Origin of the sequence: Brachyspira suanatina (assembly GCF_001049755.1) — a bacterium.
Taxonomy (GTDB): domain Bacteria; phylum Spirochaetota; class Brachyspiria; order Brachyspirales; family Brachyspiraceae; genus Brachyspira; species Brachyspira suanatina.
The window spans coordinates 230,540-288,210 of record NZ_CVLB01000001.1; the positions used below are offsets into that span (position 1 = coordinate 230,540).

Annotated in this window: 49 protein-coding genes (2 of these 49 running past the window's edge); 33 read left to right on the forward strand and 16 right to left on the reverse strand. The window is 26.9% G+C overall.

All coding sequences use genetic code 11. The annotated features are described in order from the left end of the window. The 3 genes in view from lpxB to fabZ are tightly spaced (at most 27 nt apart) and all read right to left on the reverse strand, a layout consistent with a single transcriptional unit that may run on beyond the window. On the reverse strand, positions 1 to 759 hold the 5' portion of the coding sequence (gene lpxB / locus BRSU_RS01090; RefSeq protein WP_048593383.1) for a lipid-A-disaccharide synthase. The gene continues 372 nt to the left of window position 1, outside the view; only the first 759 of its 1,131 coding nucleotides appear in the window; its start codon is at positions 757 to 759; its stop codon lies off the left edge, out of view. Between the two features lie 15 nt (positions 760 to 774). Continuing rightward, positions 775 to 1,569, reverse strand: coding sequence for an acyl-ACP--UDP-N-acetylglucosamine O-acyltransferase (gene lpxA, locus BRSU_RS01095; protein ID WP_048593384.1), 795 nt, complete (start codon positions 1,567 to 1,569; stop codon positions 775 to 777). Positions 1,570 to 1,596: 27 nt separating this feature from the next. Beyond that, positions 1,597 to 2,061: a 3-hydroxyacyl-ACP dehydratase FabZ gene (gene fabZ / locus BRSU_RS01100; RefSeq protein ID WP_048593385.1), complete on the reverse strand. Its 465-nt coding sequence runs from the start codon at positions 2,059 to 2,061 to the stop codon at positions 1,597 to 1,599. 1,648 nt (positions 2,062 to 3,709) lie between these two features. On the opposite strand from fabZ, the gene BRSU_RS01105 reads away from it, so the two are divergent. The 7 genes from BRSU_RS01105 (at position 3,710) to BRSU_RS01135 (ending at position 15,323) form a co-directional block, all read left to right on the forward strand. Next, positions 3,710 to 6,130 (forward strand): hypothetical protein, encoded by a 2,421-nt coding sequence (locus BRSU_RS01105; protein ID WP_048593386.1) that lies wholly within the window; start codon positions 3,710 to 3,712, stop codon positions 6,128 to 6,130. Between the two features lie 142 nt (positions 6,131 to 6,272). Next, positions 6,273 to 8,918 carry a hypothetical protein gene (locus BRSU_RS01110; RefSeq protein ID WP_048593387.1) on the forward strand — a complete coding sequence of 882 codons (2,646 nt, stop codon included), beginning with the start codon at positions 6,273 to 6,275 and terminating at the stop codon, positions 8,916 to 8,918. Between the two features lie 593 nt (positions 8,919 to 9,511). Continuing rightward, the gene (locus BRSU_RS01115) at positions 9,512 to 9,730 is read left to right on the forward strand and encodes a hypothetical protein (protein WP_048593388.1); all 219 of its coding nucleotides are present in this window, start codon (positions 9,512 to 9,514) and stop codon (positions 9,728 to 9,730) included. A 546-nt stretch (positions 9,731 to 10,276) separates the two neighbouring features. Continuing rightward, complete coding sequence (locus tag BRSU_RS01120) at positions 10,277 to 12,256, forward strand: hypothetical protein (RefSeq protein ID WP_053082757.1); 1,980 nt, start codon at positions 10,277 to 10,279, stop codon at positions 12,254 to 12,256. 35 nt (positions 12,257 to 12,291) lie between these two features. Further along, complete coding sequence (locus BRSU_RS01125; RefSeq protein WP_048593389.1) at positions 12,292 to 13,413, forward strand: hypothetical protein; 1,122 nt, start codon at positions 12,292 to 12,294, stop codon at positions 13,411 to 13,413. A gap of 3 nt (positions 13,414 to 13,416) precedes the next feature. Beyond that, positions 13,417 to 13,794: a hypothetical protein gene (locus BRSU_RS01130; RefSeq protein ID WP_048593390.1), complete on the forward strand. Its 378-nt coding sequence runs from the start codon at positions 13,417 to 13,419 to the stop codon at positions 13,792 to 13,794. Between the two features lie 11 nt (positions 13,795 to 13,805). Further along, positions 13,806 to 15,323 (forward strand): AAA domain-containing protein, encoded by a 1,518-nt coding sequence (locus BRSU_RS01135; protein ID WP_048593391.1) that lies wholly within the window; start codon positions 13,806 to 13,808, stop codon positions 15,321 to 15,323. A 64-nt stretch (positions 15,324 to 15,387) separates the two neighbouring features. On the opposite strand, the gene BRSU_RS01140 is transcribed toward BRSU_RS01135, so the two are convergent. Further along, on the reverse strand, positions 15,388 to 16,575 hold the full coding sequence (locus tag BRSU_RS01140) for an iron-containing alcohol dehydrogenase (RefSeq protein ID WP_048593392.1): 1,188 nt from the start codon (positions 16,573 to 16,575) through the stop codon (positions 15,388 to 15,390). A 201-nt stretch (positions 16,576 to 16,776) separates the two neighbouring features. On the opposite strand from BRSU_RS01140, the gene BRSU_RS01145 reads away from it, so the two are divergent. The 11 genes from BRSU_RS01145 (at position 16,777) to BRSU_RS01195 (ending at position 28,817) form a co-directional block, all read left to right on the forward strand. Next, positions 16,777 to 18,789, forward strand: a complete 2,013-nt coding sequence (locus tag BRSU_RS01145; RefSeq protein ID WP_048593393.1) for an ankyrin repeat domain-containing protein — start codon at positions 16,777 to 16,779, stop codon at positions 18,787 to 18,789. Positions 18,790 to 19,018: 229 nt separating this feature from the next. Beyond that, entirely contained in the window at positions 19,019 to 19,549 is a 531-nt protein-coding gene (gene hslV, locus BRSU_RS01150; protein WP_020064472.1) for an ATP-dependent protease subunit HslV, read from the forward strand. 1 nt (position 19,550) lies between these two features. Beyond that, on the forward strand, positions 19,551 to 20,912 hold the full coding sequence (hslU, locus tag BRSU_RS01155; protein ID WP_048593394.1) for an ATP-dependent protease ATPase subunit HslU: 1,362 nt from the start codon (positions 19,551 to 19,553) through the stop codon (positions 20,910 to 20,912). A gap of 78 nt (positions 20,913 to 20,990) precedes the next feature. Continuing rightward, complete coding sequence (locus BRSU_RS01160) at positions 20,991 to 21,446, forward strand: bacteriohemerythrin (protein ID WP_028331328.1); 456 nt, start codon at positions 20,991 to 20,993, stop codon at positions 21,444 to 21,446. A gap of 101 nt (positions 21,447 to 21,547) precedes the next feature. Then, on the forward strand, positions 21,548 to 23,860 hold the full coding sequence (gene lnt / locus BRSU_RS01165; protein WP_048593395.1) for an apolipoprotein N-acyltransferase: 2,313 nt from the start codon (positions 21,548 to 21,550) through the stop codon (positions 23,858 to 23,860). A gap of 8 nt (positions 23,861 to 23,868) precedes the next feature. After that, positions 23,869 to 25,038: a chemotaxis protein CheB gene (locus tag BRSU_RS01170; protein WP_048593396.1), complete on the forward strand. Its 1,170-nt coding sequence runs from the start codon at positions 23,869 to 23,871 to the stop codon at positions 25,036 to 25,038. Beyond that, on the forward strand, positions 25,035 to 25,520 hold the full coding sequence (locus tag BRSU_RS01175) for a hypothetical protein (RefSeq protein ID WP_048593397.1): 486 nt from the start codon (positions 25,035 to 25,037) through the stop codon (positions 25,518 to 25,520). Before BRSU_RS01170 ends, BRSU_RS01175 begins: the two co-directional genes overlap by 4 nt. A gap of 15 nt (positions 25,521 to 25,535) precedes the next feature. Continuing rightward, complete coding sequence (locus BRSU_RS01180; RefSeq protein WP_048593398.1) at positions 25,536 to 25,946, forward strand: hypothetical protein; 411 nt, start codon at positions 25,536 to 25,538, stop codon at positions 25,944 to 25,946. A gap of 81 nt (positions 25,947 to 26,027) precedes the next feature. Continuing rightward, complete coding sequence (ispE, locus tag BRSU_RS01185; protein WP_048593399.1) at positions 26,028 to 26,882, forward strand: 4-(cytidine 5'-diphospho)-2-C-methyl-D-erythritol kinase; 855 nt, start codon at positions 26,028 to 26,030, stop codon at positions 26,880 to 26,882. Between the two features lie 81 nt (positions 26,883 to 26,963). Further along, entirely contained in the window at positions 26,964 to 27,959 is a 996-nt protein-coding gene (locus BRSU_RS01190; protein WP_048593400.1) for a hypothetical protein, read from the forward strand. 12 nt (positions 27,960 to 27,971) lie between these two features. Then, positions 27,972 to 28,817 (forward strand): hypothetical protein, encoded by an 846-nt coding sequence (locus BRSU_RS01195; protein ID WP_048593401.1) that lies wholly within the window; start codon positions 27,972 to 27,974, stop codon positions 28,815 to 28,817. Between the two features lie 3 nt (positions 28,818 to 28,820). Here BRSU_RS01195 and BRSU_RS01200 read toward each other — a convergent pair whose 3' ends face one another. Then, positions 28,821 to 29,885 (reverse strand): mannose-1-phosphate guanylyltransferase, encoded by a 1,065-nt coding sequence (locus BRSU_RS01200; RefSeq protein ID WP_048593402.1) that lies wholly within the window; start codon positions 29,883 to 29,885, stop codon positions 28,821 to 28,823. Positions 29,886 to 30,173: 288 nt separating this feature from the next. On the opposite strand from BRSU_RS01200, the gene BRSU_RS01205 reads away from it, so the two are divergent. Further along, positions 30,174 to 30,782 carry a response regulator gene (locus BRSU_RS01205; RefSeq protein ID WP_048593403.1) on the forward strand — a complete coding sequence of 203 codons (609 nt, stop codon included), beginning with the start codon at positions 30,174 to 30,176 and terminating at the stop codon, positions 30,780 to 30,782. Positions 30,783 to 30,789: 7 nt separating this feature from the next. On the opposite strand, the gene priA is transcribed toward BRSU_RS01205, so the two are convergent. From priA to BRSU_RS01255, 10 genes are all read right to left on the reverse strand, one after another. Next, positions 30,790 to 32,775, reverse strand: a complete 1,986-nt coding sequence (gene priA, locus BRSU_RS01210; RefSeq protein WP_048593404.1) for a replication restart helicase PriA — start codon at positions 32,773 to 32,775, stop codon at positions 30,790 to 30,792. Between the two features lie 2 nt (positions 32,776 to 32,777). Next, positions 32,778 to 33,143: a TraR/DksA family transcriptional regulator gene (locus BRSU_RS01215; RefSeq protein WP_008723490.1), complete on the reverse strand. Its 366-nt coding sequence runs from the start codon at positions 33,141 to 33,143 to the stop codon at positions 32,778 to 32,780. 44 nt (positions 33,144 to 33,187) lie between these two features. Continuing rightward, the gene (gene rpsI, locus BRSU_RS01220) at positions 33,188 to 33,586 is read right to left on the reverse strand and encodes a 30S ribosomal protein S9 (protein WP_008723492.1); all 399 of its coding nucleotides are present in this window, start codon (positions 33,584 to 33,586) and stop codon (positions 33,188 to 33,190) included. Positions 33,587 to 33,599: 13 nt separating this feature from the next. Further along, positions 33,600 to 34,055 (reverse strand): 50S ribosomal protein L13, encoded by a 456-nt coding sequence (gene rplM, locus BRSU_RS01225; RefSeq protein ID WP_020064479.1) that lies wholly within the window; start codon positions 34,053 to 34,055, stop codon positions 33,600 to 33,602. Between the two features lie 107 nt (positions 34,056 to 34,162). Beyond that, positions 34,163 to 34,381: a hypothetical protein gene (locus tag BRSU_RS01230; RefSeq protein ID WP_048593405.1), complete on the reverse strand. Its 219-nt coding sequence runs from the start codon at positions 34,379 to 34,381 to the stop codon at positions 34,163 to 34,165. A gap of 12 nt (positions 34,382 to 34,393) precedes the next feature. After that, the gene (gene panC, locus BRSU_RS01235) at positions 34,394 to 35,230 is read right to left on the reverse strand and encodes a pantoate--beta-alanine ligase (RefSeq protein WP_048593406.1); all 837 of its coding nucleotides are present in this window, start codon (positions 35,228 to 35,230) and stop codon (positions 34,394 to 34,396) included. Between the two features lie 3 nt (positions 35,231 to 35,233). After that, complete coding sequence (locus BRSU_RS01240; RefSeq protein WP_048593407.1) at positions 35,234 to 35,695, reverse strand: hypothetical protein; 462 nt, start codon at positions 35,693 to 35,695, stop codon at positions 35,234 to 35,236. Between the two features lie 204 nt (positions 35,696 to 35,899). After that, entirely contained in the window at positions 35,900 to 39,094 is a 3,195-nt protein-coding gene (locus BRSU_RS01245; RefSeq protein WP_048593408.1) for an efflux RND transporter permease subunit, read from the reverse strand. Between the two features lie 151 nt (positions 39,095 to 39,245). Next, positions 39,246 to 40,700, reverse strand: coding sequence for a TolC family protein (locus tag BRSU_RS01250; RefSeq protein ID WP_048593409.1), 1,455 nt, complete (start codon positions 40,698 to 40,700; stop codon positions 39,246 to 39,248). Between the two features lie 61 nt (positions 40,701 to 40,761). After that, the gene (locus tag BRSU_RS01255) at positions 40,762 to 41,490 is read right to left on the reverse strand and encodes a TetR/AcrR family transcriptional regulator (RefSeq protein WP_048595113.1); all 729 of its coding nucleotides are present in this window, start codon (positions 41,488 to 41,490) and stop codon (positions 40,762 to 40,764) included. Positions 41,491 to 41,789: 299 nt separating this feature from the next. Here BRSU_RS01255 and BRSU_RS01260 point away from each other — a divergent pair, with 299 nt between their 5' ends. From BRSU_RS01260 to BRSU_RS01315, 12 genes are all read left to right on the forward strand, one after another. After that, positions 41,790 to 42,125, forward strand: a complete 336-nt coding sequence (locus BRSU_RS01260) for an STAS domain-containing protein (RefSeq protein ID WP_048593410.1) — start codon at positions 41,790 to 41,792, stop codon at positions 42,123 to 42,125. 157 nt (positions 42,126 to 42,282) lie between these two features. Beyond that, on the forward strand, positions 42,283 to 43,194 hold the full coding sequence (atpB, locus tag BRSU_RS01265) for a F0F1 ATP synthase subunit A (RefSeq protein ID WP_048593411.1): 912 nt from the start codon (positions 42,283 to 42,285) through the stop codon (positions 43,192 to 43,194). A gap of 36 nt (positions 43,195 to 43,230) precedes the next feature. Beyond that, a complete protein-coding gene (gene atpE, locus BRSU_RS01270; RefSeq protein ID WP_008723511.1) occupies positions 43,231 to 43,452 on the forward strand; it encodes an ATP synthase F0 subunit C in 222 nt (73 codons plus the stop codon). A 30-nt stretch (positions 43,453 to 43,482) separates the two neighbouring features. Further along, entirely contained in the window at positions 43,483 to 43,986 is a 504-nt protein-coding gene (gene atpF, locus BRSU_RS01275) for a F0F1 ATP synthase subunit B (protein ID WP_048593412.1), read from the forward strand. Positions 43,987 to 44,020: 34 nt separating this feature from the next. After that, positions 44,021 to 44,569 carry an ATP synthase F1 subunit delta gene (atpH, locus tag BRSU_RS01280; RefSeq protein ID WP_048593413.1) on the forward strand — a complete coding sequence of 183 codons (549 nt, stop codon included), beginning with the start codon at positions 44,021 to 44,023 and terminating at the stop codon, positions 44,567 to 44,569. Between the two features lie 26 nt (positions 44,570 to 44,595). Next, a complete protein-coding gene (gene atpH / locus BRSU_RS01285) occupies positions 44,596 to 45,237 on the forward strand; it encodes an ATP synthase F1 subunit delta (protein WP_048593414.1) in 642 nt (213 codons plus the stop codon). A 27-nt stretch (positions 45,238 to 45,264) separates the two neighbouring features. Next, positions 45,265 to 46,764, forward strand: coding sequence for a F0F1 ATP synthase subunit alpha (gene atpA / locus BRSU_RS01290; RefSeq protein ID WP_048593415.1), 1,500 nt, complete (start codon positions 45,265 to 45,267; stop codon positions 46,762 to 46,764). A gap of 5 nt (positions 46,765 to 46,769) precedes the next feature. Continuing rightward, entirely contained in the window at positions 46,770 to 47,606 is an 837-nt protein-coding gene (locus tag BRSU_RS01295) for a beta-1,6-N-acetylglucosaminyltransferase (protein ID WP_048593416.1), read from the forward strand. Positions 47,607 to 47,620: 14 nt separating this feature from the next. Then, positions 47,621 to 48,499: an ATP synthase F1 subunit gamma gene (atpG, locus tag BRSU_RS01300; protein WP_048593417.1), complete on the forward strand. Its 879-nt coding sequence runs from the start codon at positions 47,621 to 47,623 to the stop codon at positions 48,497 to 48,499. Positions 48,500 to 49,365: 866 nt separating this feature from the next. Next, positions 49,366 to 50,109, forward strand: coding sequence for an ankyrin repeat domain-containing protein (locus BRSU_RS01305; protein WP_048593418.1), 744 nt, complete (start codon positions 49,366 to 49,368; stop codon positions 50,107 to 50,109). A gap of 93 nt (positions 50,110 to 50,202) precedes the next feature. Beyond that, a complete protein-coding gene (locus BRSU_RS01310; protein ID WP_048593419.1) occupies positions 50,203 to 50,955 on the forward strand; it encodes an ankyrin repeat domain-containing protein in 753 nt (250 codons plus the stop codon). Between the two features lie 390 nt (positions 50,956 to 51,345). Continuing rightward, a complete protein-coding gene (locus BRSU_RS01315) occupies positions 51,346 to 52,110 on the forward strand; it encodes an ankyrin repeat domain-containing protein (protein WP_048593420.1) in 765 nt (254 codons plus the stop codon). Between the two features lie 841 nt (positions 52,111 to 52,951). Here BRSU_RS01315 and BRSU_RS01320 read toward each other — a convergent pair. Further along, a complete protein-coding gene (locus BRSU_RS01320; protein ID WP_048593421.1) occupies positions 52,952 to 53,860 on the reverse strand; it encodes an SPL family radical SAM protein in 909 nt (302 codons plus the stop codon). A 210-nt stretch (positions 53,861 to 54,070) separates the two neighbouring features. Between BRSU_RS01320 and BRSU_RS01325 the strand changes: the two genes are divergently transcribed. Further along, the gene (locus tag BRSU_RS01325) at positions 54,071 to 55,249 is read left to right on the forward strand and encodes an RNA-splicing ligase RtcB (protein WP_048593422.1); all 1,179 of its coding nucleotides are present in this window, start codon (positions 54,071 to 54,073) and stop codon (positions 55,247 to 55,249) included. Between the two features lie 278 nt (positions 55,250 to 55,527). Beyond that, positions 55,528 to 57,671, forward strand: the 5' portion of a protein-coding gene (locus BRSU_RS01330) for a PTS sugar transporter subunit IIABC (RefSeq protein WP_048593423.1). 22 nt of this gene lie beyond the right edge of the window; only the first 2,144 of its 2,166 coding nucleotides appear in the window; the start codon lies at positions 55,528 to 55,530; the stop codon falls past the right edge of the window.

The window sequence follows — 57,671 nt, forward strand, 5'->3', positions numbered from 1 at the left end:
ACCGCATAATAAAGAATATGAAACATTTTCTAATAAATTTTTATAATTATCTAGAATTTTTTCTATAGGTTCTTTATATTCAGGATATGCTATAGGTATTACAAATCTTATATTTGAAGAAAGCATATCATTGAGCATCTTCATAGATTTTATAAATACAGGAGCTAATTTTTTTATTTCTTGATTTCTGCTTCCAAACAAAACTCCAACAGTATATTCTTTTTTAGGCATATTTAATTCAGGAACATTTTTATTATAGTCCAAATCGGCAAATGGATGTCCGCTATAAATAACATCACATCCAAATTTTTTATATACTTCATAATCAAATAGAAAAGGAGTAATTATTTTTTTTGCAGAAAGGAGTCTTTTAGCATTCCAAGCCCCCCATATACCAACATGCGGGGGAAAATAATACATATATGGTATATTATTAGCTTTACAATATTTTGCTAATAGTAAGTTTACACCTTGATTATCTACAAGAAGCATAATATCAACTTTATTGTTTTTTAAATATTCTTTTAATCTGTTAAAAGCACCAAGATTTTTGAATGCTACTTTAGGATTAGCTCCTTCAAATATGCCTATAGTTGATAAAGTAGACATATCTGACAATATATTTACATTAGCTTTTTGCATTTCAACACCGCCAAATCCATCTAATATGATGTTAGGATCTAACTCTTTTATTTTTCTTGCTAATAAGGCACCTTGAATGTCGCCTGAAACTTCTCCTGTGGCTATAAATATTCTCATAATTTATTTTATTTATTAAACAGTTTTTCTAGGAGTTATTCCTCTTCTAGCTTTGGATATAAACTCTACAATATCTCTAGCTATTGGATTTAAAGAAGTATCGTTTAAATATGTATCTAAAAATTCTTGTTTTGTTTTATTCCAATTGAACCACATATCATAAGCCTTTTCAGCTTGGGAAATTTGCTCTGAAGTAAATCCAGCTCTTCTCATACCTACTAAATTAAGCTTATATATAATTGCTTCACCTGCATGAGCAGTTAATGCAAATGGAAGTATATCCCTTCCTACGGCAGACATACCGCTTATCATAGCATACTGACCTATAGCACAGAACTGATGTACTACACAATTTCCAGATATGAATGCCCCTTTTTCAACTCTTACATGTCCTGCTACTAAAGCACCGTTACATATTATAACATTATCATTTATTTCACAGTCATGAGCGACATGCCCAGTAGCCATTATATAGCAGTTATTTTTTATGATAGTTTTAGCATTTTCTTTAGATGCTCTATGAAGATTGGCAAATTCTCTAATTTCATTTCCATCACCTATTTCAAGGAAACTCACTGTTTTTCTATCAAAATGTATATCTTGAGGAAGATTTCCTATAACAGCATGATCATGTATTATATTATTTTTACCTATTGTTGTATATTCTTTTATTACAGAATGTGCTCCGATAGTTGTATTTTCTCCTATACTAACTTCACCTTCTATAATAGCATAAGGTCCAATTTCTGCATTATCTGCTATTTTGGCAGAATCAGAAATTATAGCAGTTGGATGTATATTATTTGACATTTACTTTCCTTATTTTATTTAAGCTAATTATTTATCTATTTTCATAGCTTCTTTATCAACTAAAAATAAACCTAAATCACCAGAGCAAGCTAATTTATCATTAACTTTTACTTCCCCATGAGTTTTAAGTAGATTATTACTGAATGCTTCAACAGTAACAAACATATCCATAACATCTCCAGGTATTACAGGATTTTTAAACTTAACATTATCTATTTTAGCAAAGAACATGAATTTTTTATCATATTCATCAGGCTTTAAAATTTTTGTATAGCAATAAATACCAGAAGTCTGAGCTAATGCTTCAATCATTAAAACACCAGGCATAATAGGACTTTCTGGAAAATGTCCTGTAAATTGAGGTTCATTAAAAGTTACATTTTTTATTGCATGTATTTTTCCTTCTTCAACGCTTTCTACTCTATCAACTAGTAAGAAAGGGTATCTATGAGGTAATAATTCCATTATTTTATTTATATTAATTTTTTCCATTTTCTAATTAATCCTTAAATTAAGTATTAAAAGTATATTATATAGAATTTTATTATATCATATAATAGTAAAGTTACAAGCATAAAAATAAGTTTAAAATCTTAATGGATATAGTTTTATGTATTTAAAATAAAAAATGATTCTAAATTATAAGAATACCTTATAAAAGATCATTTTAATGTACTTTTAATCTAGCTTTCCTATATCACAATAAAAAATCTTTTCATTACTACTGGCTATAAAAATATTATAACTTTAGTTATAATATTTTTGTCATTTATATCTTTATCTCTCAATTTTTCAGTATAAAAGTATTTAATATCGTTCATATTTTCGTATATTTTTCATACAATAGTCTTTTATATTCATTATCATTTATTAAATCATTTTTATTTATATCAAATAATTCTATAAAAGATTTAATATATTATATTGAATCTTTTTATTCCGTACTTTTGTATTATTTAGTAGCAAGTGAATCAGCTTATTTTTATCTAAAACAGGATATGAACCTAGACTTTCTTATGAATTTTAATTTATAAAACATTTTATTATGCTTCCTAACATGTGTTAATTCATGTTCAATTGCAAATGGAAAACATTTCTGATCTTCAAATGTATCGTATACAAATATTGTTTTATAATATAATAAATCTGTTCCGCATACAGGCATGGATCTAAAAATACATGGTATAAATTATTTAGTTCCATATCAATTTTTGATGAAAAATAATTTGATGGATTAGAAGCATCTTTAAAAGTAGCTTTTATTATATTGTCTTTTGTTTATTCTTTATTAGAAGTTATTAAATCATTTTGAGATAATAAATTTTTTATTTTTCTATTTCTAAATCTAAATAATTCATTTTTATATTTTTTTATTAATTAATATTTACTCTTATTATATTTTATCAAAATTTATATATGTTTAGTAAATAAATATAAATCTAATCCTATTTATACATAGTATTATAAAATTCAACATTAACTATATGGGTAACATCAATACTTTATTTTAAATAAAATATAATCTCGTTTTCCTACATTACCAATAAAAAAATCTCGCCAAAATGTGCTGACAACTAAAGTTATCAGCACCTCAATTTTTTATAGTAGAATTGCACATACTGAGTAGGGTATCGAGAAAGCTTTTTTAAGACTTTATAAACTCTTCACATTAATATGTATTTTACATCTTAATGTCAAAGAACTTGTTCTCAGTATAATACATTTTTTTGTTTTGCAAATTATATTGTATGTTTATATTAAATAAAAATTCTTCTAAAATTGTATATTTATAATGTATATTATTGATTTTATAATTTTTATTTATATACTAAAATTATTATATGTAAATTGTGGAGATAATATGTCAGTTCATAAAATTCCATATATTAAAGATATTTATTATTTTATAAGAGATGGTAAAAGTAGTTATAAAGTAAAAAATTATTAACTATACTAACAACATTTATATATAGAAAATAGTGCATTTAATAAAGATTCTAATAATGAAAAAAAGTTGGAAGAAAAAATTAGTAAGTCAATATATAGAACACAATTTGAAACTGTATTTAAATTAAAATATTCAAAATTGGAATGTGCAAGATTAAAATGTGCTAAATTAAATTCCAAAGATTGCTAGTATGTGATAAAAGAGAAAAAGATAAAGAAGATAAAAAAAGATAATTTTTATAGAGAGGATAAAGAGAATTTACAAAAAGTTATAGATACTTCATATCAACAAGCTATTTGTTTTATTATGGATTTTAGAAATATTCTTATACATAAAAATGTAAGAAATGATCACTTTGATCATTGTCAATTTAAAGAATTTAATGGAGAATTGTTTAATTTCCTTAAATTATGTTTGGATAATGAAATAAATTTAAATGCTCGATATATAGAAAAGATTAAAAATGAGAATCCAGAACTATCTTTACAAAAATATAAAGACAAAGATTTATATATAAAAGAAGCATTAAATGTAGACTTTTCTGAAATGGAAACTTCATTCAAAAATGTGCCTTTTGTATATGCTTTAATGATTATCTCCATGTTTACAGAAAAAAAGAATATCAAAGAAATATTGGATTTAATAAAATTGAGAGCTTATATTAAGGAATTGATTTTATCCTTTTCATTAAGAGTAGGATATAAAACTCTTGTACCGAGCGTAGAATTTGATGATGATAAACTTTATTTAAATCAAATAAAATTAAAAGAGAAATTTAATAGTGAAGTATTCAATGAATTTGGAAGAATAAAGAAAACTATAAAAGATTTTGCAGATGAATCTAATACCGACAATAAAACTAATGATTTGGAAGATATTATAAGAAATGATAAAGCAAATAAATTGATAGAAATAAAAAAAGATAAAATAGATAAAAATGAAAAGATCAATGAAAAAATAAAAGAAAAGGAAAAAATAGAAAATTCTAAAGAAGAAATAGAAAGATCTTTAATCAATGTATTTAGAAATGAAGATATATTTATGAAAGAGGCTTTAAATTTTACTACTGAATATGGTAAATTAGGAAATTTAAAAAGCTCTTTTTTTGAAGATACTTGGTCTATAGTTGGAAATGCTGCTATATGGGCAGTACCTATCTATAAAATAGTTTATAATGATATTGAGAAGAAAAATATAGATATGATAAAATACAGTATTAATAAATATAATCTTACAGCTTTACTTACATATATAATGATCTCTGATGATGTAATATTTTATAATTTACAGCAGACAGCATCATTTTCTTATATAAAAAAAGAATGTAAAAATGATAATAAAAAATACAAAGTAATATTATTAGAATATATTTTAAAGGAAAAAGTAAGTAAATATAGTGTATATCAAAAAACTAAATTTTGTGTAAGAGTTATAAGAAGGAAAATAGTTAAAAATCAGCATATACATCAAAGAGACAGCATTGTTTTTCATGAAAAGTTAATGATGATTATATCAAAACTCTATAAGGTTAATAATAATATTTCTTATGGGGCAATTAAAAAAGTGTTTGATTTTGTTCATATAAATATTCCTAAACATATGGAAGATATATTAAAAATAAAAACTCTTGATGGTATTACAGATGAGCGCATAAAACTTACTGTGAAATTTGCAGAGAATAAGAAAAATATAGAAAAGAAGCCTAAAGATGAAACTAATGTTTTATATAAAAGTTGGAGTAAATATGCTTTTTCTCCTAATTATTCTATGAACAAAGATAAAAATGACTATTATAAAGACACAGATGATAGAATTTATAAGGCTTTGAGATGGGATAATATAAAAGAAAATTTGTTTTCAAAAGAATTTGATGATTATAAAACTGGAAAATATGATTTATTATCTATATTATTAAAATATTTCAAAACTAAAAATTATACTATCCCTGTAATTGTTAGTTTTTATGAGGAATATAAATATAAAAATAAAATAAAAAAATTTAGAGATAATGAAATAAGAAATATATTCTCTCAGGAGATGGTTCTTGCATTAATTTCTCAGAAATATTCTAATTTGATTGTACATAAAAATAAAAAACTAGGAAAAAATGTACCTATTATTTTTCAGTATAATAAAAATGGTAAAGGTATTTTTGATTTAGTTTGTATATTAAAAACACATATTAGAATTAATATTAGAGATTACTATAAAAAAGATGTTAGAAATGCATTGGAATGGCTTCTTGATCCGCAAATAATAAATAAATCATCAATGAAAAAAGAGGATTTGTATCTTTCCATATCTAATTCTATAGAGGCATTTAATATTATAGTTCAAGATAATGTTTTGAAAAAATTTATTAATCCTACAATTAGTGAATTAAAAGAAGGAGAAGAATTAGATAGAGTAAAAGTTAAAGAGTTGGTTTGTATATTGATGTGGGCTGCTAAAGAGTTTTTATATTTTGTATGTGCTATATGGTTGCATTTAATTTATAAATGTCATAAAGCCGATGGGATTAAATATATAATAACAAAAAATGGATATGTAGAGTTCGAAGATTTAGTCGATTTTAATAATAATAAAATGACTCCAAATATAGGAGAACTATAAAAGATGTCAGGAATATGATTTATCATATGAGAGAAAGACTATGCGTATAAAACTGCAATTGATTATAAGAGAAATGTATTGAAAGTTTTAGGACTAAAAGATATTTATAAATCTTATAATGATATAAGTTAAAGGAGTAATAATGCTAAAGAATAATACAAATATCATAACTTTTAAAGATGTTTTTAATGGATTAGGTAATAATTATAAAGAAAACTTAATTGAATTAATTAATAGTATCAATAATGATTATATAAAAAGTAAAATTTCTATCAAAGAAGAAAAGGAAGAAAATATTTTTAACTATAATATAGCTAATCTTAATAATAATGAGATTACTTATATAAAAAATTATATAAATCTATGTTTAAATAATTGTAATGATATAAAAGATGCATCTTTTGTGAGGCAGTATATAGATAAAGTTTTTAAATTTAAGATAAAAAATAATAATGAAGATTTTCCATTTTTATATTTGCTTTTATTGTTGAAATTATATTCTGATGATTATAAAAGTTTATATATATTTATGAACAATATTGGGATATATTATGATATTATCAAATTGATATTTTTTGATATAGAAGTATATGATATTTATATAGATGAAAGTGGTAATATAGATTATGATAAGGAAGAAAAAAAACTTTTTGTTGTAGGAGGGTATTATACTAAAAATATTAGATATGATGATTGGGAAAAGGAAACTAAAGCAGAATTAAAAAGACTTTCAGAAAAATATTCAATTGATGATAATATTATATATCATAGAACAAAAATAGAAGATTTTAATGTTAGAAAATCAATAACAAAAGAAATTTTTAATTTTATAAAAGAAAATAAAGGAAAATTTGTATGTATATATGAAAATAAGCCAAATGGTATTGAGTTTACAAAGCAGTATTATTTAGATTTAGTTTCAAAATTAATAGTTAATACATTAAAGAAAATTTTATCAGATGAAGAGCTAGATTTTGATTCTAAGAAAATACTTCTCATTATACATATTGCTAAGAGAGGAGATAAAGATAACAATGCTTTAGACATATATAATTTTGGAGGTGTTAAGAAGTTTTTGAATTATATTGTTGATAATAAAATAGAGATTGATAAAATAGTTGAAGAATGGGAATCTCATAATGAAGAATACTTTCAAGAAGTTACTAATGTACCTAAATCCGATATAAAATCAAAAGTTTATGAAAGTATAGAAGAATGGAAAATAAAATATTCAGTTACAGATAAAAATATAAATTATGAATTATCCAATCCTTCTGATGCACTAAAAGACAGCACATTAGTTTTTGCTGATTATTTTTGCAATACTTTTTATAACCGCAGCGGTTCAGATTCTAAAGAAATATTTAAAGATTTTGATATATATTTGCAAATTAAGTATAGTTTTTTAGATAAAGATACTATTGATTTTTATTTTTATAAATATGACTATTATACAATATTAAACAGATATATTTTTTATAAGAAGTTAATAAATCAAGAAAATATAACTAAAAGGACAAAAGATTTTGCTGAAAATGGCAGTAAAGAAATATTGCAGTTTTTTAAGAAAGATAATTTAAAGAGAAGAGTAAATTATTTAGTTCATGCTGTAAAAAGTATATTAGATAATTTAGAAATAGAGTCTAATAATGAGTTTAAATATGATAATATATTGGGAAGCTGTGATATATTAATAGATTTGCTCGAAAAAATAAAACAAGATAATTCAAATGATTTTGTATTAAGAAAAATTTATTCTATGATATTTATGATTAATACTGCTAAACTTTCTGTTTATAATCATAGTGATAATACAGAAAAATCTTTGGAAATGGTTAAAACAAATATAGATTATATAAATAATATAGATAATGATAATTTCTTTTTTAGAGAAAAGATACTTTTTGATAATATCAGTACAGTCGCTCAATGGGATTTTTATGAATGTGATTATATTATAAAATATATAAAAAAAGTTTTGGAAGACATTAAGTGTTATGAAAAATTATATATAGATGATATAGCAAGATTATACGGTACGCTTGGACAGACATATATTATTCATTATTATGTTACAGAAAATACTAAAGATTTAGATAAAGCTAAAGAGTGTTTTTTTGAATCTAAAAAGTTATTTAAAGATGATAAAGGAAATACAAGCAGAACATATAGTAATTTAATGCTTTATGCTATAACATCAGGTATGGAAGATGAATTTTTAGATTATCTTTATAAATATATTACAGAAAAAGAAGAAAGTTTTGATAATATTGATTTGTTAATTGAAAAATTAGTTTCTTATATAGATAATAATAATCAGCCTGATAAAAGCGATAAATATTTAATAATAAGGCTATTAAGATATTGCAAAAATTTTGATACAGAATATAGTAAAAAAATAGCTAATATACTTATAGAAAAAAGCAGTAATTTCTATGATGATAAAAAAAGAAAAGAATCTTCAGAGGATGTTGATATAGAAAAAGATTATTGTTTTGTTTACTATAAAATAAAGAAAGAAAAAATTTCTTTGTCAAATAGTTATATATTTGTAGAAAATTTACAAGGATATTTCCAGTATATGAGAAAATTATCTTTATATTTAACAGAGATTTTAACAGGAGATGAAAGCTATTTTGATAAAGCTGTAGATATATTAGAAGAAATGGTTAATATGCAAGATACTAATTATAAAAAAGCATTTGGAAAGTTTTTTGAAGAAAGTGCTAAACCTAATTTAGATAAATATAAATGGGCTTATAATTTAAGTAAAAAATTATATATGTGATATTTTTTATAGAAAATAATTTGACTTATTAAAAAAACTTTATATAATAGAGATATATCATTTCTCTGGTATTTAGTCCCAGAGTTTATTTATTATTTTTTTGACTTTGTTTTTAGGCTTTTTGCTTATAAACAGTATTTTGGAATTAAATGTAATTATATTTAATTCTGTTTATTTTTTAATTTTTATATAAAAGTAATAATTTAAACTTTAATGGGCTAAGTATATCTAGTAAAAAATTATTTATTACAGTTTTAACTCCATTAAAATTTGTTATTATTGCTTAGCTATAATTATGCATTTAATATATAGTATATTTTTTACATTATAAGTATTATTTTTTTATTAAAGTTAATTTTTTTATAGTTTTTTTTAATAATTTATAAATATTATACTTGATATATTTTGTGAATATGCTATTATTAGTTCATAAAATAAAAATATTTAGCTACTGCTAAAGTTTGAAAATATCATTTTTTTATGAATTTGTTTCTTCTATTAATTAGGTAGAAACGGTATTTGTGATTAGGTAATTTCTTAATTACAGTTTGATTGTTTACTGATATTTTTAATTAAACTTAAAGGAGCTAAATATGTCTATTAACTTTTTTTCTAATAAAAGTAATCTCAATACTACTTATTATATAGTGAGTAGTCTATTAATTTGTAACAACACTATTGGTCCTATATTAAAAATAAATAAAAATGTAGAAAAATCTTTTTCAAAGAAGAAATCCATAGAAAAAAACAAATTTTTCATACTATCAAAAAATCATAACATCAAATTTATGGATAAAGTATTTCTAATATAGTGCATCATTTTTTTAAAGTTTTAAATGTTTGTGTATTTTAATTAATTTATTAATTTATGCATACATTAAGGTGTTTTCATAAAAGGAGTTTGTTAGGTATAAAAAATTATTATTAGTGTCATTTTTAGTATAGCTAAATTTGTTATTACCTATTTTATAAAGAAAAATAGATAATAAGTTTACAAGCAATGCTCGCATATTTTTATTAGTAATTTATGCCGGCATAAAGAAATCTATAAAAGGAGAGCAGCTATGAGTAATCCTGTATTAATAGTAAAATTAATTAAAATGGCAGTGGAAGTATTAGAAGAATATTTACTCGGTAAAGATGGAAATAAGTAAATTAAGGAGGTCTTATAATGTTTCTAAAAAATATCATATTAGGTTTAGTCCCTGTTGTATTAAGTATTATAGCAGAGGAAGTATTAAAAACAGTTATTAAAAGATCCTAAGTTTGTAAGCGTGCCTGCATATCTTTTTAAGGTCTGCGCATATTAAGGAAGAAAATGATTATTAATTTATTATTTTTTAGGAGTTTAATTTAATATGATTGATAAAATAAATTATAACAAAACAAATTTAAAAAATATAAGTAGTAAAAATATGGATTATATTGGAAATGATGAATTTATATCAGAGTTAAATTTGAATAAATACAAAAGTGCTTCAGATGAAAAAATAGACATTAATAATCAATATTCAAATTCTATTTCAAATGCAAATAGTAAGAAATATAGTATGAAGCGTGAAGTATTAGATAACAGAATTGATAATTATGATGATGAAATAAATAATACTATTACTAGAAAAGATGGAGGGCTAAAGGAAACAAGCGTATTGAATGAACAGGGTAATGTTTCCGAAACCCATCATAAAGAAACATTCAATATAGATTCAGCAGCTCAGGGAAGAGAAAATAAAACTCATGCTGAAAAAACAAAATATGGAGATCCAACTACTGATATAAGGGTTACAGATGGGGATAATACAAAAGATTATCAATTAAAATATGAAAAAGATCCTAAGTCAAATGTAGACTCTCTTTCAAATCCTAAATATTCAGGTGGCGATAAAGTTGCACCTTCAGATCAGGTTGATGATATAAAAAGAATAGCATCAAATAAAACTAATACAGAAAATAAAGACTATGCACATACTAGTGAAAATACATACGATAGAATTTCAAGTGAAGACGGTAAAGTTAATAGTGATCCATTGACAAGAGATGAAGCTATTGAATTAACAGAAAAAGCAAGAAAAGGAGAGAAAATAGAATATAAATATGCTGATGAAAAAAGAAATATACAATTTCGTAATCAATTACTAAAATCAACGTTATTAGGAGGAGCTTTCGCGGCAGGCGGTGCTTTATTTGGTGAAATAATGAAGTTGATTGACAATGGAGGTAATTTAACAGAAGATGAGTTTATACAAGGATTTTTTAATGTTGTTAGTGCTGGTGTAGATGGAGCTTCTAAAAGTGCACTTGCTGTTAGTCTTCACTATTTAGGAAAAAATATAGGTTCTTCTATACTTTCAAATCCTTATGTAGGAGGAGGAATTGCAGTTGTTACTATAGATACATTAAAGAGCCTTTATAAATTTGCTATAGGTCAAATTAATGATATAGAACTTATTGGAGATGTATCAAAAAATATAATTCAAACTACAACAACTTCTGTAGGAGCTTTTGCAGGTTCCACTTTAGCTTCTTCAATTTCATCATTAGTAATTTCTAATATGACTATGAGTGCGGCCGCTGCAGCAACATTTAGTACTATAGCAACAGTTGTAGGTTCTGTTCTTGGAGGTTTGGCTTTTGGTTTGACAACTGCCTATCTTATAGATTTAGATTCCAAAGCAGGCATTGAAATAGCAAAAAGAGATATAGAAGAAGCATACGAAGAATTTAAGAAAGATAAAAATTTATACCAATTAGTTGATAAAATAGGAACACAAAAAGATTGGGAATTCAGTATTAAAAGTTTGATTCTATTTGGAGGTACATTTGCTCAGATAAGTGAATGCTGTACTAGGAGTCAGGGACTTAAAAATATATCATCTCATTTAGATAAACAGTACAGTTATATAGATGAGGCAGAGAGAAGGGCTATAAATAATATAAAAGAAAAAGCAGCTATTATTGAAGATGATATGAAGCAGAAATTTTATGCTAATGTAAAGCATATGTTTCAAAATGATGTTGTTGAACTTCATAATGACTTAATGAATTTTTTAAATGCAAAAAGAAATATATTGGCTTTAAATGAGAAGAAATATATTAATGAACTCAAATGTATAGATGAAGATAATGCAGCTTTACAGGAAAGAGCTTACAGAGATGAGCTATTTTATGATGAAGTTAATAATTTGATAGAGATGATAGAAAAATCTGATATTGAAGTTAAAGAAAATATTATAGGGGTATTGGCATATATAGCTTCAGAAAAATTTTCTGAGAATTTGAATTCTGATATAAGAGATTTTTATGAACTATTAATTGAAGATAATATAATAAATATTTGATTTATATATTTTATAAAAATAAATAGGAGTTAAATATGATTATAGATTTTTTATTAAATATAATGTGTAAGAAAAAATTAGAAAAACAAAGAGAAAAACTCAAATTAAAAATAGCTGATCTTGAGAATTATAGGGATAGAGCTATACAAAGAGTTAATGAAGTTAAAGAGTATTATAATCAAAGATTGAATGATGTATTTGAGCATTTGTCAAAGTTAGAAATTAATATCAAAAATAATTTTTATAAGATTGTGCATGATGAACTAATTGAAGTTTCTAATATAGTAAAACAGTCTTATGAAATAGTATTTCATATGATTGATTTAGATTGGCAGATAAAAATTTTAACATCAAGAAAGAATAATAAGAAAACAGAAATCACTATTCGTAAAAGAAGTAAAGATGAAGCTGTTAAAATTTTAAAAATATTATTTTCTTCTTACAAAAAAGATGCAAGGCTAAAATGGTTTAATGAAGTTAATGATAATAATATAAAATGCATAGAAGAATTAAATAAATTAAAAACAGAGGACAATAGTGAAGATATAAATATACTTATAGATCTATGTGAAAGAGATTTGATAAACCGCGATCATATAGTAACAATAAAAAAATATATAAATACTGAGGATAAAATATTAAATATGCTTTTAAAAGATGTGGATTCTCTTAATGAGCAAATAAAAAATATAAAAAATAAAGCCATTGATTGTTATATGAGATACAGAGAATTACAAAATCAATATTATGATTTATATAATAGACAAATTGATGATAATAAAATACTTCCTGGTTATCAAGCATTAATTCAACAAAAGGATCAATTAAAAATTATAAAAGGGAATTCGTATAAGAAAGCAGATGATTTCAGCAAGGATTTAAAAAATAGATGCATCAATAGAGAGAAGATAGTAAATTATGAGGATCTTAAATATGAGGAGAAAAAATTATGGGATAATTATAAAGACTATAAAGTATTATTTAAAGACTCTAATGATAATGTTAATTATTACTATGAAACAATAAAATTTCTTATAGAAGAGCGAAAGAAAAGCATTAAGGAGCTTTATACAAAATCTATAATTACACTTAAGCAGGTTAATGAAATGGGTATAACTTATTATAAAAATAATAATTCTGATATAAAGGAGAATTAATATATGATGTATAAAATTAAAGTAAAAAGTAAATATTTAACAGGAATAAATAAAATGATAATTTGGGTTTTGAACAATGATTATCATAGACCTAAGGATATATTTAATATATTAAAAATATTTTACAGTAATACTTTAAAAATATATATACAGAATATGCTTGAGTTAAATTTATTATGCATAAAAAAAGTTAATGGTATAGGAGGCATATATGTAAATAAGAATTTTGATGGGGAGTATTTTTATTTAAATATTGAAGATGATAGTATAAATTTGAATAGTTTGGACAAAAAAGAAAAATGCAAAATAATAAAAAATAATTTGATTAATAAAAGTACTATAAAGGCATTAAGCTTAAAAAATATATCAGTTTGTTATTAAAGGAGATTATTATGACATTTTTAGAATATTTATCAGCTTGGAAAAATTATTTGAATGTATTATCTGATACTATGATAGATGATAAATTACGTATAAAATATTTAAGGCAGATAGAATATATAAAAAAAATAGAGTATGGAATTTTTATGGATGCAAAACTCTTTCAAACTTTGAAAAGAACTTATGATAACAATATTGTATCTGAATCAAAAAAGGAAAATAATATTCATATTGATCCAATACAAGATATATATAAAAAAGGAAGTGGTGTATTTAATATTATAGAGAAAGCAATAAACAGCAAGAAATTATTTTGTTTAATGGGTCCTCCTGGTACAGGAAAAACTACAGCAATTGCTGAGATAATATTACAAACTATGAAAATGAATAGTAAATCTAAAATAGCTATATGCTCTGAAACACATATTGCAGTTGATAATGCTATAGAAAAATTGATATATGAATGCTGTAAAAGAAAATTGAATTATTCTATTATGAGATATGAAGAGTTTAAAGATAAGAGTGATAATTTGGCATATAATGTTTGCTATAATAATTATATAGATCATTGGAAAAAATATGTAGCTTCTAGTTATGATAAAAAGTTTTGTGAGAATTTATTTTTTGAGTTTGAAAGAAATATAGGAAATAAAAAGAGAAATCATAAGTATATTTGTGATAATGTAAGTATATTAGGTATTACATGCAATCAAATTGGAAGATTTAAAATAGAAGAAACTGATGAGGCTTATGATTTAGTTATTATTGATGAAGTATCTAAAAATACTTTACCTGAAATTTTAATGCCTGCTTCTTTTGCTAAAAAGGTAATATTAGTTGGGGATCCTAATCAACTTCCTCCTGTATTTTGCCGTAATGAAATAGAAACTATGAATGAAATAGATATTAATTTGCAAGAAACATTAATAGAAAATTCTTTAGTTGATAGATTATTTAAGAATTCTGATAGAGATACAATGTTCGGTATGCTGGATACTCAATATAGAATGGAAGCAAAGATAGGTGATATTGTAAGCAGATTTTTTTATAATGGAGAATTAAAAAATGCTACAGCATATTGTGATGATGAAAGTATATATTGGATAGATTATCATACAAATGAAAAATTTCCTAATAATTATAGAGGGGAATTATATAATCCTATAGAAATAGATTTAATAAATAATAGTATTGAAAACTTAAATACTAATGCAAATACATCTATAGCAATAATAACACCATATAAGAAACAAAAGTATGAAATTAGAAAAAAAATAAAAAATAATGAAAATCTGAAGCATTTAAATATAAAAATAGATACAATAGATGCTTTTCAGGGTAAAGAAGCTGATATAGTTTATTTTAGCGTTGTTAGAAATACAGGTTCTGCAAAATTCTTTTCTAATATAAAAAGACTTAATGTAGCAATATCAAGAGCAAAAAACAGATTGTATATGGTTGGTATGTCTAAGTATTGTAATAAGGTAGATATATTGAAAAATATTTATTCATTCTCAAAAGTGTGTTAATATAGATCATATAGTCAATCTAACTATTTATTTTTGATAATTAGATTGACTATAATATAAAGTATTAAACATTAGCCATTTTGAAAATATTATAAACATCTTCTTTATTTAAAGCTCTGAAATGTTTAAACTCTAACTTACCATCTTTGATGCATCTTCTTGTTAAATCTTGTAAAACTTCTTCACTTTGTATTCCCACTCCTAATTCCGTAAAGTTGGTAGGCATATTTATTTGCTTGAAATATTCTATAGTTTTTTCTATTCCTTTAAGTCCTGTATCATCATCTATATTCCAAACATTTTTTGAATATTGAATGAATCTTTCTTTTTTGTCTTTTAAACAGTATTTAGCCCAAGGTCCCCACATCACAGAAAGACTTGCTCCATGTGCACAATCAAATTTTGCACTCAATTCATGTCCGAATTTATGTACTATAAAATCGAAAGTAAGTCCTAGTCCTGTTAAAGTATTATGAGATAAACTTCCGCACCACATTAGTTCGCTCATAGCATCATAATCAGTTTTATCTTTCATAGCTATTAAGCCGTTTTTAAAAATAGTTCTTAAAACAGCTTCGGCAATCGCATCTGTTGTTTGATTGTTATCACCATTTACTGAATTTTCACTGTCTCCGAAATATCTATCAAATGTATGCATAAGCATGTCAACTATTCCGCATGCTACTTGATAATAAGGTAATGTAAAAGTTAAGCATGGATTCATTATAGCAAATTTAGGACGATTAAATTCTGTAGGAAGTCCCCTTTTATCAAGAGTTTCTTCATTAGTAAGTACGGCAGAATTGCTTGTTTCACTTCCTGCAGCTGATATGGTAAGAACACATCCTATAGGAAGACTTTTTTCTAAAGTTTTTGATTTTGTCCAAAACTCCCATATATCAGTATCCGGATTAGCTGTACCATGTGCTATTGCTTTAGCAGTATCGATTACGCTTCCTCCTCCTATGCCAAGTATAAAGTCTGATTTAAAAGCTATAGATTTTTTTACCCCTTCTCTAGCATGAGATAATGTAGGATTGGCTTTTACTCCTCCAAACATTTCATATTCTATATTTTCTTCTTTAATTATATTTTCTATTTTTTCTAATAATCCGCTTTCTTTTACGCTTTTTGTACCATAAACTATAAATATTTTTTTACAGCCTAGCTTTTTTATTTCTTTAGCTGTCATGTTTTCTGTATCTTTTCCAAATATTACTTTTGTTGGATTATTATATATGAAACTTTGCATGTTATTTTCCTTTATATAAAGATTTTTTACTAAAGTATTATTATAATGATTTTATTATTATAATACAATATTAAATTAAAAATACCAAAAAAATATTTTTAAATAAAAATTTTTTAAATATAAATTTTTTATTGTACTTGATATTTATTTATTATCTAATATACTTATAAATATTACTTATTTTGAGATTGGAGTATAAAGGTGAAACATATTAGATTTTTGATTATACTATTGACTTTTAGCTATTCTGTATTCGCATTAACTGCAAATGAAACTAATCTATTTAATGCAATTAATGAACAAAATTCAGATAATGTATCAAATATATTAAATGATTCTACAGATATAGATATAAATGTTCTAGATGCTGAAGGATATACTCCTTTGCATAGAGCGGTATTGAATAAAGATTTGAATACTATAAACGTACTTTTAGAAAATGAAAATATAGATATTAATTCAAAATTGGATATGAAAGTAAGTATAGATGGTTGGTATTTAGGAGGAGCAACTCCGTTAATATTAGCTTCATATATTGGAGATACTAATATTGTTTCAGTTTTACTAGATAATAATGCTGATATTAAAGCACAAGATGATGTTGATGGCAGTATGGCTATACATATGGCTTCTGCTAATGGTAATAATGATGTAGTAATTATGCTTCTTGATAAAGATCCTACTACTATAAATGATGTAGATAATAGAGGAAATACTCCATTACACTGGGCTGCTATGAAAGATAAGCCTGAAACTGTTAAATTATTAATGGAAAATGGGGCAGATATAGAATCTAAAGATGCTGATGGATGGACACCTTTACATTACGCTGCTGCTTTCTCTTCTCTTCAAACTGTACAAACTCTTGTCGATTTAGGTGCTGATAAAACAAGTACAACTAAAGATGGAAATGAGCCTATATACTATGCAAGAGGAGATGATGTTAAAAACTATTTAGCAGGAAATGATAATATAGCAAGAGAAGGTACTCCTGAAGATAGTTTGGAAGGAGATGAAACAGTTGTAGCTGATAATAATACAGAAGATAATAATACAGAAGAAGCTATGAATAATGAGGAAGAAACAGCAGCAGAAGAAGAAGTTACAGCAGAAAATGAAGAATATGCTCAAAATGATACTGTAGATGAAGAAACTGAAGAAGTTTACACTGAAGATACTGTAAATGCTGCTGATTTAGATGTTAAACAATTAGAACTTTTAGTTGCTGTTAAAAATAATGATACAATAGCTTTGAATACTTTAATAAAAGAGGGTGTTAATCCTAATTTTGTAGATGAAAATGGATATACTCCTTTACATTTGGCAGTTATAAATAATAATTTAGATACAGTAGAAGCTTTACTTAAATATAAAGATATCAATAAAGAGGCAAAACTTCCTTATAAAGCTACTTTGGATAATTGGTATTTAGGCGGTGCTACTCCTTTAATAGTTGCTTCTTATGTAGGTAATGCTGATATAGTTTATACTTTAATAGAGGCAGGCTGTGATATGAGAGCTAGAGATGATATAGATGGTGCTATGCCTATACATGTGGCTTCAGCAAACGGCAATGATGATACTGTTATATTGTTATTAGAAAAAGATAAAACATTAGTAAATGAAGCTGACAAAAATGGAAATGATACTCCATTACATTGGGCCGCTATGAAAGATAAGCCATCTACAGTTAATGTACTTTTGAAATACGGAGCTGATTCAAAAATTCAAAACTCTGATGGAAATACAGCTTTACATTATGCTGCAATGTATGCATCTTCTGATGTTATAAAAAATATAGTTGCTTCAGACAAATCAAGTGTTAATATGGCTAATAATGAAAATATGTATCCTATACATTATGCTGCTTTAGAAGATAATGTTGATGCTTTAACAGCTTTAGTTCAAAACGGAAAAGCAGATGTTAATATAAAAGATTCTAATAATGATACAGCTTTACATTATGCTGCTGCTTATGGTAATATAGATAGTGTTATGGCTTTGGTAGAAAAATGTAATGCTGATAAAACATTAAAAGATAATGACGGTTATATCGCTGCTGATTTAGCTCTTGATAATGGTTATGAGAATATAGCCAATTATTTAAAAGGTGCTGCTTATATACCTGATAATAATCAAGAAATAGGTAATGAACAAGAATTAATACTTCCTGAGTACAATAAAAAGCCAAATTTGGATAAAAAATGGTGGTAATTTAATTTTATTATAATTGTGATTTTAAAAGGCTTGGAATTTTATAAATTTCAAGCCTTTATTTTTTTATTTATTTCAATAAAAAATATCTTTTTTCATAAAATCATAATATATTATAATTATATATTTGTTATAAATAATATTAGAAAAATAGTACAATAAAATTTGCAATAGAAATAAATATATAATACAATATAAGATAATATATTAATTGAGAGGAATTAAGAATATGTTTAAAGGCACTACAATATGTGCAGTATGCAGAGACGGAGTTACGGCAATAGCTGGAGATGGACAAGTTACATTAGGCGAAACTGTAATGAAACCTAATGCTGTTAAATTAAGAAAATTATACGGTGGTAAAGTGATATCCGGTTTTGCTGGATCCACTGCTGATGCTTTTACATTATTTGAAAAATTTGAAAAAAGACTTCAGGAATTTTCAGGTGATTTAACCAGAGCGGCAGTTGAGCTTGCACGCGAATGGAGAACTGATAAAATGCTTAGAAATTTACAGGCGCTTATTATAGTGGCAAGTAAAGAAAAAATGCTTTTACTTTCCGGTAATGGTGATGTTATAGAAAGTGAGAACAATATATTAGCTATAGGTAGCGGCGGACAGTATGCTAAAGCAGCTGCAATGGCATTAAGTGAAAATACAGACCTTTCCGCTAAAGAAATAGCTAGAAAATCGCTTGAAATAGCTTCTAAAATATGTATATACACTAACAGCAATATTTCTTTGGAGGTAATAGAATAAGATGTCATTTGATGCGAAATTAGAAAGCGAACTTACGCCTAGAAAAATAGTAGAGGCATTGGATCAATATATAATAGGACAGACAGAGGCAAAACGTTCTGTTGCTATAGCTTTGAGAAATAGATATAGAAGAAGACATTTACCTGATGAATTGAGAGATGAGGTTGCGCCTAAAAATATAATTCTTATAGGTCCTACAGGAGTTGGTAAAACTGAGATAGCTAGAAGACTTGCTAAATTGGTAAATGCTCCTTTTATTAAGGTTGAGGCTACAAAATATACAGAAGTTGGTTATGTAGGACGTGATGTTGAGAGTATGGTAAGAGATTTGGTAAATGTTGCCATATTTGATCTTAAAACTGCTATGATGAAAGAAGTAGAAAAAGAGGCTACAGAAATAGCTTTGGATAAATTAGCTAAATTACTTCTTCCTTCTGTTAAAAAAGAAAATGATGAAAATATGTCTGAAGAAGAAGCAGAAAAGAAGAAAAATGCTAAAGAACAAATAAAAAAACGTATACAGAATGGTGATTTTGATGAAAGTTATGTAGAAATTAAAATATCATCAGGAAATAATAGAATGTTTGGTATAATTCCAGGTATGGGTTTTGAAGAAAGTGATATGATTCAATCCATGGTAGGAAGTATTATGCCTACAAATAAGAAGCATAAACGTTTGAGAGTTAAAGAGGCTAAAAAATATTTAATTAATGAGGCTTCAGAATCTCTTATAGATATGGATAAAATCACATCCGATGCTTTAAGTCTTACAGAGAATATGGGTATCATATTCTTAGATGAAATAGATAAAATTGCAAGCGGCAATAAAACAGATAGTGCAGATGTAGCCCGTCATGGTGTACAAAGAGATTTACTTCCTATAGTTGAAGGTACTACAGTTAATACAAGATATGGTCCTATAAAAACAGATCATATATTGTTTATTGCAGCAGGGGCTTTCCATATAAATAAGCCTTCCGATTTGATTCCTGAACTTCAAGGAAGATTTCCTATAAGAGTTGAGTTAAAGGCTTTATCAAAAGATGATTTCAAGGATATACTTGTTAATCCTAAGAATGCTATAACAAAACAGTATCAGGAGCTATTAAAGACAGAGGGGGTAACAATAGAATTTGAAGAAGAGGCTCTATCAGCAATAGCAGATATAGCATATAATATCAATACTAATGTGGAAAATATAGGTGCTAGAAGACTTTACACTATTATGGAAAAGGTATTTGAAGAGATTTCTTTTAGTGCTGATGAACATAAAGGTGAATTTATAAAAATTAATGCCGATAATATAAAAGAGTCGATGAAGGATATCGAGGATAACAGAGATATAAGCAGATATATATTGTAGTGTTTTTTAATATAATAGTAGATTTTTTTATTATTTTTTATAATATAGTAAATATAATTAAAAAAAATGGAGTTTATGATGGATAATAACAATGAACAACAAGAAAGTACTGTATTTATTAAATGGGTGCCTCTATATGAGACAAGGCATAAACTTATAGACAGTCAGCATAAAGAGCTTGTTAATATTGTTAATGAGCTTTATTTGGCAACTGTTGATAATAATGCCAATACTAATGAAGCTTTTATTAAAGCTATTAAAAAATGTATAGACTATACTCAGTATCATTTCAAGACAGAAGAAAAAATAATGGATTTAATTAATTATTCAGATGCTGAGAATCATAAAGCTATGCATAAAAGTTTTTATCTTGAAATAGTTGATCAGATTAGAAAATATGAAGAAGGTCAGCCTTTTGTAGCCAATAAGTTTATTAAGTTCTTAAAAGATTGGCTTTTAGAGCATATAGGCTTTCAAGATAAAAAATTTGTAAATGAAATTAAAGAAGCTTTAAAGAAAAAAGAAGGCAATTAATAAAAGCATTATTAATATAGTTTATAAACATCTATGTTTATTATAATTTGTTATTATCAATTTAAAATAGAACTGTATAAAAAATAGTAGGATTGTTATAAGTGTATAAGAGTAATTCGTATGTAATTGGTGTAATTATATTAAGTATTATTAGTGCTATACTTCTATTTTTGGCGTTTCCGCCACTTAATTTATTCCCGATATCTTTTGTTGCTTTAGTTCCGCTTAATATTATAATATTTAAAGCAGATAAGATAAGGTATTATATTATATCATCTTCTATATTTGTACTGATTTTTTTTGGTATTCTTTTAATGTGGATCGTAGCTTTTATGTTAAGAGAGCTAGGATCCTTAATTTCTTTTTTGACATTATTTACTATTCTATTTTTATTGATATTTTTATTTTATTTTCCGTCAATGCTGTTAAGCGGGTTTCTTTCTAAAAAAAATCCTGAATTTAGATTTATAGCAGTACCGGTTGTATTCACATTTATGGAATATATGCGTAATGTGGGATTTCTTGGTTTTCCATGGGGGATTATTGGATATTCTCAATGGAATTTTTCTATATTCATACAATCAGCAGATATATTTGGAGTATTAGGAATAAGCTTTTTTGTTTATTTTTCTAATTCAATTATTGCTCATTATTTATTATTATATGCTGAGAAAGATAAAATTAAATATAAAAAGCCGTATATACCAGCATTAGTTTTTATATCATCATTTGTTTTAGTTATTATATACGGTGCTATTAGAATGAATGTTGAAGAATCAAGGAGGGCTTTTCAGCCAAAAACTAATATAGCTCTTATACAGCATGCATTTGATCCAAATAATCCATGGAATAGTATATATACAGGAGAGCCATTTAGAAAAGGAGGCGGAGGCATTCAAGGTTTTGCCGAAAGATTTCTTTTAAAATCAGATAAATTTAAAGATCAAGAGAAGCCCGATGGATCTACACAGAATGGTACTATTGCCATAAAAAGAATATGCTCTCTTGCAAGAGATGCTTCCCTATCAAAGCCATCTTTAATAGTATATCCTGAAACTGCTGCTATAGAGGGATACAGTTTTGTTGTAAACAATTATAAAGATATTTTTGATACAGGTATACCTGATTATGCCTACCCATCAATATATAATATGTATATTTTTTATGATATGGTTAAATATACTCAGACTTATCATTTGATTGGTACTGTATCTATAAAAGAAAATACTAATGAGAATGCCTATAATCAATATTCATACTATAATAGTATAGAATTTGTTAATGACAGAGGTAATAAGATAGATGAATATTCTAAAATAAAACTTGTACCTGGAGGAGAATCTTATCCTTTTCAGGACAATGAGTTTTTACTTAATACCTTTCCATTTAAGAATATAATTAATTTTATGTATAAACAGTTTGATAGTGCCGGAGCTAATAGATGGGAAAGAGGAAAGAAAGTAACAGTATTTAATCATCCTAATGGTTATCGTATTTCTGGTGCTATATGTTATGAAAGTGCTTTCGGCGATTTTATGAGAAAATTTGCCTATAATGGAGCTCAGGCTTTAGCTGTTATTACAGAGGACTCTTGGTCTTATAGTGATGAATCATTACTTCAGCATTTTTATATGTCAGTATTTAGAGCCATAGAAAATAGAAGGGATATTGTACATAATGGAAATTCAGGTGTAACAGGTCATATATCAAGTACCGGAAAAATAATTTCTACTCTTCCTTTTTGGAAACCTGATTATTTGATTGCAAATGTTGCTCTCAATGAAAGAATCACTATATATACTAGATTTGGAGAATGGTTTGTATATCTTTGTCTTATATCCATTATTGTATTATTCTTATCAGCTACTACTAAAACATTAGTTGAATTAAAAGAAATTATAAAAAAACGTTTCTTTGCTAAAAAATTAGAAACTGCAGAAGTACCGGTAGTACCTTCATCAAAGAAAGTTGATGAATATATTAATAATGATAATAATTATGAATTGCCTAGTTTAGATGATATAGACGATTTTGTAAGTAAAAAAGAAGCTAATTCTAATATTGTTAAAGATGTTAAAGAAAATAAAGCGGATAAAAATACAATAACAGAAGAAAAAAAGGTATATCCTGATAAAAAAATAAATGATAATAGAAAAATAAATAATAATAATAAAAATAATGATAATAAAAGGCTTGATGGTAATAAAAATATAGATTTATTTTCTGATAATGCTATAAACTATTCTAAAGAGATGTCTGATATTATAAATAATTCAGAGAGTTATAGTATATTTGAAAGAGATAAATATACATCAGAAATATCTTCTGCTTTAACAGGTATTATAGAAGAAAATGAGGAAAGCCTCAATAATAAAGATATAAAAAAAAATAATAATTTAATAAAAGAGGATTAAAGATTTATATGTTGGGAGCTATCAGAGTACTTATAGCTGAGGATTCTAAAACTACTAGTGCATTATTAAATAATGTATTGGCTAATCATTATAGAATAGAAGTTGTAAGTATTGTGAATAATGGTATAGATGCATATAAATCTATAGTATCAATAAAACCTGATTTTGTTGTTATGAATATAGATTTACCATTGATGGGCGGTATAGAATTGTTAAAGTTATTAAAAAAAGATAATATAGAAACTAATATTTTAATTATGAGTTCTTTGGCACAGAATAAAGATTTATCATCTAGGGCTTTAGACTTAGGTGCTTTAGATATAATATATAAGCCTAGAAATATTAATTCTGAGTTTATTAGAGATAATATACTTAATATAATATTAGAAACTACAAAAAATAATCCTGTAAAAAATGATTTAGGTTTTGATTATAATTCAAGTATTTTAAATAATTGTAATATGAAAGAAGTTATTGAAGATGATGAAAAAACATACTTGGATAAATTTGATGATAATGTAAAAATTATGCCTTATGATCAAAAACAAGTTGCAACAGCTTTGAGTAAATCTTTTAGAAAAGACTTTAAAGCTCCTGTTTTAGTGGCAATAGGTATATCTACAGGAGGTCCTAGAGCACTTAGAATAATGCTTCCTAGTCTGCCTAAAGATTTTCCTTTACCTATATTAATATCTCAGCATATACCTAAAGAATTTTCATCTTCTCTTATTTCTAGTTTGCAGGATATTTCTAAAATAAAAATTAAAGAGGCCCAGGTAGATGAGGAGATATTACCGTCTATTGTATATATCTCTCCAGGTGATAAAAACATGGGTATATATATGGACAGCAAAGGAAAATTAAGAATTAAATTTTATCCTGATCCGGATAAAAAATTTGTTTATACACCATGTGTTGATTATTTATTTAATACTATTGATGAAGTTTTAAGAGATAAAGCTATTGCTATTGTAATGACAGGTATGGGAAATGACGGTACTAGCGGCATGACTAAATTATACAATGATAATAATTTAACTATTGCTCAGGATAAGGCAAGCTGCACAGTATACGGTATGCCTAGAAGTGTTATAGAGAATAAAGTTGTGCATTTGGTATTATCACTTTATGATATTGCCGAATTTTTGGTACAATATTTGAGAGGTAAACTTAAATGAAGAATATTGTGATTTTAACTATTATATTGATTATTTTTGCATCTTCTTGTAAAAAAGAATATGGCGCTGAATATAGTTTATATGAATATGAGAAATATATATCTAAACTCATATCAAATAAGGATACTTTGGAGTTTACTTCTAATTTTGTTCCGAATGTAGATGAAAATATAATTAATACTTTGAATGAGATGAGTTTGATATATGAACTTACTCCTGTTAATATTATAGAGTCTATAAAAAATAGGGGGGCTTTATACCAAAGAATATTTTCAGATAATGATGATTCTCTTTGTAATTATTTGCCTAAGGATGGCGGATATTATGATGTTAATGTTACATATAAAAAATATAAAGATGTTATGGTAGCTCAAATTGAATATCCTTCTTTTAATAAAATATCTGAAAATTCTATTGAATTTGTGGCTATTTATTTAAATGATAAGTGGAATTTAATTACTATTAATTTTTTGAATATTTGAAAATAGGATTTTTTAATGAAAAAAATTTTGATTACATTAATTGCTGTACTATTTATAGCAGTATCATGTTTGGAAGATTTAGACAGTGTTAGAAAAAAATCTTTGTTTGCATTTTATGATGAGATGAAAAATGAAATATTAAATGATAATATAAATTGGATAGAAAAGAATTCTAATATAGAAAATATAGAAAACATAAAAAATATTATATTAGATAATACTGACTCTTTAAAGAAGTTAATGTCTTCTTCAAATGAGGAATACTCAGTAACTATAAATTATACAATAGGTGATAGCAGTAATCCATCAAGAGGATATTATATAGTTAGAAATACAGAATTTTCACCTACATATTATTATATAAGACTTGCTAATAATTCCAGCAAATGGAAAATAGAGTCAATAGATAAACTTCCTTTAAAATAAAATATTATTTTTTAGTTATTTGCAAAAAATATTAAATATACTAAAATAAAATAATTAAGTTTTATTTTAAGGAAAATATATATGCCTATAATAAAAGCTCCATGCAAAATAAATATTTCTCTTGATATAACATCAAAAAGAAAAGACGGATATCATTTGATAGAATCTTTATTTCACACCGTTAATTTATATGATGTAATAAATATTGAAAAAGCTGATAAATATAATATTACAACAAGCGGTAAGTATGCATTAGAAGATGATAAAGAAGAAAATATTGTAACAAAAATATTCAATCATTTTAAAAGTAAAATGAATCTTAATAATAATTACAATATACATATAGAAAAAAACATACCTACAGGGGCAGGACTTGGAGGCGGATCATCTGATGCGGCTAATATTATTAAGTTTTTTTTATCTGAATTAAATATCGATATAAATGATGATTTAATAGAATCTTTTTCTTCATTTGGGGCAGATATTCCTTTTTTTATAAGAGGAGGATGTGCTTGGGTTTCAGGTATTGGAGAGAAGATACAAAATTATGATTTTACGCTTCCTTATAATGTTATTTTAATATACCCAAATATACATGTTTCTACAAAATTAGCTTATTCAAAATTTACTCCTGAAGATTTTAATAAATCAGATTTGTTTTATATAAAGAATATGCTTGATAATAGAGATATTAACTTTGAAAAAATAGTTTCAAAAACATATAATGTATTTGAGAATAATGTTTTTAATTTAGAAAAAAGAATAGAAGAAATAAAAAATAAAACAGAAAGTATAATTAAAAGAAAAGTAAATATGAGCGGTTCAGGTTCTTCGCTTTTTGCTTTATATAATAATGATGATGCTATGATTGAAGATGATTTTAAAAAATTAAAAAATGAACTTAATATTGATATATATAAAGTGAGTTTGATTTAATTGTATTTAATCTTTTTTATGTTATAATTTTTTTATTAAAAAATTAAATATTCTAAAAATAAAAAGAGAACATTATAAAAAATGGTAAAAAAAATATTTATTATATTATTTATTTATTCTTCTGTATTTTTTGCAGCTGATTTATCATCTTTATCATCAAAGCATTCATTATCAGTTTTAGAAACAGTAAGTACAAGATCAAAAGGTATGATGGGGGCAGATTTTTTAATAGGAAATGACTCATCTGTTGTGTTTAAGAACTCTTCATCTTTAATGGGAGTACTTAGAGATAGTGTTAATTTGAATTATACTGTTACATCCAATCCTCAAAATGATTATATATTTAATGCTTCATATGCTCATATAGGAGGATATTATGCGGTTGGTATAGGTTTTGCAGGAGAAATAAATAAAGTTTATTCTTATGATAGTTTAGGAACTAAAAAAAATGATATATATAACGGACTTTATTTAATCAATGTAGGTGCTGCTTATGCGATTAGCGATAGTTCTTTTATAGGCGGAAATATAAAAACTGTTATTAATAATAGCGGAAAAGATAATAATTTTGGAATGTTTTTTGATTTATCATATATGCAGTCTATTTTTACTCCTAGTTTTAAACTTGGTTTAGGAATTAGGAATTTTGGATTTTATGATAATGTTTTTGCTAAAACAGATACTGATATAATAGCTTCTGTAGCATACGCTAAAAGCGATGGAAGTTTTGCTATATCAGGACAATATACAATATCAGTACCTTCTGTAAGTCATGAATTCTCTGTTGGTCTTGAGGCTATGATTATAGATTTTAATAAATTAGGATTATTTAAGCAAAAAACAGCATGGTATGATGATTTGCCTGAAAGCATATTAGATGCACCTGATTTTATACAAAAAAGACTAGCTCAAAAACTTCCAAGCGGTGTTTTAGCTAGATTGGGAGTGGGTACTAAAGGTGTTTCTTTAGGCTTGTCTGTTTATTTAGATTTGTTCAGACTTGATTATGCTATCAGTTTTGATAATTTTAGTAAAGATAATATTTCGCATGATGTAGGCATGAGTTTTATGTTTTAATATAGGTTTTTTATGGCTATTTGTAAACAGAAAATATCTAATACAGAAAATTGTCCGAGAGAAGAATACAAAGATGGTTTATGCATTATACATCATAACAGCAATGATAAACCTGAAGGACTTTTCAGAAGAATAATAAGAGATGATATTTATAGAGGATTCTATAATTTCTCTTATATGATAAGTTATGACGGATTTAATTTTGATGGATTAAAAATAGAAAAAAATTCTAATATGCTTTTTACCAATTCTTCATTTTACGGACCATTTCAAATGAGAAATTTCAATTTATTTGGATCTTTAGATTTTACAGACAGTAATTTTGAAAGCGGTTTTTTTATTACAATGTCTAACGTTTATAAAGAAATTATTATAAAAAACTCTAAAATAAATATGGATTTTGATATGTCTTTGTCAAATTTACAGTCCATTGATATTGATAATATAACAGCAGATTGTAATTTTTCTATTGCCAATTCTGATATAATTGATAGACTTTCATTTAATCATATTCATTTTAAAAATAATTTTAGCATGCTCAATGCAAGTTTGCAGGGAGAATCTAGTTTTGAAAATATTATTATAGAGGGTGATGCTGATTTTAGGAATATGGTATTTTATAAATCATTAAAATTTGAAAATGTAGAAATAAAGGGTAGGACTATACCTTATGAAATTATTGATAATGAAAAAATAGAATTCGTAAATGTTTTAATAAATGGTAAAGTTATAGATGACAATCAAAAAGAAAGAAAAGAAAAAGAGAAAAAAGAATCTCAGTTAGAAAAAATAAAAGAGGCAAAGGATAAAATGTATAAAGAAACTTTGCTTAATGATAAATACTCTAAAAGAAAATAGATGTTAAAGTAAATTTCTTTTGTCTTTTAATTCATCTTTTTCTCTTATATCCTTCAATATTTCTTTAATTTTTGAATCTTTATTGTTTGGATAAATTAAAAGCACTCCGTTTGATTTTACTATAGTTAAATCATCAACTCCGTCTATTGCTATGAAAGTATCTTTATCATCATTTATTATGATATTGCTTTTTGCTTCTTTAGCATATACATTTCCTATTACTACGTTATTATTAGCATCTTTATTATGTATTCTTCCAAGTGCTGAAAATGCTCCCAAATCATCCCAAAAGAATCTAGATTTTATACATTTAATATTATTTAATTTTTCCATTATACCGAAGTCGAAAGATATTTTATCTATAGTTTTGAATATTTCTTCTTTTTGAATATCATCTTTTGCTTCTAATGTTTGTACGGTTTTATTATATGTATCAGGCATTAATTCTTTTATTGAATTAAGAATATTATCTATAGACCATATAAACATACCGCTGTTCCATAGATAATTACCATCTTCTAAAAATTTGCATGCATTTTCATAATTAGGCTTTTCTACGAATCTATCAACATTATATACATCATCTTTGATATTGTCTTTTATTTTTATGTATCCGTATCCTGTTTCAGCTCTATTAGGTTTAATTCCTACTACTACAACATCATTAGTATTTTCACTTACTTCAATGGCATTTTCAATGGATTTTATGAATAAATCTTCATTTTTTATTATAGGATCTGCTGGAAGCACAGCAATCATAGCATTTCCTATCTTTTCTTTTATGGAAATAGCACCTAGGGCAATAGCTGCTGCTGTATCCCTTCCCATTGGTTCATATATAATGTTTTTAAAGGAAGGCATATATTTAGCAAATACATCTTTATATCTTTTGCCTGTTATTATGAAAATATTATCTTCACTAGTAATTTTTAATGCTCTGTCTATTGTCTGTTCTATAAGAGATTTATTTTCTATAATACTTAAAAATTGTTTTGGTTTACTTTCTCTGCTTAGAGGCCATAGTCTTTCACCTATTCCTCCAGCCATTATAAGTACTGATTTTTTCATATTAATGCCTTTGAATAAAAGTTATTTTATAGTACCTTATTATATATATAATTAAATAAAAAACAATGATATTGTAAAAAAAGTATTTACATTTCATACATTAAAATAAAAAAAATATATTTTTTGTAAAAAATGTAGTTCTTATATAGTATTAATAAATATAAATACATTAATATTAAATATAATTTAAATATTTTTATTTGACAAAAATTTCATTATGTATTATCTTTTATCGTGTAATGGGAGATTTTTTATTTTTCTTTAAATTTTTGAAATTTGAGAGGTTATATGAATAATACTGAAGAGCTAATATACGATGACGATGATATGCTGTCGCCTATAGATGCGGCTAAAATAGTTGGAGTCTCAAGAACTACAGTTAATTATTGGGTTAGACATTATGGATTAAAGGCTGATGTTACACCCGGCAAGAGATACAAAATTCGTTATGCTGATTTAAAAGCTTTTTTGGCTTTCAACAAAAAAGAAAAAAGAATCAAATTAAAAAGAAAACAGTCCAAATATAAGCTTGCCATAATCGAGCCTATGGAGATCACAAGAAAAAATTATCTTGAATGGCTTAAAGATGATTATGATGTTACATGTATATCTAATTTAGCTGCACCTTTAAAAGAGTTAAAAAAGATTTCACCTGATATCATTCTAATGGATATCAATTTATCAGATGATAAGGATTATTTTTATCTAATAGATGAAATTAAAAAAGAAATTTCTCTAAGAACATCATTAATTATTATTATTACAAAGAGATATAATGAAGATGATGTTGTAAATGGGCTTGAGAAAGGTGCTTGCGATTATGTAAAAAAGCCTGTGGGACAAAATGAACTTAAAGCAAGAATTAAAAATGCTATTAGATTTTATGTCGATGTGTAAATAATTATTAAAGCATATTTATAGGGTCTATGTCTATTTCTATATAATTGCCTTTATTTGCTGTAAAAGTATTATTTAGTTTATTAAAGAAATTTTTTAGCAGTGAATGTGATGGAGTTTTTATAAGAATATTCCATCTATAATATTTATTTAATTTACTAATAGCGCATGCAGTTGCTCCTAATATTATTATTTTATCTGAATCATTGTATGTTTCCATTCTAAGCATATCTGCTATTTTATTAGCATCATTTTTTACTTTTTGTTCATCTATTCCTCTTATTACTAATCTTACAAGTCTTGAAAAAGGAGGATAATTTAAAGGTGCTTTTCTATTTTCTATTTCTCTATTATAAAAAGATATATAATCATGATTTTTAGCACATTCTATACTATAATTATTAGGAGAATAAGTTTGAATATATACAACACCATTTTTTTCTCCTCTTCCGCTTCTTCCTGCTACTTGAGTTATTAAATTGAAAGTCCTTTCAGCGCTTCTGAAATCAGGTATATGAAGAGACATATCTGCTAAAAGTACTCCGACTAAAGTAACATTAGGAAAATCAAGTCCTTTAGCAATCATTTGAGTTCCAATTAATATATCTATTTCTCCATCAGAAAATCTTTTGAATATTTTTTCATAGTTTTTTGTTCCGCCTACTGTATCCTGATCCATTCTCTCTACTACAGCATTTGGAAAAAGTATATTTAAATGCTCTTCTACTTTTTCAGTACCGCTTCCTATTCTCTCGAAATGTCCTATTTTACATTCATCGCAAAGCTCATCTAAATATTGAGTATATCCGCAGTAATGGCACATAACAACATTTTTCTTCTTATGATAAGTAAGAGATACCGAACAATTAGGGCATTCTAAAACTCTCTGACAATATGAACAAGTAACTACAGGAGCATAACCTTTACGATTAAGAAATAGTATAATTTGTTCTTTTTTTTCTAACTTTTTATTTATTTCCTCAACAAGTTTTTGAGTAATCATAGGAAAAGTATCTGCTCTTTTTTCCTTTTTCAAATCTAATATTCTTACTTCAGGCATATTAACTGAAGCTGCTCTTTTCTTTAGGCTTAGAAGCTCTATTTTGCCTATTGATGCATAATAAAAGCTTTCTATAGAAGGAGTGGCACTTCCTAAAAGCAATGTAGCATTCTCATGAGATTTTCTATAAAAAGCAACCTGTCTGGCATGATATCTTGGAGTATCTCCTGCCTTATAACTTGTTTCATGCTCTTCATCTATAACTATTATACCCAAATTTGGAGTAGGGGAGAATATGGCACTTCTAGCACCTATAACGATTTTTATCTCATCTTTTTTTATCATCTGCCAATATCTGTATTTAGAATTAGGAGATAATTTACTATGAAGTACTGCTATTTTTCCTTCAAATCTTTCAGCAAATCTTTTTATAGTTTGAGGTGTTAAAGATATTTCAGGAAGTATCACTATTGCCTGCTTACCCATATCAACAACTTTCTTTATAGCCTGCAAATATACTTCTGTTTTTCCGCTTCCTGTTACGCCATGAAGGAGAAAAGTTTTTGGATTATTTGATTCTATACTTTCATTAATTTTTTTTAGTACGGCTTTTTGTTCTTCATTAAGTTTTAAATATGGTTTTTGTTTTGCAGGTATTGGTTTAGCTTTTTTTTCTTTTTTGGCCGGAGTACCTACAGGAAGTGCGGCAAATAATGCCTCTCCGAAAGATGAATGATAATAATTACTCATCCATTTTGCTAATTTGAATTCTTTATCTGAACAAATAGGTTCAAGATCAATTCTAGCTTTGATAGGATATACTTTATAGTTACCGTCTATAGTTTCAACTTCTTCTACAACAATACCCTTATTATTTTTACCCTTAATAGGAGCAACAACTCTACATCCTACCAAGCTATCATTAATCTCATCTGGTTTTCTGTATGTAAGTATTCTGTCTATAGGCAGATTGAAAACAACTTTAACATACATTATTACATTTTTTCGCGACGTTTTTTATCTTCATATTTAGACATGCAGTTTACACATCTTAAAGTATAAGGTAAAGCAGTTAATCTCTCTTCATTGATTTCTTCTTTACAGTCAATACATTTACCATAGGTACCGTCTTCTATTCTTTTAAGTGCATTATTAAGCATATCTAATTTATCTTTTTCTTTTTGTGAGAAATTCATTAGATTTTGTTTCTCATAAGCCTGAAATGCTATGTCCACCATATCACCATGAGAATCATCTTTAAGAGCCTCATAAGTTTCGTTTCCGCTTAATAATTCATCTAATGTTTTTCTTTTTTCTTCTAATAATAAATCTTTAAATTTTTTTAACTTCTTAGCAGTCATTATACCAACCTTTAAGCAATATAGTAACCCAATAAAAAGATATCTTAACGTTTTGAGAATTGGAAACGTTTTCTAGCACCAGATCTTCCGTATTTTTTACGTTCAACTACACGAGAATCTCTAGTAAGGAATCCATTTCTTTTTAAAGTAGTTCTGAAATCCTGACTTTCACCTACTAAAGCCTTAGCGATACCATGTCTTACTGCATCAGCCTGAGCAGAAACACCGCCGCCATGAACATTAGCAAATACATCATATTTTCCAAAATTACCTGTTACTTTCAAAGCATCTTCTACTACTTTAAGAAGTGCTGCTCTATTGCAGAAGTATTCAGCATAATTTTTTCCATTTATTAAAATTTTGCCGCTGCCTAAAGTTATACGAACTCTTGCATTAGCTGTTTTTCTTTTTCCAGTAAAAATAGTTAATTGTTTAGCTGCCATTTTTATCTCCTAATTATATATTTACTACAGTAGGTTTATTAGCTTCATGCGGATGCTCACTTCCTGCATATACTTTTAACTTCTTAAGATGAAGTCTTCCTAATGGATTATGAGAAAGCATACCTTTTACAGCTATTTTTACCATTCTTTCAGGATTTTTTTCTAATAATTCGCCGTAGCTTATAGCTTTTATACCGCCTGGATAACCTGTATGTCTATAGTGAATTTTTCCTTTCTTTTTATTTCCTGTTAATACTATGTCTTTAGCATTGATGATGATAACATAATCACCATTGTCTAAGTTGTATGCATAGTCTACTTTATGTTTTCCTTTAAGCATATAAGCTGCTCTGCTTGCTACTCTTCCTAATGACTTACCTTTGGCATCTATTATTAGCCAATTTTGCTTTATATCTTTTTGTGATAAAACGTAAGTACTGTTTTTTGTTTTTAATGTTTTTTTATCCATAACATACACACCTTGATTTAACGTTTTAAAAAAATTTGGTAGTTTTAATCTTAAAAATGTAACGGTGCGTAATTATAACATGAATATGCTGTAAAGTCAAATTTAATTTATAAAATTATTTTGACAATTTGAATGCTTGTTTTTAGGCCCATAAGTTTAATTATTTTAAGAGAGTTTATTATTCCTATGATTTTTATAGCTTCTATAATGTTTTTTGCTTTGATTATTTTAGGCATATTCTTTATACCTATTATTTTTACGATGCTTCTTAATTTTTTTATGCCTATTATTTGAGTTATTTTTGATATTTTTGCTATTTTACTCATTGTTATACCTATTTATTTTAAAGGCATATTATCTAATAATCTAGTAGAGCCGCAGTAGCAGGATATGAGTATTATTGAATTTTTTGTTGCTGTTTCTACATTAGTTAGTGTTTCTTTGTCTGCTATATGAACATATTCTAGTTTAAGCATTTTATGAGATTTCAAATTATTCTTTATTATGTCTATTAAATATGATGATTTAGTACCGCCTTTTTTAAACTCTTCTCTTGCCTCTTTAAGAAGCTTATATATAATAGTAGCTTCTTCTTTTTCTCTATCGCTTAATAAAGTATTTAAACCGCTTAAAGAGAGCATATTTTCATCTCTTACTATAGGAATAGTTTTTAGTGCTATATTATAATTCAAATCTTTTATTATTTTTTTTATTATAAATACTTCCTGATAATCATATTCAATAAAATATACATTTGTAGGCGATATTATATTAAAAAGTTTTAATATTGTTGTTATTATGCCTTTATAATATATAGGTCTTGAAATAATATTAAATTTACTATTTTCTATATTTATATGAATAGAATAATCATCAGGTATCATCTCTTCTACAGATGGTAAAAATAATACATCTGCCTGACATTCTTCTAAAAGTTTTTTATCTTTATCTAAATCTTGAGGATATTTTTCTATATCTTCTACTTTCATAAATTGAAGAGGATTAAGAAATATACTCACAATTACAATATCACATTCTTTTTTTGCTTTTTTTATTAAAGCCGCATGTCCTTCATGCAAAGCTCCCATAGTGGGAATTAAAGCTATAGATTTATCCTTATTATCATTAATAAATTTATATGCACTTTTTATATTTTTTAATATAGTTAAATACATATATTAATCCATTTTTTTATTCATTTTATCCTGATTTGTTGCAGGCTCATAAAAATATAATGCCAGTATAGTTTGAAGCGGAAACATTATAATAGCTTCAATAAACATACTAAATCTTCTTATAGTATATATAACATCTTTTTTAAGAGCAAATACATTCACTATATAAAGTATTTTACTAGCAGCAAATGCCGCAAACAATAATATTATTAAAAAATAAGGCAATGTATTTGGTGCCGGTAATATAGTAATATATTTAGGTGTTTCATTATTATTGCAATTAACTATAAAAAGATATATACCAAACAAATATATAAAAGCAAATATTGCATCTAATATAATTGTAATAAGTTCAGCTTTTTTATGTGAAATTTCAGGATAAAGTAAAGTTCCGCATGATCTGCATTGTTTAGCGTATTTATCATTCACTGTTTTACAAGATTTACATTTAATAGTTTTAGCCATAGTTCTAGAATAGCTCCTTCATTATTGTCAATATTATCGTAACTATTGTTTAAAAAATAATCATATTTATAAATTGTAAAATTGTCAACTATTATAATAAATTAAAAATTATTTTGTATTATATTCAATTAAATAATAATAAAGCTAATAGAAGTATAGATTTTCTATTAGCTTTATTAATTTTATTTTAAGTACAAGTTTTTATTAATGTCCTGCAGTAGTTATAGTAGTAGTAATTTCTTCTGAAGGATTTTTTGTTGGAGGTATTTTTATAAGTTTCAAGTCAAACATAATCATAAACATACAAGGTAAGAATATGAGTGTAAGCAATGAAGCAAATAAAAGTCCGTAAGCTAATGCCATAACTATAGGAATAATGATATCTGCTCTACCGCCTATACCATAAACAGTAGGTAAAAGTCCAACAACTGTAGTAACAGTAGTTAAGAATACCGGACGAAGTCTTTGCTTAGCTCCATCAACAATAGCCTTAGCAACACCTTTTTTACCGCCTTCAACACCTTCATCTATGATTTTGTTAATCAAGTCAACAAGTATGATACCATTGTTTACAACAACACCCGCCAAACCGATGATACCTACAACACCCATGAATGATAAAGGCATCTTGTGAATAGCAAATCCCAATAATACCCCAATTAAACCGAATGGAATAATGACCATTATCATGATAGGCTGTATGAATCTGTTTAACTGAAGCAATAATACAATGTATACAAATATGAATGCCATAGCAAAACTGAATAATAATTGTTTTATAGCTTTCATAGTTTCTTTAGCTTCACCGCCGAATTCTAATTTTAAGCCTCTGTACTCTTTATTGAAATCTTTAAATCTTTCTCTTACTGCTGCCATAACCTGCTGAGAAGTATTTTTTCCGTATTCTATACCAGCTGTAATAGTTATTGTTCTTTCACCATTATAGTGCTTTAATGTTGAAAGTCCATTAGCTTTTTCTACTGAGGCAATATTTTTAAGATATATCAATCTTCCACTTGAGTTAGGTATTAGAAGATCATTTAAATATTTAGCATCATAAGTGAACTGATCATCAAATACTACTCTAAAGTCTAATTTGTTTTCAAGTTCCTGTATATATGTAGCTTCAGTACCATAATATGCAGTTCTAACTTCATTAGCTACATTTGCCACGCTAACTCCAAGTTCTGCAATTTTATTATAGTCAAGCATTACTCTTAATTCTTCTTTACCTATTTTATCGTCATCGTCAATATCTATAACTCCAGGAACTGTAGCTAAGTATGATTTTATTTCATCTTTAGCTTTTTTAGCAAGTTCAGTGTCATTTCCTACTATTTTTATGTCTACAGGATCTCCAGGGTCAACAGAACCTTTAGTATTCATCATAAATACTGGAACAGTTTGTCTTATATCTGTTTTATCTATTTCCTGATTTATCAAGGCAACAAGCTCATCGGCTGTTCTTTCCCTTTCAGCAGCAGGAACTAAATAAACCATAATACCAGCTAAACTTCCTTTTTCTTCAGAAACAATCTCTTGGTCAACCTGCTTACCTACAAGAGAGTATAAAGCAATAAGTTCTTCAGGTTTTACAACAGATGAAACAGCATTTTCTATTTTAGCAATTTGTTCAGTTGTAACATCTTTTGTAGTACCTGTAGGCATTTCTATATTAATAACTATAGTATCAGCACTTGTATCATATATAAGTACGAAGTTTTTGAAACTGTTTTGTGCTAAGAATATAGAAGCTATAAACATAACTACAAAGAATCCTATAACTATATATCTTACATGTATTAATTTCTCTAATATTGCCCCAAAAGGTATTTTCATTTTATCGAATAAAGCATCTTTGTCGAAATCAAGAGGATTTTTAAATTTGCTTTTCTTTTTAGGTTTATAAGATTTATATTTATCTTCTTTATCCTGTAATTGGTTAGGAAGTATTAATACCGCCTGAAGCATACTAACTACAAGAGTAAATATAACGATTCTTGGGAAAAGGTTTAATATTTTACCCATTATACCGCTGATTGTAAGCATAGGGAAGAATGCCGCAACTGTTGTAAGTGTTGAAGCAAGCATAGGCATTACAACATCGGAAACGGCAAGTCTTGTAGCTTCAAGTCCTTTATATCCAGCCTGTTTAAAGTTGAATATGTTTTCAGATACTACTATCGAGTTATCTACTATCATACCGAGTACAGTAATAATAGCAGCTAATGACATTGTATTGAATGTTATTCCTGCCACCTGCATATATATAAAACATGCAAACATAGTAAGTATCATACCCAAACTTGTGAACATAGCACTTTTGAAATCTAAGAATATAATTAATGTTATAAATATGATTATAAATCCTTGAATAAGGTTTGAAGTTACAATACTTAAAAGTGATTTAATAGTTCTTGATTTATCACCCATAACAGATACTTGAATGTTGTCAGGAACTATATCGGCATTTTCAGCTAAATACTGGTTAACCACATCAATAGTTTTAAGAATGTCGGCATTTTCATTTTTTACAACTGACAAAGAATAACCAGGTGCTCTGTTTACTCTCATGTATACAGTTTTATCTTCAAAACCTGATTTAACAGTTGCTATATCATTAACACTTACTCTCTGTCCATTGAATGTAGAACGAATTATAACATTACTTGCTTCCATAGGATCTTGGAATTCACCGTAAGTTACAACAGTTTGTTCCTTTCCACCTGTTTCTATATCACCGCCTGTAGCTCTTATGTTTCTTATGCTAAGTGCATTAACAACATCGCTTAAAGCTATATAGTTTTGCTGCATTTTTATAGGATCAACATACACTTTAATTTCAGGGTCTGTTCTTCCATCAACTCTTATTTCAGATACGCCTTCAAGTCTTACAAGTTCATTTTCAAGTCTTTGGCTGAAATCAAATAATTCTCTTTCATCACCTTCCATACCTTCTTTGAAGTGTACAGCTAAAGTATATATATCCATTTTATTAGGGTTTAAGTCATAAGTTGTAACTTCTTCAACATCTTCTGATAAATCCGGAACATTCTGCATTTGTCTGAATATTTCATCTTTAACAGGTTGTCTATTTGGTATAGTTTCATCTAATTTTACTATAATAATTGCGGCATTTTCAATGATTGTTGTATTATATTCATCTATACCGGATATCCCCTGTAATTCTTCTTCTATAGGTATAACAGCATTCTGTTCTACGTCAAGCGGAGTAGCACCGGGATATACTACAGATATTAACATCATATCCAAATCTGTAGATGGAATTGATTCTTTTCTTAAATTAAAATAGTAGTATCCTCCTACAAATAATATAGCCATTACTATTATATTTACAAGCATCGTTTTTTTGGCGAAAAATACTATAATTCTTTCCATATATCGCTAAATCTCCTCTATATTGATTGTCTAAATTAATGTATCTAATTAAATTAAATTAAGATTTTGTTATTAAGGAGGCTAATTTTTTATTAATTAACCTCCTAAATAAATATTTTTATCCCTCTAAATCCTTATTGAAAGTTGCTATTTATTCGTAATCCATTGCAAGCAAAGCTCTATAATCAAATATAGTTGTTATAAATTCGTACTGAAGATTTAAAAGCTCTGTTTGAGTGGCTACAAGTTCCAACCTTGATGTAAGAAGATCATCAACTTCTAAACGTCCTTGATCAAGTTTTTGAAGCTGTGTAGCTATTCTTGAATTGATTGCTCTTATCTGCATTTGTTTGCTTGCTATTAAATTTTTATAAGCATTAAATTTTGAAATATATGTCTGCAATTGTGTATTAAAATCTTTCTCTAATTGATCATATTGTGCTATTATTCCATATAAGGAGTTTTCAGCCATTTGATATTGTGCTTTATTGGCTCTGTTTCCTATAGGGTATGAGAATTGTACTCCGGCAAAGAAATCAACATTTGTCATACTATTAAAAGATTGAAAATATCCATCACTGTTAGGGCTAAGTCCATTAAGACTTACACTACCCACAAAGTCTAAATTAGGGAGAGTACCGTTTTTCATAGCTTCAAGAGTATATTCTGCTCTTATTTTTGATTGATATGCTATTTGACCATTTACACTATCAGCAAAAGGAACAGCTTCCATCTGCATATTGCTTCCTAAATCTAAATAAGCATCCCATGTGGTATGATCAGGCTTTATATTGGTTACAGGCATAAAGAAACTTACAGTTGCCAAAAGACTATCTAAATTAATCTGATTCTGTGCATAGTAATCACTATATACCATAGTTTGAGTTCTGGCATTCTGATAAGAGTCATTATCTATAAGTCCATTATTATATCTGTCTCTCATCTGATTTTCAAATCTTTTTGCAGTTATATACATGTTTCTATAGTATGCAAGAAGTTTTTCATACATTATCCATTGATAGTAAATTTTCTGATATGAAACAATAACGCTTGCATCATCTAACTTTCTTTGAAGCTTGGCTATAGCAAGAGCATATTCTGCATCTTTTATAGGATACCTGTCTAAAGTACCAAAAAAATTTCTTAAAAGAGGTTGAGTTACTTCTAATGTTAATGAAGGCTGATAATTATTAAAATCTACAGACTGACCTCCAGGCATATTTAATTTTCCGCCCAAAAAAGATGTGTGAGTTAAATTAACAGACCATTTAGTTCCTGTATAAGGTATTAAAGAGCCCAGTCCTATTCCTGCTTGTATTCCTGTAGCATTGACACTTGGGCTGGCTGTAGTGCTTGTATATCCGCTTGATAAACTTCCGTATTTACCTACAGCTCCAAGCTGTGCAGATAAATTTACATCTCCGGAACTTTCAGCACTAAGCAAATTCATTTCAGCATTAGTTTCTGTTACAGCATTAATCTTTAGTTCTGGTATTTGATCTCTTATAGTTTCCATATAAGAGGCATAAGTCAAAACATTTGTTTGACCATATAAAATATTTATAAATATGATAGAACATAAAATTATTTTAACACTTATTTTCATTTACTCTCCTTATCACATCAAATCATACAATATTAATTCTTAATTTATTTGATAAAAAACATTATTTTTTGAAACTATATTTGTGTATATTTTTACTTCCAAGCAAAAGCAGCAATGTTTTATACAATGTGTCAATTAAATTATCCAAATTCACATCTAATGTTCTTTCTGCTTCTTCATGCACTATATCTTTTTCATCTCCTTTATAATAGTAAAGCTTTCTGTCTAGGTTATAATATTTATTTAATATTAATTCATTTCCTATTCCTGAGGCTGCCACTATCATCTGCATATAAATGTCTTGAGGATCTATTACCGGATTGAAATATTTTTCATCAATTTTCTTATCTATGAATATTAACAGTTCTGAAAACCAATAATTTAGTACAAGGTCTTTATTTATATTATCTTTTAATTTCTGCATTCTTTCTTTGCTGTTAAAAAACATAGCCTGCAACTCAAACATTATTTTTCCAAATTCCTTGGCTGTTATAAAGAAAAATTTTCTAAAAGCATTAAATAATTCAAATATAGCTTTTTCAGGTTCATCATAAAAATTTTCTATAATATCTCTTGGATTTACTTCTGTTTTATTGCTGTTAATCAATGCTATTACAATTTCATCTATATTTGAATAATATTTGTAAACACCTCCTTGGCTTAAACCTGACTCTTTTACGATATCTTTCATCTTTACACTATATGCAGGCTTTTTAAAAAAAACCCTAATAGCTGCATCTAGTATTATCTTCCTTTTGTTCTCAAAATATTCTTGATTAACTTTAGGCATTGTATTATTTTGGTGTTCACCTCTTATTTGAAAAATTAATATGAAAATAAAAACGACATATATGTCATTTTTATTTGTAAAATCTATATTATTACAATTAGTTTTTATTGTCAATATATTTTGTATAGAAAAATTTACAGTTTTTATATGCAAATTATAAAACTATATAAAAATATTATGAAATATACTACATTTGATACATAAAATATTTGTAATTAACTATTGTAAATATTTATATTTAGTTTAATATTAACGTATAGAATAACTTCAATAAAATTTTGAAATGGAGTTTGATTATTATGGAAGTAAATATTAAAGAGTTAGATAACAACACTGTAATATTGAAATTAGATGGAGATATTGATGTTTATACCTCATCTGATTTAAAAGATTCTATTTTTTCCCAAATAGAACTTGGTGCAAAAAAAATAATAGTAGATATGGAAGATGTTTATTACATAGACAGTAGCGGAATAGGGGTATTTATTTCAGCACTTGGTACATTTAAGAAGGTAAATGGTAAAATATGTTTTGTTAAAGTTACAGATCCAGTTAAAAAGGTGTTTGAACTTACTAAAATTAATAGTTTTTTCCCTGTATTTACAACTGAAACTGAGGCTTTAGCTAATTTTTAATTTATTTGAATGTTAATATAAATTAAATTTAGTTAAAATACAAAAAATAAGCTCTAAGAGTTGATTTTTTATTTAATAGTTATAAAATTATTACAATTTATAATAAATATTTTTATTATTTTAATGAAATTCGTATACAAGGTAGTAATTGTTTATTATGGTTAAAGAATTATTTTTGCTTAGGAAAGTTTTCATATTAACTTTAGTATTAAGCTGTGTATTTTCTGCTAATATTCTTTACGGTGCTGAAACTATTAATGATTATATAATGGAAGAAATAACTGATAATACAGAGCATCCATTCTATACAATCCCTATAAAATTTGGAAAATACATTGATTTTGATTTTAAGATAACAAAGCATATAATATTAGTGACTTTAGCAGGTGTTTTATCTGTATGCAGTATGAAATACTTGGCTCATAAACTTAAACGTCCTTTAAATAGACCTACATATTTACAAAGTATATTGGAAGGTTTAATAGACTATATGAATAAAGATGTTATCGGTGCCACTTTAGGAGAAGAGGGTAAAAAATATGTGCCTTTTTGTCTTACGGTATTTTTATTTGTATTATTTTCAAACATATTAGGACTTATACCTGCATCTATCAAATTTCCTACAGAAGATGGAAATCATTCTTATATAGCAGGCGGACTTGGTGCCAATATAGGATTTACTGCTGCTATAGCAGTGGTTGTATTTATAGTTTATGTTATTGCTGGAATAAGAAAAAAGGGCATAATAAAATACTGGACTGGTTTGGTTCCTAAAGGTCTTCCTATACCATTAATACCTATAATATGGGTATTAGAGTTTATTACATTATTCAACAGAGCTTTTGCTCTTGCGATTCGTTTGTTTGCAAACATAACAGGCGGACATATAATGATGATAGTCATACCATATTTGATAGTTATGTCTGGTACATTATTGGTTTCCCCATTTGCGGTATTATTCTTAGGATTTATATATGTACTTGAAATGTTTGTAGCGGTTTTACAGGCTTATATATTCTCATTATTATCAGCAGTTTATATTGGAATTGCTATTAGTGATGAGCATTAATTATAAATAAAATTATCATAAAAAGGAGAATAAAAAATGGAACTTTCTATATTAGGCGCAGCAATTGGAGCAGGACTTGCAGCTATAGGAGTTGGTTTAGGAATAGGTTTTATAGGTTCTAGAGCTGTAGAAGGAATAGCTAGACAGCCTGAAGTATCAGGAAAAATACAAACAGCAATGCTTATAGCAGCAGCATTAATAGAAGGTGTTGGACTTTTTGCTTTGGTTATTTGTATTCTTGCACTATTTACAAAATAATACAAAATAAAATGATTTGGAGGTATATGTATGGCACTTTTAAAAATAGATCCTGGTATTATAATTTGGACTTGGATCACATTTTTACTAGTTCTTGCTATATTAGGTGCTTCTACTTGGAAAATAATTTTGAAGGGTTTGAATGCTCGCGCTGATAAGATACAAGAAGATTTAGAAGAAGCTGAAAAAACTAGAGAAAATGCTAAAAAATCTTTAGCAGCATATAGAGAGCAAATTGATAATGCTAAAGCTGAAGCCAGTGCTATCATAGAAAATGCTAGAGTTGAGGCTAATAGGATTAGAGATAAAATTATTAATAATGCTAGAGAGGAAGCAGAACTTAATAAAAACAAAATTATGTCTGAAATAGACAGATCTAAAGAAGAGGCTATGAATAGTGTAAAAAAACAGGCACTTGATATTGCTGTTGTTATGGCGGAAACTATTCTTAAAAGAAATGTTAATAAAGAAGATAATCAGGCTTTGATTAATGAATTTATTAATAATGCTAACAAAGAAAACAATCAGAAATGATATTTAAGAGTTTTTTAGGAAGTAAATTAATCTTATGAAAGAAAATGATAAATTACAGATACTGAAACCTACAGCTAGTGCTATATTTGATATAGCCAGAGAGCTTGGAATGATAAAAGAAATATATAATGAACTTTTAGAATGTTCAAAATTATTTCAGGATATTGATATAAAAAAATATTTTTTTGATAAATCAATTTCAAAGAAAGATAAAAAAGAATTAATAGATAAAAGATTAAAACCAATACTTTCTAAAGAAACTTATGCTTTTGTATCTATATTAACAGAACATGACAGTATAGATGTACTGCCTGATATTGCAGCTTTGTATAAAGAGATAGCAGATGATTATAGTAATATAGTTAGAGTTCGCATTATTACAGCAAGCACTATTGATGATAAGACAGTAGAAGATATAATTCAAACTGTTAGATGTTTTTCTAATAATGAGATATCTTATGAGACTGTAGTTGATGAAAATATTATAGGCGGAATAATAGTATATATTGGCTCTGTTGTTTATGATTATAGTATAAAAAAACAAATAGATTTATTGCAAAGTAAATTTACCTATGGTAATTAATTAATAAACATTATAGGAGTTATAATATGGATTCTATTGCTGAAAATATTTTAAGTGATCTCAAGAAGGAAGTACTTAAAGAGGTTACAAAAGAAAAGGCAAGTAGATTTAGCCGTATTGTAAAAAATGAATCTAGTGCCAAGAACTATGCTAAGGCTATGTTTGATATTGCTTCAGATATGGGTAAAATTGAAGTAATTAAAAGTGATTTAAATGTTGTATATTCATCTTTGCTTGTTGATAATGATATATATGATTTTTTTAAATCTAGTTTCATAGACGGACATTTGAGAATGCGTATATTAAAAAAAATATATGCAGATAAGATTTTAGAAGAAACATTTAATCTTATCGCTATCTTGATAGAAAGAGATATGATTAATATTTTATTTGCAGTAATAGTAGAATATGAAAACTTATGCAATGAATATTATAATATAATTATAGTTAAAATTACAACTGCATCAAATATGACAGATACAGAGGATATGAATAAACTTAAAAATCATATTACAAATATGATATCAGATAAAGACATACATTTTACATTTAATATAGATGAAAATATAATAGGCGGTGTTGTAATAGAGATAGAAGATGTTGTATATGATTATAGTGTAAGAAGACTGCTTGCAGAATTGAAATCTTCTATTTCTGAGAATAATTGATACATTTTTATATTTGAGGAATTGCTTATGAATATAAAAGCTAGTGAAATTGCAGCGGTTCTTAAAGAAGAGATTAAGAATTATAAAGCTGATTTTACTCCGAATGAAGTAGGGGTTGTTGTAGAGGTTGGAGATGGTATAGCCAGAATCATCGGACTTCCGCATGTTATGGCTAATGAGATGATACTTTTTGAAAGCGGTGCTGTTGGTCTTGCTTTTAACTTGGAAGAAGAAACTATAGGTGCTATAGTTTTAGGTGATTATTACGGAATTAAAGAGGGAAGTAAAGTAAGCAGGCTTAAAAGAATATTAGAAGTACCTGTGGGAGAGGCATTACTTGGAAGAGTTGTTAATCCTTTGGGTGTACCTATAGATGGACATGGTGAAATAACTACTAATAAAAGGAGAGTTATAGAATTCCCTGCTCCTGGTATTGCTGACAGACAGGCAGTAAAGCAGCCTCTTCAGACAGGTATTAAAGCTATTGACTCTATGACTCCTATAGGAAGAGGTCAAAGACAGCTTATTATCGGAGACAGAGGTACAGGTAAAACTTCTATTGCTCTTGATGCTATAATCAATCAAAAAGGTACAGGGGTTGTATGTGTTTATGTAGCAATAGGCCAGAAAGCTTCTACAGTTGCCGGAGTTGTTGATACATTAAGACAGCATGGAGCATTAGAATATACTATAGTAGTTGCTGCAACTGCTGCTGATTCTGCTCCACTTCAATACATAGCTCCTTATGCCGGATGTGCTATGGCAGAATATTTTATGTATGAACAGAAAAAAGATACATTAATTATATATGATGACTTAACTAAGCAGGCTAATGCTTATAGACAAATATCATTGCTTTTAAGAAGGCCTCCTGGAAGGGAAGCTTTTCCTGGTGACGTTTTCTATTTGCATTCAAGACTTCTTGAAAGAGCTGCAAAACTTAGTGATGAATTAGGAGGCGGTTCTTTAACTGCACTTCCTATAATAGAAACTCAGGATAATGAGGTGTCTGCTTATATTCCTACTAACGTTATTTCTATTACAGACGGACAGATATATTTGCTTACTAGTTTATTTATGAGCGGTGTTCGTCCGGCAATTGATGTAGGTATATCAGTTTCACGTGTAGGTGGTAATGCTCAGACTAAGGCTATGAAAAAGGTTGCCGGTACTTTAAGACTTGACCTTGCATCTTATAGATCTTTAGAGGCATTCTCTCAGCTTGGTATCGGACTTGATAAAGCTACTTTGGCACAATTAGACAGAGGTGCTAAAATGGTTGAATTATTAAAACAAAAACAATACAGTCCTATACCTTTTGAAGAACAGGTTATTGTTATATTTGCTGCTACTAAAGGATTTTTAGATAATATTGAAGTTGATAGGGTTCATGAATTTGAATGGAGATTACTTCAATATATGAGAGCAGATAAGCAGAATATACTTGATGATATTAGAGAGAAAAAAGATATAGAGGATATGGACGGACTTTATAAGATTATAGAAGAGTTCAAGGCTAAATTCTAAAATATATGAGTAAAATTTGTTTTTTAATTGCTGCACATAAAAATCAAAATCAGTGTATGAGATTAATTAATCATCTTAAAAAAGATTTTGATATTTATGTGCATATAGATAAGAAATGTAAATTACATATTGAAAGTTTTGATAATGTAAAAATTTACAAAGATATTAAAGTTTATCATGGCGGCGTGAGTCAAGTTGTTGCCACCTTATTTTTAATGAGAGAATCTTATAAAAATAATTATGATAGATATGTTTTTATAAGCGGTCAGGATGTTCCTTTAAAAACTAATAAAGAAATTATTAAGTTTTTTTATGACAATAAAGACAAAGAATTTACTTCATTTGAAAATATAAAAGATAATGGTATATATGAGGAGATGTCATTTAGATTAAATTCTTATAATTTTGGTAAAATATATAGAAAATTATTAAATAAAAAAATTAGAGAATCTATATCTAATATACCATTTATAAAAAGAACTACACCTGATAATATATATTATGGCTCATCTTGGTGGAATTTAACTAGCAACGCAATTGAATATATATTAGATTATGTGAAAAAAAATCCTGAATATTTAAAAAGATTTAATTATACCTGGGGAAGTGATGAATTCTTTTTTCAATCTATATTATTAAATAGTGAATTTAAAGATAATTGTGTAAATGACTGTTTGAGATATATTATATGGTGTGGTGGAACACCTATAAATTTAAAAATGAAAGATTATGAAGAATTAAAAAATAATATTAAAGACAATTTATTCGCACGCAAATTTGATGAAAACATTGATAATGATATAATAGATAAGTTATATGAAGATTTAGAAAATTCTAATTGATTTGGAGTTTTATTATGGCAGAGAAACTTAATGTATTGAAAGCTAGAATTAAAGCTGTATCAAGTACACATAAAATAACCAAAACTATGGATATGATAGCCCGTTCAAGAACAGCTAAAATTCTAACAGTAGAACAAGGTATGCGTCCTTTCACTCAGAAATTGAACAGAATAGTTGAGGATCTTTCACATTCTGATATGGATCATGTGCATCCTTTGCTTGCTCCAAAAAAGAAAATAAAAAACATAATACTTTTTGTTGTAACTTCTTCAAGAGGATTATGCGGTTCTTATAATACAAAGATTTTTGATGAGGCTATGGAGAGAATCAGACATCATCATAGACATGGAAGAGAGGTTCAGCTTCATGTACTAGGAAAGAAAGGTGAAGTTTATTTTGAAAAGCAGGGCATACCGATAGCACGTAAATATCCTCGTATAGATGAAGAATCTACTTTTGATGATTGTGCTACTGTAGTTCAGCGTTTCATGCATGAATATGCAGTTGATAATGCTTCTAGGGTAGAGGTTATATATACAAGATATTATACAAGGGTGGTACATATACCTAAAATAAAAAGTTTAATTCCTATGATTCCTGATGAAGAGGATATTGAGGGACATAAAATAAAGAAAAAATTAGAGTATGTTATTGAGCCTAATGTAGATGACGTACTTAAGGAAATTGTTCCCATGGCTATTAAAACATATTTCTATTTTATGCTTACAAGTTCTTTTTTATCAGAAAATGCTGAAAGAGCTATTGCTATGAGAAATGCTACTGACAATGCTGAAAGATTATTAACAGATCTTAAAAATAAAGCTAACAGAGCCAGACAGGAACATATTACTAATGAGCTTCTTGATATTATAGGCGGTTCTGAAGCTATATAATTTATTTTGTATATAAAAAATTAAATACCATTCATTATTTATTTTATGGATGGTATTTTTTATTTTAAATTTTTTAATTTTTGTACAATAATGAGTAATCAGCCGCACACTTTACAGTGCTTCCTTCGTTCGCGTATAAGGGACTATCCATAATATTATATGATATACTATGCGATTACCACTACGGATAGTAGTTGACAAAGTTAAAAATTTTTAGTATATACTGAAATGATTTCATTTTGCCGACTACTACACATTATATAATTATTATCAACTTTTTTGTCGCACACGCTCTGCGGACTTCGTCAAAGTTGCTTATATCCTTGACAAGCTCGGATACGCTTCGCGAAAGTGCAGATATAAAATTAGTACTAAATCATACTAAAATTGTTTTGTATGTAAGATAGATTATTAATTTAAGCTAAAATATAGCCCTTTTGCTTCTCGCCGAAGGCGTACTGCGTATGGGGCACCAAAAGAACTGGGGTGCTGCGTAAGCACGCAGAGCGGTGGGCAAAGCCCTGCAGATATTTAAAATTTAAAAAAATAATTTTTGACAAAGTATATTTGTTTAGGTATATTTTAAAGATGAATAAACTATAAAATAGATATAGCCTTGAAGCGAGATTTTTTAATTATTTAATGAAGCAGTTTTTATTAGCAACAATATAAAAATTGTGAGCTTTTAAATAAATATATTTAATAAGATGAATATATTAAAAAATCGAGCGTCTAGCAATATCATTGTTAGAGCCTTAAAGCAAGATTTTTTAATTATTAATAAATCAATTTTTATTAAGAATACTATAAAATAATTTATTTTTATAGTATAATACTCAAAATTATTAATTACTATGTGGTGGTATATGAAAAAATTGTTATTGATTTCTTTTGTTTTAATGATTACTTTTATTGTTTCCTGTGGTAAAAAAGAAGAGGCTAATGTAAGTATAAGTAATAATGCAGTTTATGTGAGTTCTCCAGAAAATGTGTATAATAAAACCTATACTAATGTTGTAAAGATTCAGGGTAAATTTGTTAATATGAACTCTGCTTTTTCTTATGCTGACAGAGAAGAAGGAGAATACAGCGAAGACTATGATATATTTGAGGCTATAGAAAATCATAGTTTAAAGAGAGTAATGGAATTAATAGAAGAAGGTGAAGATATTAATCAAAATGATAGAGACTTCATCTTATATAGTGAGTTTATGGAGGATAATTACCTTATAGAAGGTAGTACTCCTTTGATATTTGCAATATTTTATAGAGATTTGGGTATAATGAAATATTTACTTGATAATGGTGCTGATCCTTATATTAAAGATGATAAAGGATTGAATTCTTTTTTATGGGCTTGCTGTGTTGGAAATGTTGACGTAATAAAAATGCTTGTAGAGTTTGATTCTGATTTAGTTGATTCTAAAGATAGATTTGATGCAAATGGACTTCATTTAGCCTCTATGTTTGGTAATGTAGAAGTATTTGAATATTTAGTAAATGATTTAGGTATTGATATAAATAGTACAGATAGAGATGGTTACAGCGTTTTATATTATGCTGAAAAAGATGAGGCAATAGAAAAACTAAAAGAGCTTGGTGCTAAATAATATAAATTGTGTAATACATTAATATCTTTTAAATATGAATAAACTATAAAATTATTTGTTTTTATAGTATAATACTCGAAATTATTAATTACTATGTGGTGGTATATAAAAAAATTGTTATTAATTTCTTTTATTTTAATGATTACTTTTATTGTTTCCTGCTGTAAAAAAGAAGATAATAGTATAAATAATAATTCTATGTATGTAAGTGATTCAAATAATATATATCATAAAACCTACACTAATGTTGTAAAGATTCAAGGTAAATTTGTTAATATAAATCCTGCTTTTTATTACGGCAATAGAAAAGAAGGAGAATATAGCGAGGAGTATGATATATTTGAGGCTATAAAAAATCATAGTTTAAAAAGAGTAATGGAATTAATAGAAGATGGTGAAGATATTAATCAAAATGATAGAGACTTCATCATACATAGTGAGTTTATGGATGCTAATTACTTTATAGAAGGTAGTACTCCTTTAATATTTGCGGTATTTTATAGGGATTTGGGTGTAATGAAATATTTACTTGATAATGGTGCTGATCCTTATATTAAAGATGATAGCAGTAAGAATTCTTTTTTATGGGCTTGCGGTGTTGGAAATGTTGATGTAATAAAAATGCTTGTACAGGCAGATCATGATTTAGTTGATACTCAAGATAAATTTGATTTAAATGGACTTCATATGGCTGCTTGGAATGATAATGTAGAAGTATTTGAATATTTAGTTAATGATTTGGGTATGGATATAAACAGCACTGATGAGCACGGAAACGGAGTTTTATATTATGCCACTGAATATGCAACATTAGAGAAGTTAATAGAGCTAGGAGCTGAAGAGTAATTTTATAAAAATGATGCATTTAGCAGATAGAGTTATTTTCTAGACTTAATTAGCGAACAATTTTTATTAAAAATAAGATAAAAATTGTGAGTATTTCATAAATATATTGAAGATAAATATATAAAAAAATCGAGCGTCTAGCAATATTATTGCTAGACCCTTAAAGCAAGATTTTTTAATTATTAATAAATCAATTTTTATTAGCAACAATATAAAAATTGTGAGTGTTTAAATAAATATATTTAATAAGATGAATATATTAAAAAATCGAGCGTCTAGCAAATTCATTTGCTAGAGCCTTAAAGCGAGATTTTTTAATTATTTATAGAAAATAATTTGTTTTTATTGTATAATACTTCACAAATTATTAATTACTATACGGTGGTGTTTATGAAAAGTATAAAAATCTCAAAAAGCATATTATTGGTTTCTTTATTATCAATTATTTTAATTGTGTCATGCGGTAAAAAAGAAGAGACTAGTGTAAGTATAAGTAATAATTCTGTGTATGTAAGTGATCCAAATAATATATATCATAAAACTTATACTAATGTTGTAAAGGTTCAGGGTAAATATGTTAGTATGAACGCTGCTTTTTCTTACGGCAATAGAAAAGAAGGAGAATACAGCGAGGAGTATGATATATTTGAGGCTATACAAAATCATAGCTTAAAGAGAGTACAGGAATTAATAGAAGAAGAAGGCGAAGATATAGATCAAACTTATTTCGGAGATAGTTTATATAGTGAATTTATGGATGATAGTTATGCAATAGACGGGGGCACTCCTTTAATATTTGCTGTATTTTATAGAGATTTGGGTATAATGAAATATTTGCTTGATAAAGGTGCTGATCCTTATATTAAAGATGATGACAGTTGGAATGCATTTTTATGGGCTTGCGGCACAGGCAATGTTGATGTAATAAAAATGCTTGTACAGTCAGATTCTGATTTAGTTAATTCTAAAAATATGTATGATGCAAACGGACTTCATATGGCGGCTTTGAATGATAATGTAGAGGTGTTTGAGTATTTAGTTAATGATTTGGGTATTGATATAAACAGTACAGATGAGGATGGAGACGGAGTTTTATATTATGCCAATGAAGATGCAGCATTAGAGAAGTTAAGAGAGCTAGGAGCTGAAGAGTAATTTTATAAAAATAGTGGTGTTTCATAAATAGTTAATATATTGTTTAGATTAAAATACTGAAAATTTTTAAGTTTGTCAACTGATGTACTTTATATAGAATTATCTACTTTTTTGTCGCCACGCTTTGAGAAAACGTAATTGCTAGAACTTTATATTAAATATATACTTATTAAATATAGGATATAACCTAAATTTAGACTAAAAATATAGTTCTTCGCCGTAGGCGTACTTCGTATGGTTCTTTTATATCAATAAAAGAACTTGGGGTGTGGGGGCTAGTCCCCACAAATAATAAAAATATAAAAATAAAAAAATAATTTTTGACAAAATATAGTTGTTTAGGTATATATTAAAAATCTAGTGTCTAGCAATGGATAAACTCAATTGCTAGAGCTTTAAAGCGATATTTTTAATTATTTGATAAAACGATTTTTATTAGCAATATATATAGTATTTATCATCTTAATTGTTAATAAAAAATTATAAATAACGCACGGTGAATTAGCTTTTATCTATAAATTCATTATATTTTTTATTTTGTATATTTTATAAATAAAATTCTTCGTGCGTTGTGTAAGCAATAAATTTAAATAACTCTAGGGTGGGCATTAGAAATAACAGTGTAGAGCTAAAAATAAAAATAATATAAAAATTGCAGATTAAAGTTATAATTCTAGAGGGTGGGGAGTGAAAATAGGTTTTAAAACTTAATTACATACCCCGCCCTTTATTCTTTATTACTTTATTAAAAAATTTAACTTTAATTATATTTATAGCCTACTTAGAAATTTCAGCACCCGCCCAAGCTTTTATTAGATTTTGAATTTTATTTAATTAGAATTTAGAATAGAGTAGGAGCTTCTTCAATGACTTTATTATTATATCTGTTGTAAATGCTGTCTTCAGTATTGAGTTCTTCTTTGGTTTTGTATGTGATATTATATTTTTCTTCTAAGGCTTTTATTTTTTTATATAGCTTTTCTCTGTACTCATCTTTAAGAATTCCGTCAGAACCATAAATGTATAGATACTTTTTATAATGCTCTGGAAATACTTGCCTTACGAAATTGAGATATATTTTTCTGCATTCGCCTCTAAGTTTTAATGCATCAGTGGCACAGTAGTCTATGCCGTACTCTTTTACTTTTTTAAAAATATCTTCTATACTGTCTTCTGTTATAAAAGGCATTACAGGCATAGCATGAACCGCTACTATTGCTTTTGTCTTTTTAAACTCTCTAAGCATATCAAATCTTTTAATAGGGCTTATTACATTAGGTTCTATCAAAGATGATAACTTTTCATCTAATGTCGTTATAGTTGATGCTATTCTTACAGGTACTATGCTTGAAAGCTCATCTATCAAATCAAAATCTCTTAATATTAAATCGCTTTTTGTAGATATGCACATCGGAGTTTTATATCTTATAAGAAGTTTTAAAACATCTCTCATAAGCTTATAATCTTTTTCAGCTTCCTGATAATTGTCAGTAACGCTTCCAAGATTGATAATATCTCTATTCCAATTCCTTGAAGAAAGTTCTTTTTCTAATACTTCAGCAATATTTTTCTTTACAAATATTTCTCCGAAAAAATCTTTTGAGTTAATATATTTATGAGAATAAACAGCAAAACAGTAATAACATTTATGCAAACATCCTCTGTAAATATTTAAATCATAGCAGAATCCGTATTCATTATCTATTTTATTTAAAGCCGATTTGCAGTTTATTTCTCTATATTTAAGCATTTATTTTATCTCTTTTTATTTTTTACTCTGTATTAAAATATTGTATTTATAATAATACTGTATATTAATATTTTGTCAACTTGTTATTTATTTAATTTATAAAAATAAATATATGTTTATATTGAAATATAAATTTTTTGACAAATTCTGACATTTCAATGATTTATAATAAATGGTAGAATATAATTTAATGTAAATGAAGAGGTGTTTATGATAGAGCTTAAAGGAAAATACAATAAAGACTGCAAAATTTTCACTGATAATATTGATGAGGAATCCTATTCTGTATTGTATAAAATATTAAATGAAAAAGCCAGTGAAGATGTAAAGATAAGAATAATGCCGGATACTCATTTGGGCAAAGGAATAGTTGTAGGTTTTACAATGCCATTAACTGACAGAGTAAATCCTTTTCATATAGGTGTTGATATAGGATGCGGAATGCTTACTTCAAAATTAAGCGATGAAATAAAAGATATACCATTAGAAAAAATTGATAAAACTATAAAGCAAAATATACCTATGGGGCAAAGCACTCATAAAAAAAGTTTTAATACGCTTTTTAATTTCAAAGAACTTAATGAACTTATAAGAAATTTTATAATTAATTATAATAAAAAGTTTAATACTAAATTTGAAGTTTTTGAAATAGATAATGAATATATAGAAAAATTATGTCAAAGAGTAGAAATTGATTTAGAGAAATTCCATAACTCTATAGGAACGCTTGGAGGAGGAAATCATTTTATAGAAATAGGTAAATCCTCAAATAATGATTATTATATTACTATACATTCAGGCTCTAGGAATTTTGGTAATCAAGTTTGCAGATATCATGCCAAAATAGCTAAAAATAGTGAAGACTGTTATTTGCAGGATAAAGAAATGTTTGATTATTTAATTGATATGGTAATAGCACAATACTATGCAAAAATAAACAGAGAAACTATTTTAAAAATTATAAAAGATGTATTAAGTATAGAAATAGAAGATTCTTTTTCATCGGTTCATAATTTTATTGATTTTGAAGATTTTATTATAAGAAAAGGTGCCATAAGAAGTTATGAAAATGAAAAAATGATAATACCTTTTAACATGCGTGATGGTATATTAATATGCGAAGGCAAGAGCAATGAAGATTGGAATTGTTCGGCACCTCATGGAGCTGGAAGGGTTTTATCAAGGGCACAGGCAAAGAATCAATTAGATATGAATGAGTTTATAGATTCTATGAAAGGAATTTATTCAAGCAGTGTATGCAAAAATACTTTAGATGAATCACCTATGGCTTATAAAAATCCAAACAAAATAGAAAAATTAATAGAACCTACTGTAAAAGTTATAGATAGATTAAAACCTATATTAAATATAAAATCTACTTCAAAATAAAAGTATTTTATGATTTTTATTATAAAATTATAGTGTTTGTAATGTAATTTTACTTTTGAAATCTATTTTATAGATGTATTTTTAATTAATTATTATTGAAACTGATTACAAAATGAAAATTAATATCAAAAACTATATACAATTATTAAAAAATTTATTATACTTATATATATTGATTGATGTTTATATGTGATATTAGTATACATAATATTAATTATAATCTAGTATCTTTATAATATAATATCAAAAAATACATTTTATACTATGGAGTTCTTTATATGAAGGATAAAATTTTCGGCGTACTGCAAAGGGTGGGAAGATCATTCATGCTTCCTATAGCTGTGCTCCCTGTAGCAGGTTTATTTTTGGGTATAGGTAGTTCGTTAACTAATACTACAATGCTTGAAACCTATAATTTAATAGGTATTTTAGGTCCTGGAACTATAGCTTATGATATATTATCAGTATTAAGTGAAGCAGGAAATATAATATTTGGAAACTTACCGATTATATTTGCTATGAGTGTAGCTATTGGTATGGCAAAGAAAGAGAAAGAAGTTGCTGCTTTATCAGGAGCTATAGCATTTTTCGTAATGCATGCTTCTATTGGTAAGATGATAACAGTTATGGGCGGAGCTGAGAAATTATTAGCTGGTTCTACTACAAATGTTGTTGGTATATTATCACTTCAAATGGGTGTATTCGGAGGTATTATAGTAGGTCTTGGTGTAGCTGCTTTGCATAATAAATATTATACAATAGAGCTTCCTCAAGTATTATCATTCTTCGGCGGTACAAGATTTGTTCCTATAATATCTTCAATAGTATTTTTAGTGGTAGGTATATTAATGTACTATGTATGGCCTCCTGTACAGGTTGTAATGAATAAATTGGGTGATTTAATAGCTGGTTCAGGTTATATTGGTACTTTATTCTATGGTATAATAGAAAGAGCATTAATACCTTTCGGACTTCACCATGTATTCTATACACCTTTATGGCAGACTTCTTTGGGCGGAACTATGATGATAGACGGTAATTTAGTAGAAGGTGCTCAAAATATATTCTTTGCTCAATTAGGTTCTCCTACAACAACAACATTTAGTGTTGAAGCTACTAGATTTATGACAGGTAAATTCCCATTTATGATATTTGGATTGCCTGGTGCTGCTTTGGCTATGTATAGAACTTCTAGACCAGAGAAGAAACAAGTTGTTGGTGCTTTGCTTTTCTCAGCAGCATTAACAGCAATGCTTACAGGTATAACTGAGCCTATAGAGTTTACATTTATATTTGTAGCTCCTATATTTTATGCTATTCACTGTGTACTTGCAGGTATATCTTTCATGCTTATGCATATACTTCATGTTACAGTAGGTATGACATTCTCAGGCGGTTTTATAGACTTATTATTATTCGGAATAATACAAGGTAATGCTAAAACTAATTGGATATGGATTGTAATTGTAGGTGCTGCTTATTTCTTTATCTATTATTTCTTATTCTCTACTTTAATTAAGAAATTTGATTGGAAAACACCAGGAAGAGAACCAGACAGTGAAGAGCCAAAATTGTACAGAAGAGCAGATGTTGCTGCTGCTAAGGCTGCTGCAAGCGGAGAAGCTGTTGATACAAATCCTTTATTCCAATATGAAGAAGCTCCTTTAATTACTGCAGGACTTGGAGGAAAGAAAAATATAAGCGATGTTGATTGCTGTGCTACAAGACTTCGTATAACAGTATTTGATCCTTCTAAAGTTGTTGATGCTACATTGAAAGCAAGCGGTGCAGCTGGTATAATAAAAAAAGGTAATGGTATACAGGTAATATACGGACCTAAAGTTACTGTAATCAAATCAAGACTTGAGGATTATTTACATGATCCTATAAGCGATCAGGAAGCTCAGTTACCAGCAGATGCTCCTAAGGCAGAGGAAAAGAAAGAGGAGAAAAAAGAAGAGAAGAAAGCAGAAACAAAATCTTCATCTGCAGTATATAAAGTTTATGCTCCTATAAAAGGAAATATAATAAAATTAGAAAGCGTGAAAGATGAAGCATTCTCAAGCGGTGCTATGGGTAAAGGTATAGCTATTGAACCTATAGAAGGAAAAGTATATGCTCCTTATGATGGTATCATAGAAACTGCTTTCCCTACAAAACATGCTATAGGACTTACTTCTGATGACGGTGTTGAATTACTTATACATGTTGGCATGGATACTGTAAAATTAGGCGGTGCTCATTTCATTTCACATATAGAAGAAGGACAGAAAGTTAAGAAAGGAGATTTATTATTAGAATTTGATATTGAAAAAATAAGAGGAGAGGGATATCCTACATTGACTCCTGTAATAGTAACAAATTCTGATGATTATACAGATATTATCGCTGTTAATTTATCTTCTGTTAATATTGGTGATGA

Bases quoted from the DNA above. Each gene is read 5' to 3' on its own strand.
- lpxA (WP_048593384.1), bottom strand. From the start codon at position 1,569: ATGTCAAATAATATACATCCAACTGCTATAATTTCTGATTCTGCCAAA.
- fabZ (WP_048593385.1), bottom strand. From the start codon at position 2,061: ATGGAAAAAATTAATATAAATAAAATAATGGAATTATTACCTCATAGA.
- BRSU_RS01110 (WP_048593387.1), top strand. From the start codon at position 6,273: ATGCTAAAGAATAATACAAATATCATAACTTTTAAAGATGTTTTTAAT.
- BRSU_RS01115 (WP_048593388.1), top strand. From the start codon at position 9,512: ATGTCTATTAACTTTTTTTCTAATAAAAGTAATCTCAATACTACTTAT.
- BRSU_RS01120 (WP_053082757.1), top strand. From the start codon at position 10,277: ATGATTGATAAAATAAATTATAACAAAACAAATTTAAAAAATATAAGT.
- BRSU_RS01125 (WP_048593389.1), top strand. From the start codon at position 12,292: ATGATTATAGATTTTTTATTAAATATAATGTGTAAGAAAAAATTAGAA.
- BRSU_RS01130 (WP_048593390.1), top strand. From the start codon at position 13,417: ATGATGTATAAAATTAAAGTAAAAAGTAAATATTTAACAGGAATAAAT.
- BRSU_RS01135 (WP_048593391.1), top strand. From the start codon at position 13,806: ATGACATTTTTAGAATATTTATCAGCTTGGAAAAATTATTTGAATGTA.
- BRSU_RS01140 (WP_048593392.1), bottom strand. From the start codon at position 16,575: ATGCAAAGTTTCATATATAATAATCCAACAAAAGTAATATTTGGAAAA.
- hslV (WP_020064472.1), top strand. From the start codon at position 19,019: ATGTTTAAAGGCACTACAATATGTGCAGTATGCAGAGACGGAGTTACG.
- hslU (WP_048593394.1), top strand. From the start codon at position 19,551: ATGTCATTTGATGCGAAATTAGAAAGCGAACTTACGCCTAGAAAAATA.
- BRSU_RS01160 (WP_028331328.1), top strand. From the start codon at position 20,991: ATGGATAATAACAATGAACAACAAGAAAGTACTGTATTTATTAAATGG.
- BRSU_RS01170 (WP_048593396.1), top strand. From the start codon at position 23,869: ATGTTGGGAGCTATCAGAGTACTTATAGCTGAGGATTCTAAAACTACT.
- BRSU_RS01175 (WP_048593397.1), top strand. From the start codon at position 25,035: ATGAAGAATATTGTGATTTTAACTATTATATTGATTATTTTTGCATCT.
- BRSU_RS01180 (WP_048593398.1), top strand. From the start codon at position 25,536: ATGAAAAAAATTTTGATTACATTAATTGCTGTACTATTTATAGCAGTA.
- ispE (WP_048593399.1), top strand. From the start codon at position 26,028: ATGCCTATAATAAAAGCTCCATGCAAAATAAATATTTCTCTTGATATA.
- BRSU_RS01190 (WP_048593400.1), top strand. From the start codon at position 26,964: ATGGTAAAAAAAATATTTATTATATTATTTATTTATTCTTCTGTATTT.
- BRSU_RS01195 (WP_048593401.1), top strand. From the start codon at position 27,972: ATGGCTATTTGTAAACAGAAAATATCTAATACAGAAAATTGTCCGAGA.
- BRSU_RS01200 (WP_048593402.1), bottom strand. From the start codon at position 29,885: ATGAAAAAATCAGTACTTATAATGGCTGGAGGAATAGGTGAAAGACTA.
- BRSU_RS01205 (WP_048593403.1), top strand. From the start codon at position 30,174: ATGAATAATACTGAAGAGCTAATATACGATGACGATGATATGCTGTCG.
- priA (WP_048593404.1), bottom strand. From the start codon at position 32,775: ATGTATGTTAAAGTTGTTTTCAATCTGCCTATAGACAGAATACTTACA.
- BRSU_RS01215 (WP_008723490.1), bottom strand. From the start codon at position 33,143: ATGACTGCTAAGAAGTTAAAAAAATTTAAAGATTTATTATTAGAAGAA.
- rpsI (WP_008723492.1), bottom strand. From the start codon at position 33,586: ATGGCAGCTAAACAATTAACTATTTTTACTGGAAAAAGAAAAACAGCT.
- rplM (WP_020064479.1), bottom strand. From the start codon at position 34,055: ATGGATAAAAAAACATTAAAAACAAAAAACAGTACTTACGTTTTATCA.
- BRSU_RS01230 (WP_048593405.1), bottom strand. From the start codon at position 34,381: ATGAGTAAAATAGCAAAAATATCAAAAATAACTCAAATAATAGGCATA.
- panC (WP_048593406.1), bottom strand. From the start codon at position 35,230: ATGTATTTAACTATATTAAAAAATATAAAAAGTGCATATAAATTTATT.
- BRSU_RS01240 (WP_048593407.1), bottom strand. From the start codon at position 35,695: ATGGCTAAAACTATTAAATGTAAATCTTGTAAAACAGTGAATGATAAA.
- BRSU_RS01245 (WP_048593408.1), bottom strand. From the start codon at position 39,094: ATGGAAAGAATTATAGTATTTTTCGCCAAAAAAACGATGCTTGTAAAT.
- BRSU_RS01250 (WP_048593409.1), bottom strand. From the start codon at position 40,700: ATGAAAATAAGTGTTAAAATAATTTTATGTTCTATCATATTTATAAAT.
- BRSU_RS01255 (WP_048595113.1), bottom strand. From the start codon at position 41,490: ATGCCTAAAGTTAATCAAGAATATTTTGAGAACAAAAGGAAGATAATA.
- BRSU_RS01260 (WP_048593410.1), top strand. From the start codon at position 41,790: ATGGAAGTAAATATTAAAGAGTTAGATAACAACACTGTAATATTGAAA.
- atpB (WP_048593411.1), top strand. From the start codon at position 42,283: ATGGTTAAAGAATTATTTTTGCTTAGGAAAGTTTTCATATTAACTTTA.
- atpE (WP_008723511.1), top strand. From the start codon at position 43,231: ATGGAACTTTCTATATTAGGCGCAGCAATTGGAGCAGGACTTGCAGCT.
- atpF (WP_048593412.1), top strand. From the start codon at position 43,483: ATGGCACTTTTAAAAATAGATCCTGGTATTATAATTTGGACTTGGATC.
- atpH (WP_048593413.1), top strand. From the start codon at position 44,021: ATGAAAGAAAATGATAAATTACAGATACTGAAACCTACAGCTAGTGCT.
- atpH (WP_048593414.1), top strand. From the start codon at position 44,596: ATGGATTCTATTGCTGAAAATATTTTAAGTGATCTCAAGAAGGAAGTA.
- atpA (WP_048593415.1), top strand. From the start codon at position 45,265: ATGAATATAAAAGCTAGTGAAATTGCAGCGGTTCTTAAAGAAGAGATT.
- BRSU_RS01295 (WP_048593416.1), top strand. From the start codon at position 46,770: ATGAGTAAAATTTGTTTTTTAATTGCTGCACATAAAAATCAAAATCAG.
- atpG (WP_048593417.1), top strand. From the start codon at position 47,621: ATGGCAGAGAAACTTAATGTATTGAAAGCTAGAATTAAAGCTGTATCA.
- BRSU_RS01305 (WP_048593418.1), top strand. From the start codon at position 49,366: ATGAAAAAATTGTTATTGATTTCTTTTGTTTTAATGATTACTTTTATT.
- BRSU_RS01310 (WP_048593419.1), top strand. From the start codon at position 50,203: ATGTGGTGGTATATAAAAAAATTGTTATTAATTTCTTTTATTTTAATG.
- BRSU_RS01315 (WP_048593420.1), top strand. From the start codon at position 51,346: ATGAAAAGTATAAAAATCTCAAAAAGCATATTATTGGTTTCTTTATTA.
- BRSU_RS01320 (WP_048593421.1), bottom strand. From the start codon at position 53,860: ATGCTTAAATATAGAGAAATAAACTGCAAATCGGCTTTAAATAAAATA.
- BRSU_RS01325 (WP_048593422.1), top strand. From the start codon at position 54,071: ATGATAGAGCTTAAAGGAAAATACAATAAAGACTGCAAAATTTTCACT.